Origin of the sequence: Sulfurimonas sp. C5 (assembly GCF_029872055.1) — a bacterium.
GTDB lineage: Bacteria > Campylobacterota > Campylobacteria > Campylobacterales > Sulfurimonadaceae > Sulfurimonas.
This window is the reverse complement of record NZ_JARXNQ010000002.1, coordinates 57018-114688: the sequence shown is the minus strand read 5'-3', so window position 1 is coordinate 114688 and position 57671 is coordinate 57018. Positions and strand designations below refer to the sequence as shown.

Here is a 57671-nt window from a genome sequence, read left to right as displayed (position 1 = left end):
AGTAATATTGTCTGGAACATTATAGTTGTGATTTTGTGCAGTAATCTCTACAAATCCTGTTTTTAAGTTTTTAACCGGATGGTTTCCACCATGGTGACCAAATTTTAACTTAAACGTGTCGTACCCGTGTGAGATTGAAAGAAGCTGATGCCCTAAACAGATACCAAACATTGGAACCTTAGCAGCAATCAGTTTTTTAATCTGCTCTTGCTCTTTTTTAAGCACTAACGGATCACCAGGACCATTTGATAAAAATACACCATCAATGAGTTTGTTGTTATATTTCTCAATTAAATCTTCAGCAACAAAATCGTTTGGAATTACTTCTACACCGATTCCTGCAGAAACTATCTCGTTCAAAATATTTCTTTTAACACCAAAGTCAATTACAACTATTTTAGCTTGCTGCTCCGGAGCTTCATCATATTCAAATCCAGTCGTTGAATATGTACTTTGCGTATGTGCATAAGCTTCTTTTGTACTTACTTGTTCAATATAGTTTACATCTTCAATACGAGGAGAGTTTTCAAGAACTTTTTTTAACTCCTCTTTATCAGAAATCTCTGTAGATGCAATCATCATCATTGCACCCTCTTTTCTTAACATCTTTGTTAGAAATCTTGTATCGATATCGCAAATACCCATTACATTATACTTTTCTAAAAAGTTAGCTAAAGAATCTTCTGCACGAAAATTAGAATATCTAGGCTGATATTTACGAACGATCATACCTTTAGAGTGTGCTTTTAAACTTTCCATATCTTGATTATTGACACCAACATTTCCAATTTCAGGCATTGTAAATGTAACAAATTGACCAGCATATGAAGGATCTGACATTACCTCTTGATATCCTGTTAATGAAGTATTAAAAACTATTTCACCAACTTCTGTTTTTGAAGCACCGAAACTTTTTGCTTCAAGGTACGTACCGTTCTCAAGGTATATATATACTTTTTTTAACTCTGCCATTTTTACTCCATACCTCTTTTTAATAATTCTTCTTTGTAAAGTTTTTCATATAAAATTTCAAACTCATCCGTCCCAGGGATAAATTTACGTTTGTATGAACGAATTTTATCCATTACTGCATCTTGAATTTCAGATGTATTTGCAATAAATGATGTAATAGAGTTATATATAATATTCTTTACACGATTTTCCGATACATCAAAATTAATAAGATCTTCTTCATAAAGCTCATCTAAAATTTTGTGTGAAATATCTGAGAATCTTTCATCATAATCCAAAATAACACCAAATTCTGGAGCAAGCTTTTTCTTGATCATGAAAAAAAGTTGACGCTCATCAGCTAACATAAATTCGATCTCTTCTTCGTTAGCATCGATCATCTCATTTACTTTTTCTTCAAGTGCCATCTCTTGCTTAACACTCTTTTCAAATATTTTTTGAGCTTCATTTGCTACAGCTTCAAGCCCTTTAGTCATTGTAACAACACCACTTCTATTTAAATCGATTGCTATTTTATTAGAGATGTGAGGAATAGTTTTGAGTGATATTTTCATATGATGACCTACTTATTGTAATAAATTTAGCAATTTTACAATAAGTTAGGTAAAATTTTGATTATTTGGATAAAAGTTGTGTTAATTCTGAAGCTTTTTTTGCATCCATTTTACTTAATATCTTTCCAATGATTTGTGGTTTTAAAGATTGTAAAATATTTGCAGCTTCCTGTGCATCCATATCTGTTAAGACACTTGCCGCAGAAGCAGCTTTCATTTTTGCAAATGTTTGCGAGACTTTATCTTGTTTAATAGATTTTAATTCTTCAAGAGCTTTTTCATTTTTCTCTAACATTTTCTTTGTATTTTCTTCTCTTGTTTTAATCTCGCTTAGCTTGTTATTAATCTCTTCTTCTTGTTGATTGAGTTTTGTTTCTTTCTCTTTGAGGAGTGCTTCTGTTGCAGTTTTTAAAGATTGGAGTGCCTGCTTTTGTTCATCTATTCTTTCAAGTTCAACAAGCAATTCACTTTTTCTTTGTTTAAAAATCTCCGTACATTCAAAAAGTTTATCACTTGTCTCTAAAGCGTACGATAATTCAAAACATACTAATAAAACTAATAAAAATTTCACTATGCAGACCTTTCTTTTACGCCAAACGTGAGCAGTGCTATCTCATCTAACTCTTTAGCTTCTTTAATTTTCTCTTTTTTCTTGATTGCTTCAATCTCTTGTAACTGTAGATATTGATATTTTTCATATTCTATCATATCACGTTTAAGTTGCTCTTTTGCCAATTCAACTTCCCCTCTTGCAAAAGCAACCCACTCTTCATTGTGTTTGATTAAAGAGCGTTGCGAATCAAGTAATGCACGATTGGAAATAAAATCTGCGATGATTCCGTTTTGCGGAGCTTGTATATGTGAAATTTCTTCGATGGATTTTTCAAGTGCCTCTTGGGCATTGTGTAATGAAGCATTTTTAGCCTGAAGAAGACGCTCACTCTTTTGCATAATGTTTTTCTTAACACTAACCAAAGAGCTGTATCGCGTCTTCATTTTCAAGCCTTTTATAAAATTATTGTATCGTCTCTTTCAGGTGATGTTGATATTATACCAACTTTTGTTTTTGTTACCTCTTCGATAACTTTTACATATTCTTGAGCTGAAGCCGGTAAATCTTCAAATTTTCTTGCACCAACAGAGTTTGTCCAACCTGTAAATGTTTTATAAATCGGTGTTACATTTTCAAGATCAACAGGTACATAATCAATCTCTTCGCCGTTATATTCATAAGCTACACACACTTTAACTTCATCAAAACCGTCTAATACGTCTAACTTCATTAAAGCTAATTCATCACAACCGTTTAAACGTGAAGCGTATCTTGTTGCAACTGCATCGAACCAACCACAACGTCTTGCACGTCCTGTAGTTGTACCGAACTCGTGTCCTTGTTTACCAAGTCTTGCACCGTCTTCACCAAGATCCTCAGTTGGGAATGGTCCGTTACCAACACGTGTACAATATGCTTTTACTATCCCTGTTACTTTACCGATATCTTTTGGATTAATTCCAAGACCAGTACATGCACCTGCACTTACAGTTGAACTTGAAGTTACATACGGATATGTTCCATGATCGATATCAAGCATAGTCCCTTGAGCACCCTCTAAAAGTACTTTTTTATTCTCTTGATCAAGAGCTTTCCAGATCATTTGTGTCGTATCAGTAATAAATGGAGCCAGTTTTTCTTCAAAACCTTTTAACTCAGCTAAAAGTTCTTCTTTCGCCGGAGCCTCTATGTCCATAACATCAAAAATAGGTTTGTTTTGCTCGAAATAGTCTAAAATTTTTGCACATAATGCTTCAGGGTTTAAAAGCTCACCAACACGGTGTCCAACGCGGTTAATTTTGTCAGAGTAAGATGGCCCGATCCCCTTACCAGTAGTACCGATAGCTTTATCACCTTTAAGACGCTCTTTCGCTTGGTCGATTAAAGCATGGTATGAAAGATTTAAATGTGCTTTATCTGAGATAAACAGACGGCCTTCTAAACCTTCAAATTGCTCCATCTCTTTAATAATAGATTCCGGTGAAAGAACTACACCGTTACCAACAACATTGATAGCTTTTGGATTTAGTACACCTGAAGGGATTAAGTGAAGTGCATATTTAACACCGTCAACCCAAATAGTATGACCTGCATTATGCCCACCTTGGCTTCTACATACCATATCGTATTCAAGGGCAAGTTTATCTACTATCTTCCCTTTTCCTTCATCACCCCACTGTATTCCAACAATTACATCAGCTTTCATTATTTCCCTTTACTTAATTCTTCACATAGAGTATCTGTATAGATTGCAAAACCTACAGATGTCAGATCATCACTTTTATATTTTCCACCGCGAGCATATACTTCGTTATTCACAATTGCTCTAAAAAAGAGTTCATCGTAATAAAGCATTTTTGCGTAATAAAGTGGAGCAAGTACTACTTTCGTGTACTTAATCTCTTTACAAAGTGCTTTCATCTTCTCAAGCTCAACTTTGATTGCATCAGGTACAATCGTTAAAAGCTCGTCAATCTGTTCTGGATATTGTAAATACACAAGTTTACTTAACCACTCTACTTTTAAAGATAAAAATTTGTCTATATTAATATGTCTGAAATCATCAATAGTTAATTCATCAAACATAGATGCAATCAGTTTTGCAATTTTTATATTTGAAATTTGTACAAGCGGTTGTACTTCGAGTTTTTCAAAAATATCCGTCGCTATGTTTAAAACAGATGCTAAATTCGTCTCACCCATATACTCGACACCAACTTGATATTGTTCGATTGTCGGGTATTTAAACACAGGCTGGATATAGAACCATTTTTTCTCATCCGTATTGCTTCCAAGTCTTTTTTCAATGATACGTACAACATCGATAGTCGAGTCAGCTCTAAGTGAAAGCGCATTATTTTTTTCATCATTTAAACGGATCAGCTCTTTCTCATCAGCAATAGACTGATGCTGATGGTATGAAAATACAGGAGTTACAATCTCCTCATACCCATTAGCATCAAGGATATCGCTTGCTACTTTTTCAATGTGACGTTTTACTTTAGCAGATTTACCAAAATAAAGTTTTGAACCGTTTGGTATTTCATGTTCAAGTATCATTTATATAAAACCTTTTTTTCTTGTTTAGAAGCCGTTATTAAAACTATTTACCTAAGTTAAATGTTACTTCGTTAAAAATTTTGTTTGCCGTTCCATCATATTTACGACGACCTAGTTTATCTAGTGCAAGCTCTACAGCATTAACAACCCAACTCATCTCATAGTCATTGATAAGACCCATTTGATTGATTCTGAAGATTTTTCCTTTAAGGTGATCCTGACCACCCGCAACATTTACTTGCATCTCTTCTTTTAAGATTTTTCTGATCTCGTTTGCATTTTCATCATCAATCGTAGTCATAGACTTCGCTGGTGATTTTGGATATACATGTAGACCAAGTGCTTCCATCGCAGCTTTTACAGCCTCAGCACGTACAGTTGTTTTTGTATACAATACTTCAATTCCGCCTTCTGCTTCAATAGTCTCTAAGATCTCTAAAAGACCAATGATTAAAGTTGTCGCAGCAGTATAAGCTGTCGTGTTTTCACGTTGCTTTTTGATCTCGCTAGCAAGGTTTAGGTAGTACCCTTTTCCTTTTCCAATCTTTTCGATTGCAGCGTTTGAAAGACCGACAATAGCAAGTCCTGGAGGAAGCATTAACGCTTTTTGACTTCCTGCTAAAATAGCATCGATATTTGTTACGTCTATCGGCTCAACACCAACTGCAGTAATACCGTCAGCAATAATCATGATGTTAGGATTTACAGCTTTTACTGCAGCAGCCAATTCTTCAACAGGATGTCTTAAACCGCCTGCAGATTCACTGATTTGTACAGCGATTGCATCGATGTCTGGATTTTGTTTAATTGCTTCAACAACAGCATCAACACTTACTGGTGTATCCCACTCGTTTTTGATCTCAACTTGTTTCAATCCGTGCGCAACTGCAATTTTTCCAAAACGCTCACCGAATTTCCCAGAGTTCACATTAAGTAAAGTGTTGTGACAAAGGTTAATAACAGCAGCTTCCATCACACCTGTTCCGCTTGATGAAATCATTACAACTTCATCAGTTTTAAACAGTTTAAACAGATGCTTTCTTGTTTTTTCAAAGATTGCTTCAAATTCAGGTGTACGGTGATGGATAGTCTCTTGAGCCATCGCATTTCTAACATTTTGTGGTACTGGAGTCGGTCCAGGTGTAAAAAGTAACATGTATTTTCCTACTTTAGATGAATGTTTAAAAATAAAACCTCGAATTATATCTAAATAAGTTTAAAATTATAATTAGAAAAAAGTTTTTGTACCTTTGATGTGCTAGAATTACATCCATGGATATTTTACAATCAATCATTATGGGTATTATCGAAGGGTTTACGGAGTTTTTACCAATCTCTTCAACAGGACATCTTATCGTTGCGAGTGATCTTTTAGGGATTGATCAAACAAGTGTAACAAAAGCGTATGAGGTTATTATTCAGTTTGCCGCAATTTTGGCAGTTGTTCTTAACTATAAAGAGAAATTTACGATTAAAAAAATCGATCTCTGGACAAAAGTCTTTTTAGCATTTATCCCTATCGGTGCAGTGGGCTTTATTTTCTCTCATCAAATCAAAGAGCTTTTTAGTGTAAATGTCGTAGCTACAATGTTCATTATAGGTGGGATTATTTTCTTAGTAGTTGAGAAATTCTATATTCCCAAAGAGACACACTTGATAGATGATGTTGAACAGGTACCTCTTAAAAAAGCAATGTGGATAGGGATTGCACAAGTATTTGCTCTGATTCCAGGGACAAGCCGTGCAGGTTCTACGATCATAGGTGCATTACTTGTAGGACTTAGCCGTAAAGCTTCAGCAGAGTTCAGCTTTTTACTTGCATTTCCTGTTATGAGTGCCGTAACTTTTTACGATCTGCTCAAACACTACCACGAATTTTCATCTGCAAATCTGGAAGTTTTAGCTGTTGGATTTGTTGTTTCGTTCCTTGTAGCATATCTGACAATAAAACTCTTTTTAAAGTTTTTAGAACGTTTTACTTTCGTAGCATTTGGAGTTTACAGAATTATATTCGGGGTAATTCTACTACTTTGGAACTAAATTTGCTTATCCTTTAACATACATTTGTTAAAGGATATATGATGCAAACAATAAGCAGATATAACACCCAACTACATTTGTTATTAATCAAAGTAGAAAACGTTTTTTATAAAATTAGTCAAAAAATTTTATAGGTTTTGTAAAACCACACGAGCGAGTTTCAACGCTTTTGAGCGGTGAGACAGCTCTTTTTTTACTTCATCATTCAATTCACCCAAAGTCTTATCAAACCCTTGAGGTATAAACATCGGATCGTATCCAAAACCACCTTCGCCTCTTGCTTGCGTTAAAGCAGTTCCATACATCCAGCCATGTACTGTTTTTTCTTTGTCTTTAGTTACGATCGCAATAGCTGCCGTATAGTGTGCAGGAGAAAATTCAGCACCTTTAGCTTTAATGTCATCAATAAGTTTATACAAATTGTCTTTATCATTTGCATTTTCACCTGCATATCTTGCACTGTAAATGCCCGGAGCACCATCAAGAACATCTACACTAATACCGCTATCATCTGCTATTACAACAACATCTTCATCATTTAATGCTTTATAAACTGCTCTTGCTTTAATAAGGGCATTTTCTTTAAAAGTAGCACCATCTTCTACAATCTCAAACGGTTCAATCAGATCGGTATAAGGAACAACCTCATAGTCTTTACATAACTCTTTTATCTCTCTTACTTTTCCCTTATTGGATGTTGCTAGCACTAGTTTCAAATTTTTTTCCTCATATTTATAATTAATAACTATAATTGCAGAATTATACTATAAAGAGGACTCATGAATGTTTAAAAAAGTTTTACCGCTCTCATCAATCTTGTTTTTAAGATTTCTAGGATTATTTTTAGTTCTTCCCGTACTATCTGTTTATGCACTTGATTTAGAAGGTGCTACACCGTTTTTAGTTGGTGTAATTGTTGGTGGATACGCTTTAACACAGGCAATTTTCCAAGTTCCGTTTGGTTCTATGAGTGACAAGATAGGTAGAAAACCGACTATTTTATTCGGTCTTATAATCTTTTTAATCGGTTCACTTATCTGTGCTTTTTCTACTGATATATACATGTTAATGCTTGGACGTTTCTTACAAGGTGCAGGAGCTATCGGTGCTGTTGTAACAGCTATGATTGCTGACCTTGTAGAGGAAAAAACTCGTGGTCATGCGATGGCTATCATGGGTGGATTTATCGCTATGAGTTTTGCTGCTGCTATGGCTTTAGGACCAGTTCTAGCTGCAAGCTTCGGAATCGATACAATCTTCTTCATCACTGCCGTTTTAGCAGTAGTATCTATTGTTATTCTTTTTACAAAAGTTCCTACACCACCGAAAATCAAGCATATCTATCATAAAGATGCAAAAACATCTGACATCATAAAAGATCCAAACCTTCTTGGTATGATCATCATCAATGCTATGCAAAAAGGTTTAATGACTGCTGCATTTGTTATTATCCCTGTATTTTTAACAAAACCGGAATACGGCTTTAACTGGGAAAAAAGTGAGCTTTGGATGGTGTATGTTCCGGCAATGATCGCAGGTATTTTAGCAATGGGACCTGCTGCAGTTTTCGGTGAAAAAAGAAATATCCCAAAACAGATCTTTATGATCAGTATTATCCTTTTTTCTGCATCTTTTTTAATGATGGGACTTACATCTTCAAGTGCAGTATTTGTAACAGCAGTTATTCTGTTCTTTATAGCATTTAATATGATGGAACCGTTAGTGCAATCTATGATCTCTAAATTTGCGAAAGTACATCAAAAAGGTGCTGCACTTGGTATTTCAAATTCTGCTGCATATTTTATGACATTTATCGGCGGTACATTTGCAGGACTTTACTTAGATGTGAGTTCTCGCGAAACACTTGGACTTACTATTGGTGTAATCGGTCTAATATGGTTAGGGTTTACTGCAATTAAAATGAAAAACCCGATAAAATATTCTCACTTAATTACACCGGAAGATGAAATCGATTTTGATAAACTAAAAGCACTTGAAAGTGAACATATTGCTGAATGGTTCATTAACGAAACAGAAAAAGTAGTCGTTGTGAAATATCACCAAGAACAACTCAGTGAAGATGATTTAAAAGCAAAAATATCAAATAACTAAATAACAAAGGATCAAGATGCCCAATGTATCATCATTAACTAAAATTCAATATGCCAATATTATCTCTCTTGCAATTTTTACCGTTGCACTGGTTATAGAGATTTACCATTACGGCTTTGACATACTGCGTGTTGTAAATATTGCAAACTTTGCTCTAGCATGGTTTATGTTTATAAACATTAGAAAAGTTCAATCAAATATTGGTCTTTTCAACCGAGCAATGTCAGATACCGAATCTGGAATATTAAACCAAAAAATTGAAAATTATAATGATGGTGGGGAACTTGAGGAGTTACGTAAAAAGTTTAACTCTCTTTCTACTCAACTAAACCTGTTTGTAACATCTGTATCTGCATCTATCACCCAGGCAAGTTCAAAATCATCGTATCCACAAATAGATGAACAAAACTTCAAAGGACAATTCCTAGAAAATGTAACTATTACAAATCAAGCAATTGCAAATATGGAAACTGATACTACTCAAATAGAAAATTCTGAACTCAACGCCCATATTTCAAATATAGGGCAAGGGGTTGTTGGTGAACTAATTCTGCTTCAAGGTGATTTATCAAAATCACTTCAAAGTCTTGAAAAAATTGTAGAAGTTAGTAAGCTTACAGAAGACTCTGTTGAAGCTAGTAATACAGCCATCAATGATGTAAGTAATAATCTTCACAGCCTGATACAAGGTGTTCATGAGTCATCAGAAAAAATAAATGAACTCAATCAAAAAACATCAGACATCAACTCAGTGGTTGATCTTATTAAAGATATCGCAGAACAAACAAATCTACTCGCACTCAATGCTGCAATTGAAGCTGCGCGTGCTGGTGAGCATGGCCGCGGTTTTGCAGTTGTCGCCGATGAAGTACGACAACTTGCAGAACGTACACAAAAAGCTACAAGTGAAATATCTATCTCTATTCAAACATTCCAACAAGATGCCTCAGGCCTTCAAGAAGGTTCAGCGTCTATGATAGAAACAACAAAGGTATCAAGTGAAACTATCGATAACTTTACCTCTATCCTTAACGGCTTTAAAGATGATGCAAAGACTGCTTCCACATATGCTTCCAACTTGGAGAGTATGGTTTATGTTATCCTGGCAAAAATAGATCACACAATCTACAAATCAAACGCTTATTCTTCTGTATTTAGAAGAGAAAGAAAAGCAGAATTCCCTTCACCGACATCTTGCTCACTTGGCAAATGGTACCATGGATTTGCACAAGAAAAATTCGGTCATACTGATTCATATCGTGCTATTGATGTCCCTCATAAAGAAATTCACCGCTTGGTAGATAAGAACATATCGTATGTATATCCTGAAAACAAAGTACTTGAAAATAAAGAAGAAGTAATTGAGAATTTTAAAAATATAGAAAAAAACAGTGCAGAACTCTATACACTAATGGAAGATATGCTCGATAAAAATCTTCAAAAATAATTTTTGTTATTAAGCAGAGCCTTTGCGTGCTCTGCCTATCCTCGATGTAAATGATCTAAAAGTCCAAATAACTCTGTTGAAGCACCTTCAACCTCTTCAAACAATTGTTTTATTCTTTCACTATCTATATCTTTAGCTTTTAATAGATTCAAGACTTCTTGAATATTTTGATGAAGTTCGCGATGCGGTTTATCTATGTTCGAAAAATTTTTCATACCTGCAAATGCTTTTTTACCTTCACCAACATACCATTTCCCCAAATTACACATAGTATGGTCATCAACTATTACATCTTTTTTTTGTTGAAAAATTGCATCATAGCCACTATTTTTAAAGATAATATGATCAAGTTTCATTGAACTAAGAACCAATTCTTGTTCAACTATGCTACTTTCATCTTTAATGGTTTTTGAGTTTTCTATCAGTTTAGCTAATACATCTTTAAAGTCGTCAAGTTTTGCCTGTGAAAAATTTGCATACTCTTGAATTTTTTCACTATTTTCTTCCATAGTAATACTATTTTGTTTTAAAATATTAATGTTTACTTCCACTTCTGCTGTGGCTTTTTGTGTACGTTCAGCTAACTTTCTTACTTCGTCTGCAACAACTGCAAAACCACGTCCATGTTCACCTGCACGAGCAGCTTCAATTGCAGCATTGAGTGCCAGTAAGTTTGTTTGATCAGAGATATCCTTAATCAATGAAGTAACATCAGAAATCTCATTTACATTGGAGCTTAACTGTTCTGAAGACTCTCTTGTATGTCCAATCATCTCTGTGATATTTGCTATTGTATCGATCACTTCACCCGTTGTAGATGTAACTTCAGCAATTACTTCCGAATTGTCATCATTAAGAACATTTAATTCTTTGATTGCACCCACATTGTTCTGTAAACTTGTTCGTAAATTATTTGAATTATCAACAGAACCTTTAATCATTTTATGGGCCAGATCGACATTGAGCTGACTTTTATCCATCAGTTCTAAAACTTCTTGTGCCTTATTATCGGCTTCTTTTGCTTTCATTTGTGCTTCTTCTGCAAGTTTTTCAACTTTATCAATGAAAGCATTGAAACTTTTACTTGCATGTCCAAGCTCATCATTGCTATTTACAGGTAACCGTTTTGAAAAGTCAGCATCACCCTGTGCTAATTCACTTGCCACAGCATCTAAGTGTTTTATAGGTTCTGTAACATATTTTTTAATTATAACTATTAAAAAGAGAAGAATTAAAACGTCAATGATTAAAATGATATATACTTGTCTCAGTAAAGAATCTTTAGATTGTGAAATCACTTTATTTACATTTGCGATATTATCACCTATTAAAGCATATGCAACAGTATTGCCTGAAAAATCTTTTATCGGCTTTGATGTTACGAAGTAATTTTTGGTAATTATATACGGCTCATCTGTAGTGAAATTAACATTTTGAAGATCTGCGAGATACGCCGGGTCTATATTTCTCTCTTTGACGGCAAGTGTGTAATCTCCAACTTTTTTCGCATCTTTTAAAGAGCTTGCTACTGAGAGATACTCATTTTTCATCACTATTGCTATATCGTAACCGTAATTTTTCTTGGCAGAACGTACAATAGAGTTTAAACCTTGCATAAATTCTACTGAACCTAAATATTTTCCATCTTTCATAATTGGAGACAAGCCACGGAGTATAAGTCCTGCACGCCCTAGTTCTATGGCTACAAGAGGCTCTTTATTTGCTTTAATACTCTTGATTGTTTCTCTGAAACCACTTAAATCATCGCCATATTTTTGCACTTTCCATGAGCGTAAAAAACTGTGTAGATTTGCATCATGGATATGCACTTTAATATTTTTATATTTTGTATTTTTTTTAAACTCTTTAGAAAAATCTTCTAAACCTTTGATAGCTATTTTTCTATCGTTACTTTCTAAAGCTTTCACAACACTATAATTTTGAGAGATATTTATAGCGTTGGTAATCCCAATATCTTGTTTTGTCTCAAGTGCCTCATCAAAAAGAGTTGTCAATGTTGTTGATTCGTTACTATATATATCTTTTTCTAAGTCTTCCATAGAATAAAAAACATTCACAACGATAATTACAGTACCGATAAACATAGAAAGAATAAGAGGGATATGTATTTTTTTACTGATCGATAATGATTTGATATTAATCACAATAAGTCCTTATACTGTATTTGAATAGGGGGGCACAGTATACATTGATAGTGTAAAATGAAAGTAAAATAATGGAATAAAGTAGAGAAGAGTAGAGAAAATTTTCTCTACTCTATATAATTGAAGAACCTATTTTTTAGGTACGATGTACATATTGTAGTAGCGACCTTCGAATTTCGGTGGTTTTTCCATAGTTGAAATATCTTCGATCATCGGCCATACGTGTTCTAAAACTTCTTTCGCAGCTTCAGGGTGAGCCATCTCACGACCTTTTAGGAATACTCTGAATTTTACATGATATCCTTTTTCTAAAAACTCGCGAGCGTGTTTTACTTTATAAGCTACATCATTCTCGGCAATTTTTACAGACAGTTTAATCTCTTTCACAACGATTTTTGTTTGATTTTTACGCTGTTCCTTGAGTTTTTTCTCTTCTTGGTATTTGAATTTACCATAATCCATAATTTTAGCAACTGGTGGTTTTGCTTGAGGAGCGATTAGAACTAAATCTAATCCTAACTCGTTTGCTTTTTCCATTGCTTCATCTGTAGAGATAATCCCTAAAGATTCTCCACCATCTAAATTACATCTTACTTCAGGAACGCGAATATCGTCGTTCATTATGACACGATCTGTCTTTTTACTCAAAAATTTACCTCATTTATTTTAGTTTGAATTAGTTTAAGGAACTCTTCCTCACTCAGGCTGTACTGCTCTCTACTACGTCTATCACGGATAGAAACCGTTTTGTTTTCTATCTCTTCGTCACCGATAACTACGATCATAGGTACACGTGTTTTCTCTGCAGTTCTGATTCTTTTATTTAAAGAATCGTTCTTTGCATATATCTCACTATCGGCATTTATATCGATAAGTTTATCTGATAAAACCTTAGCGTAATCTTTATGTGTCTCTGCTACAGGAACGATAGCAACCTGTGTCGGAGCCACAAACATTGGGAATTCACCGGCATAATGTTCTGTTAAAATACCAATAAATCTCTCAAACGATCCAAGAATTGCACGGTGGATCATAACAGGTTGGATTTTCTCATTTCCTTCACCGTTATACTCTAACTCAAATCTCTCTGGAAGATTGAAGTCAAGTTGTACAGTTCCACACTGCCACTCACGTCCAATTGCATCTGTAATCTTGATATCGATCTTCGGTCCATAGAACGCACCGCCACCTTCATCAATTGAATATGGAAGATTATTTTTCTCCATAGCCTTTTTCAGAGCATTTTCCGCAGTTTCCCAAACAGCATCATCACCAACTGCTTTATCTGGTTTTGTCGAGATCATCATTTTATAGTCAAATTCAAAAGTTGTCATGATTTTGTCAACAAAATCAACCACTTCAATAATTTGCTCTTCAATCTGATCAGATGTACAGAAGATGTGTGCATCATCTTGTGTAAACTCACGTACACGGAAAAGTCCGTGAAGTGCTCCTGTCATTTCGTGACGGTGAACTACACCGTACTCAAAAAACTTCAGTGGAAGATCACGGTAAGAGTGAAGATCCTCTTCATACACTTTAATGTGACCAACACAGTTCATAGGTTTTACACCAAACTCGATTTCATCAATATTAGTGAAATACATGTTTTCACCATAGTTTTGGTAGTGTCCAGATGTCATCCAAAGATCAGATCTTAACATCTCAGGACCGCGAACCGGCTCGTAACCACGTTTACGGTGAGCTTTAAACAGAAGTGATTCTAATCTTGCACGAAGACGACCACCTGCCGGTAACCAGATAGGAAAACCAGCTCCAACTTCTTCACGGAAAGTAAATAGCTTCATCTCATTACCAAGTTTACGGTGGTCACGTTTTTCCGCTTCTGCCATCATATCAAGATACGCTTTTAGCTCCTCTTTAGTTGCAAAAGCTATACCGTAGATACGAGTAAGCATCTCGTTTTTTGAATCTCCGCCAAGATACGCACCAGAAATTTTTGTAAGTTTAAAATTTCTGATAAGTCCGATATTCGGTAAGTGAGGTCCACGACAAAGGTCCTCAAATTCACCTTGTTTATAGATAGAAACCTCGTCACTTGGGATCATATCAAGAACTGCCTGTTTTAAGTGATCGTTCTCAAATTTCTTACGTGCTTCATCTTTTGTAATCGAATATTTTTCAATTGCATATTTTTTCTTTGCAAAAGAAAGCATTTGCTTTTCAATTGTTTTTAGATCAGCTTCACCAATCTCAGCAGATGTTTTAAAGTCATAGTAAAAACCTTCATTTACAGTCGGCCCTACATAAAACTCAGCATCTGGATAAAGTGATTTAATCGCTTGTGCCATTAAGTGAGCCGTTGAGTGGCGAAGCACCTCTAAAGATGCTTCAGAGTTGTCTAATTCAATCTCTTCTCCACTTACACCGCGCTCCTCGGCAGTTACTAAATCTAAAATTTCATCATTGTGTTTAATTGCTATTGCACTCAAATCTTATCCCTATAATTCAGTTTTTAATACAGCACCGTTTGATGCATTTGATACTAACAGCTGATATCTTTTTAGCCATTTTGATTTTACTTCATTTTTATATGGTTTAAAATGAAGTCTTCTTTGCTCTAAAATTTCATAATCTACATTTAATTGTAATTTATGTGTATCTACGTCGATCTCGATTTCATCACCGTCTTCAATTAAAGCGATTAAACCACCTTCAGCAGCTTCTGGAGAAACGTGACCTATTGAAGCACCGCGAGTAGCTCCTGAGAATCTTCCGTCTGTAATTAACGCAACGCTCTCACCAAGTCCCATACCCATAATAAGTGAAGTAGGTGCCAGCATCTCTTGCATACCCGGTCCACCTTTTGGTCCCTCGTAACGGATAACTACAACATCACCCGCTTTTACTTTTTTATTCATAATCCCCATAATCGCTTCAGGTTGTGAGTTAAAACAGATAGCTTTCCCTTTAAACTGACGCATACTTGGTGCAATTCCTGCAGTTTTAACAACAGCACCCTCTTCTGCCAAGTTACCAAATAAAATCGATAAACCACCTACTTGAGAGTAAGCATTTTCATTTGTATGGATTACTGAAGTATCTTTAATCTCCGCATCTGCGATTCTTTCACCAAGAGTTTCACCAGTTACAGTCGGATTATCAAGGAATAAAAGATCATCACCACGACGACTTACTTCTTTTATAACCGCATTAACACCACCTGCACGGTTAATATCATCCATATGTACAGTAGAAAGTGAAGGTGAAATTTTTGCAATGTGTGCAACTTTTTGAGAGATCTCATTAATCTTCGTAATGTCAAACTCAACTTCTGCTTCTTTTGCGATCGCTAAAAGGTGAAGAACCGTATTTGAACTTCCACCCATTGCCATATCTACAACAAATGCATTATGAATCGCTTTTTCATTCAATACATTTCTTAAATTGTATTTCGGATCATTTGCTTTAGCCATCTCAACAACACGTTTAGCAGCTTTTTTAACAAGCTCGATTCTCTCAGGTGTCATTGCTAAAATAGTTCCATTCCCAGGGAGTGCAATCCCCATAGCTTCAGATAATGTGTTCATAGAGTTTGCAGTAAACATACCTGAACAGCTTCCACCAGACGGACATGCTTCACATTCGATCTCATAAAGCTCTTCTTCTGTCATTTTACCGTCATTGAATTTTCCAACCGCTTCAAATGCTGTAGCTAAATCGATAGGTGTACCATCTTTTTTATGACCAGCCGGCATTGGACCACCTGAAACAAATACAGTTGGAACGTTTACACGAAGAGCGCCCATAATCATACCCGGAACAATTTTGTCACAGTTAGGGATACAGATCATCGCATCCAGTTTATGTGCATTCATAACAGTCTCTATTGAATCTGCAATTAACTCACGTGACGGAAGCGAATAAAGCATACCGTCATGCCCCATCGCAATACCGTCATCAACACCGATGGTGTTAAATTCAAAAGGAACACCACCAGCTTCACGTATAGCCTCTTTTACAATGCGGCCATACTCTTGTAAGAAGAAGTGTCCTGGAATAATATCTATAAAACTGTTCGCAACTCCGATAAACGGTTTATCGAAATCCTCATCTTTTAAACCCGTTGCACGTAGTAGTGAACGGTGTGGGGCCTTATCAAAGCCCTTTTTGATAGTATCACTTCTCATAAAAATCCTATATATATAGTTTATCTAAATGGGATTATAGCATCTTTTTGCAATTTTTTTAAATTTTTTACCAAAAACTCTTTACAAATAAAAAAAAAGAAGATATAATTCCACTCCACTAAACAAAGAGTGGGTAAACAAATGCGGGAATAGCTCAGTGGTAGAGCACAACCTTGCCAAGGTTGGGGTCGCGAGTTCGAACCTCGTTTCCCGCTCCATTTAAGATTGTTAAACTGTGAATGCACTCACGATGCCCGGGTGGCGAAATTGGTAGACGCAGGGGACTTAAAATCCCCCGGTAGCAATACTGTGCCGGTTCGAGTCCGGCCCCGGGCACCATTGATGATAACTGAAACTGGTGCCATCGCCAAGTGGTAAGGCCGCAGCCTGCAAAGCTGCTATCCCCAGTTCGAATCTGGGTGGCACCTCCAGTTAAATAATCAAAACTTTCAAACAAACGTGGATCTTTGGCTGAGTTGGTCGAAAGCACCGGTCTTGAAAACCGGCGAGGGTCATACCTCCCTGGGTTCGAATCCCAGAGGGTCCACCATCATATAAACATTCCGGATTAGCTCAGCGGTAGAGTAGGTGACTGTTAATCACTTGGCCACTGGTTCGAATCCAGTATCCGGAGCCACACTTCTTAAAAATCCTTTTTTAAACTTACAAACAATTATTAACTAATACACATATATGTTTATATTGTCTCAAACTTTCTCTAAACTATTTGCTATAATATTCTCAAGAGGTATCTAAAATGTTAAAAAAATTAATTATTGCCATTATTGCACTTGTTGCATTAGGTGGTTTAATCTACAAAGCACTTAACCCCTCTCATTATAAACATCCACTACATAACAGTAGATAATACAATATAAGTAAAGTATTTAGAGCCTGTTATTACTAAGGAGATTTAGGTGATAGTAAAAAAGATGAAACAGCTTATCAAGTATGCTATTGAACTTGATATAGATTATATTGAAACTTTTCTTGGATATGAAGGTGATAATGTTTTAAAAATAATAACTACTAACAAAGAGACATTAGAGGCTATGGAAAAATTTCTAGACAATATAGAACTCGAATATAAAGTAGATTTTGACATTTCAGCAGGTCCTACAGGTGGACATGTATTATATGTTGGAGTAGAAGATCCCAGTTTATTTAAAATGAAAAAAAATTAAACTTTAGCACTCCTATTCTATTTGGATATAATAGTCATAACAGCACTTGGAAAAAACAAATGATATATATTATTTTTATTTTAATTTTTTTAATCTTTTTTCTTTATTTCAGATTTCGTAAGCAAGAACAAAAACTTATTGAAGCTAAAGAGAAGTATGAATCTATCGTTGAAGATTTGGGAGAAAACTTTTTTGCATATCGTATGGATGCAGATTTAAAGTTTGTCTATTTTAGTAAAAATATGGAAAACATACTCGGTGTTGCTCCGAAAGATGTTTTAGGAAAAACTTTTGACGGAATGTTAGAGTGGACAGGTGACTCTATAGAAGTAGGTGAAAAGAGTCTCGAAGCCTATTATACAGGGCAACAACATAGCGATCTAACTATGATGTCTTTTATCCATCCCATCAGTGGAGACGAGAGATTTATCAGAGTAGCGGATCATGCCGTTCATGACAGTTCAGGTAAGTTACTATGGATAGAAGGGATTCTTGAGGATATTACCCAAAGAGTAAATGCAGAAAAAGCACTTCATCAAAAAAAACTGGAACTTGAAAAACTTGCTACTACAGACATTTTAACAGGTGTTTACAATCGCTATTCAATTATGAAACATATTGAAGAGGAGATTCAGCGTATAAAACGTAAAGAAGAATCTGTATCGCTTATTATGTACGATTTCGATCATTTTAAATATATAAATGACAATTTCGGACATGATATGGGAGACTATGTCTTACAAGAAGCTACACAAGTTATAGGTCGAGTTATTAGAGAAATTGATACATTAGGTCGATATGGCGGTGAAGAGTTTCTTATCTTGTTACCATACTCGAATTTATCTAATGCTTTAGAAGTTGCAGAAAGAGTTAGAGAGGCCATCGCTTCTCATCACTTCGAAGGTTTAAAGCAAGTAACAATTAGTTTAGGAGTTGCTGAATACCAAGAGAATGAATCTCTCCAAAGTTTATTAAAAAGAATTGATGAGAAAATGTATCAATCAAAACACTTAGGTCGAAACTTAGTATCTTCATAAACACACATACAAAACATTTTTTCTATTACTATCTCTCTAAAATAAAGACTTCCTAAAATTTTTAGGAACTTAAAATGCTTGCTTATAAAGATATGTTAAATGGAGAAAGAATGAACAAAAATATAACAAGTTTAACAGTAAATATAGACTCATGTAATGATTTTGAATTGAACATTGAAAGACAAAACCCTCTTTCATATACAGTAACGTATCCTATTGATGCTCAAATTAATACGGTTGTATTTATAATAGCCGGTTTTGGTGCGGATGCAGATAGTGAATATATAAAAAACTTAACAACTTTTGTAGCTGAGACTTTTTCTGTTGCAGTTGTAAGTGTAACTTACCATTGTTTTTATTCTCGTCCTGCTATTGGTGCAGAGATAGGCTTTGATGATATTGATATTGTAGTTTTGGAAGACATACTAAAACAGTACCAAGTTGATTTAAATGGAATAGAGTTAACTAGAGATAATATATTAAATGCCTTAAATCAGGCTATTATACATAAAAAAGCTACAAATCAACTACAAAGAAACCATAAAGTAATTCTCCCTATGACACTAATCCCGCCTAATAACGAATACCAAAACTTTGGAATTATGCAGGCTTTAGACCATTTATATGTATTACAAGATTTAAAAAAGCGTATACCTAATTTAAGTAAAGAACTAAAAACAGTTTTTTTTGGAAGTTCACACGGAGGTTATATAGCCAATTTAATAGCTAAACTTGCTCCTAACCAAGTAGATTATGTTATAGAAAATTCAACATATGTTCAACCCCCTTTACAATATATTGTGGGTAAAGAGTCAGATATTTTTAAACCGGAGTTTATTGCAACATGGTCTGAGCATTTAGAAACAAACTGTTTTACTCAAACTGTTTGGACAACAAATAAAAATTCACCTTATTTTTTCTCTAATGACAGATATCGTATTCGAAACCTAATGGATGAAGAACATCTGCAAATAATGAGTGATCATAGTGAAAATAAAACACACTATATATCCTATCATTCCAAATATGATGGCTTAGTTAACGTTGAAGAAAAAATTGCATACTGTAAGCTGTTATCAGAAAAAGAGTTTCCAGTTAAATTACATCTAATAGAAAACAAAGATCAAATTGATGGGAAATTCATTAAAAATTTAGACCATGCAATGGGTATGTCAATTAAAGAACTAATCAAAAAAGAATTACCTGCTATTTTAAATGAGTCTATCGAGCTGAAAAAAAACAGTGAAGAAAAGATAGTATATCCTTGCGATTCTCAAGAATATAGCATCATTATCAATGATGACGCAATTACATGTACATGCCAATAAGTCACCATAAATAAGCTATTCCATGTTTATATAATAAGTTTATCAATCACTTTAATGATGTATTTAAATCTGTACTAGAAAAACTCAAAAGTGGTGGATATGTTGCATTTCCATCTCTACAATATATGGTCTTACCAACTGTTGTTTGACCAACAGGAGCAAAAACACCCGTTCCACAGCCAGTTAAATCAATCGAAGTTATTTGCACAGGAATTGTAACATACTTCAACAAAGATAAATTTTTGATAGATCCATAAGGTGTAGATGCATACATTCCAGGAAAAGCACTACGATTAACAGTATTGACAAAACTTTCAACTACTTTATTGCTTGCTGCTTCTTGAATACCTACCATTTTAGGAAGGACAACAGCAGACAATATACCCATAATAATTATTACAAAGATTAATTCAATTAAACTAAAAGCACTACGTTTCATAATGTACCCTTTTTTTGTTTTTTAACTCAACTGTGTATGACAACTCAGTGATGATGTTCCATATTCAATATCTCTTCTACTCCTGCATCTGAAAGATGTTCAAGTTCTAAAATTTCACCTGTTGCTCTTAAGGTAATTCCTGCAAGTTCATGATTTGCATTCAATACTACATGTTCATCCTCTATACTCTCAACAACCCAAGCAATCTCTTCATCTTCACCCTCGAGTTCCATTCCTACGGCTAAATCTTCAGGTAAATCTTGACGTAATTCTTTTACAACTAAAGACTCATCGTACTCGCCAAATGCTTCCGAAGGAGCTAATATAATATCAAAAGTATCATTGATTGTTTTGCCTTCAAGCTCATCTTCCAGTTTTTGAAATATTTGCTTATAAGCCCCGTGAAGATACATAAGTTCATCACTTTCATCTATAAGATTACCTTTTTCATCTTCTAGTTTTAGAGAGATAGATACAAGTGTATTTTTTGTGATTTTTTCCATATTTACTTCTTTTTACTAAATTCTAGTTGCCAATTCTTTTTTATATTCATCTATATTAAAATCTTTCATATGTGATGAACCACTCTCAACTGCTGCTTCTGCCACTGCAGCTGAGACTTCAACTACAAGACGCTTGTCAAACGGTGAAGGGATAATATACTCTTTACCGTATTTTAGCTTGCGTCCGTGGATTTCATGTAGATACTCAGGTATCTCTTGTTTTGCCAACTCTGCAAGTGCCTTAGAGGCTGCAAGTTTCATCTGAGTATTGATTTTTCTCGCACGAACATCCATAGCCCCTCTAAAGATAAACGGGAATCCTAAAACGTTATTTACCTGATTAGGATAATCACTTCTTCCCGTTGCTACGATCGCATCTGGACGAGCTGCTCTTGTGTCTTCAGGAAAAATTTCCGGGGTCGGGTTTGCAAGAGTAAAGATGATAGGATTCTCACACATCTTTTTTACATCTTCAATCTGGAAAGTTCCCGGACGTGAAAGACCTACAATAACATCAGAGTTTTCAAAGATCTCATCATGCGTCATATAATCTTGTGTTGCAAATTCACGCTTAAAATCATTAAGATCGCTTCGCCCTTTATGTACTAAACCTTTAGAATCCATCATTAAAATATTTTTTACACCGATTTCACGGTAAAGTCTTGCACAAGAGATCGCAGCAGCCCCTGCACCCACAACGACAATTTTTAGTTTTGTAATATCTTTATTTGCAATCTCACACGCATTCATAATCGCTGCCGTAGAGATTACAGCCGTACCATGTTGATCATCATGCATTACAGGGATATCAAGCTCATCAACCAAACGGCGTTCAATCTCAAAACACTCAGGAGCTTTAATATCTTCAAGATTAATCCCTCCAAATGTTGGTGCTATTGCAGATACTACAGAACAAAATCTATCGATACTTTTCGTATCTACCTCAATGTCATACGCATCAAGTCCAGAGAATTTTTTAAACAGTACCCCTTTGCCTTCCATAACAGGTTTAGAAGCAAGTGCACCTATATCACCTAATCCTAGTACTGCAGTACCGTTTGAAATAACACCAACAAGGTTACTTTTTGCAGTATATTTATAAGCGTTGTCCGGATCTTTTTCGATCTCTAAACAAGGTATAGCAACACCTGGAGTATATGCTAAAGAAAGATCTTTTTGTGTCGCTACACTCTTTGTAATCTCAGTTGCCAATTTGCCCGGTTTTGGAAACTGATGATACTCTAATGCTTCTTTTTCAATCGCTTTTTTACCCATTATTTTCCCTTTTTGTGATGATCTCCAACCACTCTTTCATCTTTTTCTCATATCCTATATCTTTAAGCTCCACAAAATGCTGCGGATACTCTAAATATTGTTGCTCAACATAACCACCGAAGTCGTGTGGATAGAGATAATTTGAGTTATTTTGTTGAATATTCTTTGGTATATTCATAATATTACCATTTTTTACACTGTTAAGCGCTTGATTGATAGCCATATATGCAGAATTTGATTTTGGAGAGGCACAAAGGTAGATAACCGCTTGGGCTAAAATGATTCTCGCTTCTGGGTATCCAATCTTACTCACCGATGTTAAACATGAAGTTGTCAGAGTAAGTGCCTGAGGATTTGCATTACCCACATCCTCACTTGCAAGTATCACTAAACGTCGTGCTATAAAGTCGGCACTCTCTCCCCCGTCAATCAAACGTGCAAGATAATAAATAGCAGCATCCGCATCACTTCCGCGAATCGATTTAATAAGTGCAGAAGCAAGATCGTAATGCACGCCCGCCTCAGAACTTCCAGCCTGCAGTGCATTTGGGCGTAAAGATTTAAGTATTTGAACTGTAATCTCAGTCGAAATATTTGCAGAGAACTCAAGCAGTTTCAACATCGCTCTGGCATCTCCCCCAGAACTTGCGATCAAGTACTCTTTTGCATCTTCATCAAGAGAAAGTTCATATTTCTCGATTACTTTTGCCAAAAGTTTTTCTAATGCCTCATTCGTTATCGCTTTGATCTCAAAAAGCATAGATCGTGAACGAATTGCAGAGGTTAAAGAGTAAAAAGGATTTTCAGTTGAAGCACCAATGATAAGCGCTTCATTTTTTTCCATAATAGGTAAAAGTACCTCTTGCTGATTTTTGGAAAGACGATGTACCTCATCAATAAAGATTAACGGTTTTTGGAGGGCATTTTTGTATTGGTTGAAAATTTTTCGCAATTCTTCGATCTTAAGCGAAGTTGCATTGAGTTCGTAAAAAGGTCGATCCATTACATCTGCGATCACTCGTGAAAGCGATGTTTTACCACACCCTGCAGGACCATAGAAAAAACTATGTCCCAGAGCGTTCTGTTCACAAAGAATTCTCAAAGGCGAGTTTGTACCTGTAAGATGTTCCTGACCTACTATCTCATTAAAAGTTTTAGGGCGCAGTAAATAAGCAAAATCCAATTTTACTGTCTCTCTTTTTGTTTTTTAGATTCCTCTTTTAAAAACTTGTGTAGTGCCGAGTATTCACTACGTGTTAAAAATCTTGTCTTTCCAGTAGGTAGGTTATTGAGCTCTATCTCTGCAAAGCTAAGACGTTTCAGATCTACGATATCAGCTCCAAAATGCGCAAAAAACCTACGAAGTTCACGGTTTTTTCCTTCAGAGATTGCTACTTTTAAGATCGAATAATTCGGCTGATTTTTTTGAATTTTATATCCCAAGAAAGGCTTGAATTCCATCGATTTGATTTTCGAGTGTGAATGTGCCCCTGCCGTTGCATCTTCCAAGTAGAGACCATCAAGCATTGCAGCTTCCATCTCCTCAGTCACAGGTCCTTGAATTTTGATCTTGTAAATTCTCTCTAGATCAGACTCCATCAAAGCTGTCGCAATATGTGAAGCATCTGTTAAAAGAAGTAAACCTTCACTTGCAAAGTCAAGGCGCCCTACAGGGATATAATGACGAAATTCTTTTCCAAGAGTATCGTAGATTGTACGGCGTCCTTTTGGATCAGACTTTGTTACTAACTCCCCTTTTGGCTTGTTATAAACAATAACAGTATATTTACTAGATGGACTTACCTGCTTACCGCTTACATAAACAACATCACGCCCCTCTTCTACTTGTGTAGCAGGATTTGTTTCAATCTCGCCGTTAATACGCACATAACCGTCTTGAATAGCACGATCGGCTTCACGACGAGAATAGGTCGAATAGTGCGCAATATATTTATTTAATCTCATTGCCATTAAGAGATCCCTTTTTCTATCAGTTTATGGATGTGTAACACACCCTTAATTTTCTTATCTTTATCTGTGATAACCAACAGTTGAATTTTTTTCTCTTCAATCAGCACAAGCGCATCGGATGCCAAAAGTTCTTCATCATCAATGCTCATCGGATTTTGTGTAGCATATTTCATCACGTTCTCTTCAAGTGAAAACTCTTCGCTAAGCAGTGCACGACGTACGTCACCGTCACTCATAAGCCCTAAAAGACGGTTCTCTTCATCTGCAATTAAAACAGTTCCAAGACGCCCTTCGCTGATACTGAGTATTGCATCTTTCACTTTTGCATCTTTATGAAGAATTGGAAGATTTTTTGTCTGCATCAGGTTTTTTACTTTTACAAACAGTTTTTTTCCTAATGCTCCACCAGGATGAAACGAAGCAAAGTCACTCGTTTGGAAATCTCTTGCTTTCATCAAACACACTGCCAGTGCATCTCCAAGAGCCAAAGTCAGTGTCGTAGAACTTGTAGGAGCCGTATTTAACGGACATGCTTCTTTTTCTATTTCTACTTTGATTACAAGATCACTATAACTTCCAAGCGTTGAATTTTCATTTCTTGTCATACCGATAAGCGGTACTTCAAATCTTTTAATATGAGGCAAGATTGAGCTTAACTCTTCACTCTCACCACTATAGCTGATCGCAAGTACTACGTCATTAGCTGAGATCATTCCAAGATCACCATGAAGTGCTTCTGTAGGATGAAGAAAAAAGCTCGGTGTACCCGTTGAGGCAAACGTTGCAGCCATCTTTGCACCGATGAGCCCGCTTTTGCCTACACCCGTTACAATAAGTTTCCCTTTACATCCAAGGATCAGCTCTACCGCTTTGTCAAAAACATCGTCAACGTTTTGTGCAGCTTTGAGTAATGCTTCGGCTTCAATATTTAATGTTTCTTGTGCAATTGTTTTATAATTCATAGTAGTAATTATATCTCTTTTTATCTTGATAAGATATAATACAAATTATGAAGATAAAAAAGGGGCTTGTATGAGGTCTGTTATTGGTAAATATTTAGATAGTATCGACACTTTAAAACTAGAAGAGAGACTTCTTTGCTATAACACTTTAATTTTGGCAGAGCAAGGATCGGGAAAAACAAATTTAGCATGTAAAATTAGAAATTTTGTAATTGATAAAGGTGTACCGACTTTATACCTTGACTTTGATGATTCACATGAAGATAACATTGAACTCAGATATAAAGACGAGCACTTCAACTACATCAGATTTGAAGAGAGTGAAGAGTTTGATGCAGCTTTCGAAGAACTTGTAGCACAAAACAAACATATCTATATGGCAGTAAATCCAAAATACTTTTCAAACAAAAGAGATGTAAAATCTAAATTGACTCAAACTATTTCAAAGAAAGAATTATTAGACAATTATTACTACTTCTTCCACGACATTGAAAATCTTAATGGTTTTTACACAAAATTTGAAGACTTTTTACTTTATATGTTAAGTTTTACAAATGTTCAAAAATACGGTTTTACATTCTTAACACAACCACATTCAACATTTGAAAATCCACATCTAAAACTCTTATTTACGTTCTTGTATTTAGGTCGTTGTTCAAACGCAAACTATTTCAATACGTCTGAGTTAAAAAACCTAAAGAAAAACAAGTTCTACTATCAATTTAGAACAGCTTATCCGACACTTCTGTTTAATGAGATCAAAAGTTCATTAGTACAAATTGATGAGTATAAACCAGAGGAATAAGATGCAAAATCTTTTTGATGAAGTTGGTTCTCTAGATCAAAGATGTTACCGTGAATTCGGTCTCAATGAAGATCTTTTAATGGAACATGCCGCAGACGGTATGGCTGACTTTGTCAAAAACAACTTCCCTGAAGAACAATCTGTTTTAATTCTCTGCGGAAGCGGTAATAACGGTGCAGACGGTCTTGCACTTTCACGTATACTGCATAAAGATTACGATGTAAAAGTAGTTGTAGTCAAAGAGCCTAAAAGTGAAATGGCACAACTGCAGTACTTACGTTGCCAAAAAATCGGTGTCAAATTTACTGATATTATCGAGCCTGCAGATATCGTTATTGACGCCATTTTAGGAACAGGTTTCTCAGGTGAACTCCCTGAGGAACTATCTACAACTATCCATATTATAAATCAATTCAAGTCTATCAAAATAGCATGTGACATCCCGAGTGCTTATCAATTTCAGGCTGATTACACTCTGACAATGGGTGCTTTAAAAACTGCAATGTTTGAAGATAAACACAAAGATTATTTAGGAGAGATCACGGTTTTAGATCTTGGTGTTTCCAGAACAATCTATGAAGTAGATTCCAATGTCAAACTACTTGATGAAAATGATTTGCAACTGCCTCATAGAGATAAGCAAAATACACATAAAGGCTCTTACGGACACCTTGCAGTTGTAAGCGGAGAAAAAACGGGAGCAAGTATTATGAGTGCAAAAGCTGCTTTTCGTTTCGGAACGGCACTTGTCACTCTTCTCAGCAACGAAAATATCAATGTTCCTTTTGAGATCATGCAATCGCACCAGCTCCCTGAAACCACTTCGGCTCTAGCTTTGGGAATGGGACTTGGAATGGAGTTTTCTCAAAGTGAACTGGAACGTTTTGTAAATAACGACTTGCCGCTCTTACTTGATGCAGATATTTTTTATCATCCACTGCTAAAAACTCTGCTGGAGAGAAAAAATGTCGTAATTACTCCACATCCTAAAGAGTTTTGCAGAATCCTTGAATGTTGCAATATCGCAGAGATAAAAGTTCAAGAGCTGCAAGAAAACAGATTTAAATATGTAAAGCTTTTTAGCGAAAAACACCCGGATGTTATCTTGGTTTTAAAAGGTGCAAATGTAATTATTTCCCGAGGTGAAGAACTTTTTGTAAACCCTCACGGGACAAACGTACTTGCCAAAGGTGGCAGCGGAGATGTTCTTGCTGGGCTAATTAGCGGGCTTTTAGCACAGGGGGATGAGCCATTACAAGCTGCAATTAACGGTTCTCTCGCACATACTGCACTTGCAAAAAGTTACAAAGGTGCTGATTTTTCACTTACGCCGATCGATTTGATCGATGGCATAGGTAAACTGTAAGAATTGTTTTGTTATAAAGTCAGCACTGAAATGGCAAGAGCTGATATAAATCATTTTCAGAGGTCAAATCCTCACTACGCTCTGAGCCTCCAAAAATGACTTATAGCAACTCTTAGATAGGTCGAAAAATTGATAAGGAAAAATAGAAATGGATAATAAACTTAAAATCGGAAAATATGAATTAAACTCTCGTCTCATTGTTGGAAGTGGAAAATACGATTCTTTTGAGATGACAAAAGAGGCAACTTTAGCATCAGGGAGTGAACTTATTACTGTTGCTGTTCGTCGTTTAAACATCACTGATCCAAATAAAGAGAACTTACGTGATACTTTTGCAGGGACAAATGTAAAATTTTTGCCAAACTCTGCGGGATGTGTAACAGCTGAAGAGGCAATCACAACTTTTAGACTTACTCGTGAAGCGACAGGAATCGATCTAATTAAATTAGAAGTTATCGGTGATACACAAAAAACTCTTTACCCTGATGTACTAGAAACTATTAAAGCATGTGAAGTGTTACACAAAGAAGGTTTTACTATTATGGCTTACACTTCAGATGATCCGATCATGGCTAAACGTCTTGAAGATGCAGGTGCTGATGCTATTATGCCACTAGCAGCGCCAATCGGTAGCGGTCTTGGTGTACAAAACCCTTACAATGTTGTATTTGTTCGTGAAGCTGTAAATGTACCGGTAATCGTTGATGCAGGTATTGGTTGTGCAAGTGATGCGGCATATGCAATGGAACTTGGTGCTGAAGCAGTACTAACAAATACTGCGATCGCTCAAGCAAAAGATCCGATTGCAATGGCTCAAGCTATGAAACATGCTGTTATCGGTGGTCGTATGAGTTATTTAGCGGGAAGAATTCCGAAAAAACCTTATGCAACTGCTTCTAGTCCAGTTGACGGACTTATTCAGTTCTAATTTGAACGAGCAAGTGCTGCAAAATCTATAGAGTCCTCTTTTTTGGACTCTTCTCTTTTTTTATCCTCTTCAAAATTACCGCTAGAGAAAAAATACTCGTTTTTCCCTTTATTTAAAATACACCCTTTAATTCCAGGCGTACAAACTACATTTAACAGTTTACAAAAACCTTTGTGGTCATGCTGACATGTCCAGCCCATAATCTATCCTTCAAATTTCTCCGAGAGATGGGACATTAGAAGAAGCTGCCCCATCCCTTCAAAAAACTTCTCTAGTCCTATTGCATTGGCTTCTAAAGATTTTTTCATAGCCGTTAAAAATACAAGCTGTGATTCTTCAGACGCCAGCATATATGTATCTATAATATACTCTAACGTAAGTGAAACTTCTTCACCGTTTACATCAAAGTCTACAGTTGAGAGAGAGTTAATTCCCTCTTGTTTTAAAATATCTTTACACTCTTTTGTTATATCCATTACAATACACCCATTAAATTTAACATTACGACAAACATCGCGATCGGAATAATATAACGTAAAAAGAAATACCACGGTTCAAATGCCCATTTTAAAAATGGTTTTAGTGCAGCTTCTACACGGCTTTTTTCAAGTACATAACCTACAAAAATTGCCATAATAAAGCCTCCTGCAGGAAGCATTATTGCTGCGGTAATATAATCTATCCAGTCAAAGAAACTTTTACCACCCCAAAATAAATACTCTTTTGTACCATCTATATTGGAAAGAATTGCGAAAATACCAAAGAACCAGAAAAACAGTCCCATTAAAACAGATGCTTTTACCCTTGAAAAAGCAAATCTATCCATAAAGTACTGTACCATCGGTTCAGTAAGTGATACTGCAGATGTCAGTCCTGCAAAAGCAAGAGCTAGGAAAAACAATACTGCAAAGATATTTCCTAATATTCCCATTTCGTAAAAAGCTGCAGGAAGAGATATGAATACCAACCCTGGCCCTTTTGCAGGTCCGGAACCATATTGATAGAGAAATGTAAAAAGCATTAATCCTGCAACGATTGCTATGGATGTATCTAAAAATACAACCCAAAAAGCAGATTTTACAATGTTTGAGCCTTTTTCCATAGAGGCAGCATAAGTCATAATGGCACCCATACCAAGACTAAGTGTAAAAAAAGCATGTCCAACGGCAATTACAAACGCTTCGGAATTGAGTTTAGACCAATCTGCAGCAAACATAAACTCTACAGCTTTTGGAAAAGCATCCAATGAAAGAGAATAAATAAACATGCCAGATAAAATGATCATAAGCGCAGGCATTAGTACAAGGTTTATTTTCTCAATACCCGCTTTAATTCCTTTAGTTAAAGTATAGGTAATAATTACAAAGGAAAGAGTATGATAAAACAGTTGAGTAAAGAAATCACTTTGCAACATAAGGTTAAATGTTGTTTCTGCTTCTTTCACATTGGCAGGAAGATACTCTAATGATGTTATTATATAGTTAAAGATCCAACCTATCACTACAGAATAAAATATCATTATTAATAATCCGGCCATTGCCTGAAAACCGCCAAACTTCCATAAATCTTTATATGTCGGAGCCAGTTCTTCAAAAGATGAAACCGTATCTTTTCTTCCTAGATACCCGATCAGCATCTCTGCAATCATAATTGAAAAACCAACTAGCAAAACTGTAAGTAGGTAAACTAAAACAAATGCACCTCCGCCGTATTCACCTGTTATATATGGAAACTTCCATATATTTCCAAGTCCTACAGCACTCCCTGCAGCTGCTAAAATAAACCCTATTCGACTAAATCTTGCTATTTTCATCCCGAAATTCCTTTTGAATTTCATGTATTATACAAAAATATTTCATTTTTTTAAAATCTTTTTGGAAAAACACTTGACAAATGGAAAGGAAATCACTATAATTTCAGCCTCATTAATCAGCTAGATAGCTTTTTAATGTTCAGGTCGGGGTGTAGCTCAGTATGGTTAGAGTACTTGGTTTGGGACCAAGGGGCCGAAGGTTCGAGTCCTTTCACCCCGACCATCCTTTTTTATTATTATACATGGTGGGATTAGCTCAGTTGGTTAGAGCACTAGTTTGTGGCACTGGGGGCCGTGGGTTCGAATCCCATATTCCACCCCATTTGATTAATAATATATTGTAACTTATAAGCCAAACACTGGTTGTTGCCTGCGTCTGTGGCTCAACTGGATAGAGTATCGGACTTCGGATCCGACGGTTATAGGTTCGAATCCTATCAGGCGCACCACAAAATGTATGCGTCCTTAGCTCAGCTGGATAGAGCAATGCCCTTCTAAGGCATCGGTCACACGTTCGAATCGTGTAGGGCGTACCACTTATTAGAGTTGTCTGAAGAGACATTAAACACATATTCCACGCGGACGTGGTGAAATTGGTAGACACGCCAGACTTAGGATCTGGTGCCGCAAGGTGTGAAGGTTCAAGTCCTTTCGTCCGCACCACTTCTTTAAAAATTTTCCAAAATTAAAACTTTATTTTTTTTCTTTTAACTGTAACATCAGTGTATAAAGATCCGTGACGTCTTTTTGAATACCTAAAAAGTACTTTAGCTGTAAAGTATGTTTGTCAAAAATAGGTGAGATTTGTACCTCATTATAAATAAGTCGACCACCTTTATGATAGTTTCGTATAACTGCCAATACTTCTTTTTCATTTTTAATAGCTTCTCTTATCTCCGATCTTGCAAACTGTTCAGTGTCTTCACCTTGTAGAAATCTACAGTTTTTTCCAAGTACTTCTTCCGAAGCGTAACCGAACATCTTTGTAAATGCTTCATTTACATAAATAATAGGATTGTCTTTTTGGTTGGGGTCGGTAATAACAATACCGTTCTTTGCTTGGTCCATAAAATCTAGAAGATACTCTTGAAAATCCGGTGTTGGCTCTCTATATTTCTCAAGAGAATAAAAACCTCCGTAGTGATTTATGATATTAAGACAAGGAAGTTTAGTTCTCAAATTACTCATTAGAGTTCTAACAGTTTTATTATTAAACTCTTTTGACTCACCTTTGAAAACGAAATCAAATATTTCAATATCTTTAAGTGGTTTACCCCTATAGTAGATCAGCAGTTTTAAGCAGCTTGTCTTATTGGCAGATAAAGGAGTTAAAATGCCGTCAACATACACAACCTCTTCATGAGGATTCCAATAACAGTTTGGACTGAGCTTTATATAGTTTTTTTCTTTCATATCACTATTCTATCACAAAGTGTCCATAAAGTGTCCACTTGTATTTTTAAAAAAATATTTTTTTAATTTCCCCATAAAACAGGTATTTTTAGCATGTTAATTATTACTAAATTGAATAATTATACTTTTTTTTCAATAAATTTTCTATACTTTTTAACATTATATTAATCTTTACTATATTGATTATACAACACTAAATCATCTTTACTCTTGATCTAAATCAAGGCTGTATGACAAAAAAGTTGTTAATCTAAAGTATACAAATAAGGGGAAAAGGAGTATCTTTGGGTGAATATATTTTAAAAAGTGATGACTTTTTAGTTTCACAAACAGATGAAAAGGGAATCATCCTGTTCGCCAATGATGATTTTTGTAAGATTGCAGGGTATTCGATCGAAGAACTGGTAGGTAAAAACCATAATATAGTTAGACATCCGGATATGCCCAAGGCTGCGTTTAAAGATTTGTGGGGCACTGTAAAACAAGGTAAAGTATGGACGGGTTACGTTAAGAACAAAACTAAAGACGGTGGGTATTACTGGGTTTTTGCGACTGTGTATCCAATGAAAGATCCTGAAACAAAACAAGTTCGCTATATGTCTTGCAGAAGAAAACCTGCAAAAGAAGAAATAGAAGCTGCCGAAGCGCTTTATAAAACATTACGTTAAGGATATAAAATGAAAAATATGCAAAAAATTATACTAATCACTGTAATGTTTATGCTAACGTTAGCATCTTTATTTGTACTTGAATCGAATATAATTCAAGCAATTTTAACAGTCATGACTTTTATGTTGGTTATTGTTTTATATGGAAAAGGCACTTCTGTTTCTAACTCTAAGCTAGATAAGAGAAGATTAGAGTTTATAGACGTAATGGAATTTAAAAGAAATCAAGTTGATATTGATGAAACTACAACAGATGTGGCAGAACAAAATTTTAATAAGATTGTAACAAGCTATCAAAAAGCAGTTCTTGAAGATACAAGAGTTGCCGGTGAGATGGTTTTATTAGCAGACAAAGTGGCAAAAGGTCATTATTCATGCCGTATCGATGCAGATACGAACACACCTTATGTACATGTATTGAGAAATAGTATGAATAACATGCTAGATGCTTCAGAGAATAATCTTGACAATGCCATAAATACATTAAAGCAATTCTCACAAGGAAATTTTGAAGCCCGTAGTGAAGTAACTGTTGAGGCAAAAATGGCAGAGCTCTTAAACAATGTAAATTCGTTGGGAGAAGCTCTCAGTACTATGCGCCAGCGAAATGAAGAGTCTAACCAACAAATTGTAGAGTCGGCGAACAATTTAAACAACACTATTGAAAATATTACAAATACAACCATAGTGGACTTTAAAAATATGATACATGATATTGTAGTTCAAATTCACAATGTTTCAGAAAAAGAGAATGAGATGGTAAGCAGCCTTCAGTCTCTTGTGGAAAATGCCAACGAAACTAAAGTGATTTTAGAAACCATAGGTGATATTGCTGATCAGACGAACTTACTTGCACTCAACGCTGCTATAGAAGCAGCTCGTGCGGGTGAACACGGACGTGGTTTTGCCGTCGTTGCCGATGAAGTAAGAAAACTGGCAGAGCGCACACAAAAAAGTTTAGCAGAAACTACTGCTACAACAAATGTATTGATACAGTCTATCTCTGAAAGTTCAGATACATTGAATAAAAATGCAGACAAAGTAAATGCTATTTCTAATGAAGTAAGTACTGTCAGCAATCAAATGGATGAAATTATAGAAACTCTTGAAAAGCTGACAAAATAACAAAAGCAGAAGAGATAATGACGCCTAATAAAGAAATAATTAATAATGTTGTCTATAAAGTTATTTTCAACAATATAAATCTGGGAATGGCAATAGTTGACAGCTCTGGTCAGTTTATCATAGTTAATCAACAGTTATGCAGTCTGCTAGGGTATAAACAAGAGGAACTAGAGCATAAAACATTTCAAGACATCACATATTCAGATGACTTAGATAATAGCCTTAAACATATACAAGAGATACAAAACGGTACTATTGATTCGTTTTGCATTGAAAAAAGATATATTAATAAATTTGGTAAGTTAGTTTGGGTAGATTTAACCGTAACAGCAATACGCAGAGAGGACAACCAAATAGCGTTTTATATTGCTGTACTTAAAAATATTGATAAGTTAAAAAAAACACAAATAGAACTTGAAACACAAAAAAACCTCATAGAAAGTATTTTGGATCAACAGCCAAATATGGTGCTTCTTCTAAACGAAAAGCAAGTACTTTTTATGAATAAAGTAGTATTAGAATATTTTCAATGTACGACATTAGATGAATTTCAAGAACGTTATAACTGCATTTGTCATACCTTCATAGTTAAAGAGCATTATTTTCATGCTGAAAAAATCAAAGAAGATCAAAACTGGATAGAATCCTTACTTGAACTTCCAAAAAATGAGCACATTGTCATGATTCAATCACTACAAGATGGCATAACTCGTTCCTTTAATGTCGCTGTTGAAAAAGTTTATAATAGATACATAATCAACTTTACCGATATCAGCGATACAATGATAGAGCAACTAGCTCTTGAAGATAAAACAATACACGATAAACTAACACAGGCATATAATAGAGAATATTTTGAACAAAATATTCAAAAACTGATATTTAAAAATAAGAGTTTGGTCTTTACAATGATTGATATAGATCATTTTAAAGATATAAATGACACTTACGGACATGATATTGGAGACATTATTTTAAAAGATATAGTAAAAGTCATAAGTCATTTTTCAAGACAAGAAGATATCTTGATACGATGGGGTGGAGAAGAATTTATATTGTTGTTAAATATAGATGATAAATCAATGCTAAAAAAAGTTTTAGAACATTTAAGACAAATGATAGAACTACATAAATTTGCCGTTGTAGACAAAGTAACATGTAGTTTTGGAGCAGCTTTTCATAATCCATCCAATGCTTGGCAACAAACTTTTAAGTTGGCTGATATGGCATTATATAATGCCAAATCCTCTGGAAGAAATACAGTTATAATAAACTAATTCACCGTTTGATACTTATGTTCAAGTACTGCTGCATACTCTTCATAAATACTTTCAAGAGACTGCTTTTGAAACATTTTTAAAATTTCTCTGGCAAAGTCAAGTGAATATTCAATATTATTCCCCTGATCTCTTCTAAAAACTTCCTCTAAAACTTCATACATTTTTGCATAAATTTCAGGATTTTCCTTTTTTAAACGTTCAAGATTTTCTTGCACCTTAATCAATGATGCGTCATTAAATTCTCCACGTTCGTTGATAGTTTTTCTTACCTCAACATACTCACGAAGATCTTTTTTATTGCGGATGTAATCTGTAAATATTTCTATAAGCATAACAAATCTCCTTAACTCACATATGAACATTGTAAGATACAAATGAAGCAATAGTATAGCATTTCAACTCAATATTGTTTTTAAAATATGTTCTTGATTTGGTTGAATTATTCGTTTATCTTCATAAGCATTTGCACTCTCAATACACACAAACTCTTTGTAAGACTCTGCTTGCATTGCACTCATCCTTGCACATTTTTCTATCCAAGGATTCCAAACAACAACACTTTTTGAACCGCTGTTTTGTATATTTACACTTCGATTAAGATCTTCCAATACAATACTATTCTCAACACCTTGATAGACCCTGTCAAGCTCTTGATCAAAAGTGATACTACCCTCTTGGAAATGTTCTTGCAGTGTCAAAGCATCAAGATATTTTTTCTCTTCTAAACCTTTGATAGAAATGTTTTCAATTGAAGAGACAGCAAAATATGTATGTAAAGCCTGCGTTAATGTAAAGGGAGCTGTATCTAAATTAACTGTTTTTAACTCCATCTCCAAAACCAGGCCCACTTTAACTATAAATTCAACTCTAAATTTATAGTTCCACAACGCCCTACTCTGTTGCGAATCTTCTAAAACAAATGTTAACTCTGATATATAAGGATTACTTTCATCCGCGTTTACAAGCTGCCACATCATTACTCTGGCAAAACCGTGCTGCGCCAATTGAGGGTTGTTATTTCCAAATGAAGGCCAACAAATAGGTACTCCACCTCTGATAGCTTTGCCTATTTCAAAGTCACTCACATCACTAAGCCATAATAACGGTGCTTCATTAGCTCTTTGATAATGAAATATATGTGCACCTTGCAAAGCAATTCTCGCTGTTGCTGCTTGATTCCTTATCTCAATATACTCTAAATCATTAATTATTTTGCGCTGCAATATCTTCCCTTTTTGGATAAACAAAGTCCAAAATTTTACAGTTTTTTTCTGATATATAATCGTCAAAACATTCTAAAACCACATAAGCACTTGTCGGAATATTTTCAATATATTGATCACTTATGTGGTTGGAGAGTTCTGTAAGCTCAGGATTATGGGAAATTATTGCTATAGAATTATATTGTTGCAACTGTTTATTTATAAATTCAATTAGTTCGTCGATCGAAGCTCCGTAAAGTTCCTTATAAAACTCCGCCTCTACATCCAAAGTTTTACTAAAGACCTCTGCAGTTTTTTTAGCACGTTTAGCAGCACTTGAAAATATTTTTTCAAGCTTTATATTTTGCAGATTAAAATGTTCAGCAATCATTGGGGCATCATGCTTACCCCTTTTGTTTAAAGGTCTGTCGAAATCATTTAGAGTTAAATCTTTCCAACTAGATTTTGCATGTCGAATAAGTACAATTTTTTTCATATTTTATCCTTTTGGCCATCTTATCAATCACTGTTAAGATCTTCCGAATATGGTAATGATATTGTAAACCTTGCTCCTGTAAGGGTATTCTTCACAGATAATTTGCCTTGACAATGTTCTTCAACAATTGTTTTAGACATATATAGTCCTAATCCTGTTCCCTCATCACCTTTTGTACTAAAATAAGGTTCAAAAATATTTTTGATAATATGATTTGGAATTCCTCCCGCATTATCTTCTATGTATAACTTAACCACATTGTCTTTAAGTTCCCATGATATCCATATTTTTAAATTTTTACCTTTCTTCTCCATCAACGCATCTTCTGCATTTTTTAAAATATTTAAAAGAACTTGTTTAATTTCATTCACATACGTATGTACGTAAACCTCATCTTCAGTTTCATATATAAGGTCTATATTTTTCGATTCTAAAGAGGAGCCAATAATCTGCATCGTTCCTGCAATAATCTCTTGGACTGTAGCCTTCTCTTTTTGTTTTTTATCTTTAAAAAAATCTCTAAAATCATTGATTGTACTTGAAAGATGTATAGCAAGATTATCAATCTCATTCAGTTTTTCACTAAAAAAGTCTTGATTATAATTTTCCATCATTACATCAATTGAAAGTGTTCCTGTTATAGTTGATATTGACGATAAGGGCTGACGCCATTGGTGTGCTATTAAACTTACCATCTCACCCATTTGAGCCTTTCTTGACTGATGCAACATATAGGAAGTTTGTTCTTTTGTTTTTTTCGTCTGCTCTTTAAGTTTTTGTAAACTGTTTATCAATGTTAAAACAATCAATAGTAAAGTAAAGTTAATGATTAATCCTGCAAGTGTTATCATCAACGGATATGGACTTTCTGTTGAGCTATCAAATTGGGCTGTACTGGCAAAACGGATATACCATGTAAGATTATTCATATGTAGAGGTCTTAGTGTTTGATATTTTGCACTTTTGGCAAATGATGTAAAATCACTATACAATAGATGATTTGTTTCAAGCTCTTCACCATCATAAATTTCAATTTCCAACAAGTTTCTTTGGTACTCTACTTTACTCATAAAGTCCTTCATGCGAAATGGACTATATACAAAACCTTCTAATGCTTTTCTACGCTGTTCGATGGTAGAGGTTTCAGCCCCTTTCTTGTAAAGCGGCAGATACATTAAAATCCCTGCTTGCAGATCTTCATCAATCTCCTGAACCAAAGTCACTTTTTTGGTTATAGCCGCAGAACCTGTATCTCTAGCTATATCCATTGCTTCTCTACGAGTTGGCTCTGAATACATATCGTAACCGATAGCTTCAAGGTTACGCTCATCCAAAGGTTCTAAATACAAGATTGCACTATAAATATTCCTCTTGCTTTTTGGTTTTAAAGAAAAAAACGGGAGGTTTTTTCGCATCTCTTCTTCTATACTTTCTATCTCTTCTGCTTGGATCATTTTTGAATAACCAAACCCCTGCATACCCGGAGAATTAGCTGCAAGATCTAAAGCACCAGCAAAATCGTGCCATTCTTTCCACGTTACACCATCACTCCCGTGAAAAAAACCTATACCAGTACGTAAGATATTCTCATAGATAAACATACGCTCTTGCAGATGATCTAATGTTTTTTCAACGTTTCTTTCAAACCTTTCTTGTGATTCTTTTTCATAATATGATTTAGAATAGTTCCAGATCATTATCGAGAAAGCTATAGAGAGTATAAATATAAAAAAGATACTTATCCCGCTATATTTAATATAATTTTTAATTGATTTACAAATGTTTATATATCTGCACATATGTTCTATCTTTAATTTAGTATTATTTTATCTTAGCATAATATTTTAAAAGCTTATGTAAAAAGAGTTATATTATATTATTTTATATTACTTAAGAATTTGTGAAGATAATGTAGATATGATATTGATATGAAAAAAGAGCTTCAAGCAATACATAAACTCTCCGGTGATATTAGTTTGCTGTATGTAGAAGACAATGCCGGTCTTCGACAAAATATGGAAACCTTGCTAGGAAGAGTATTTCAAAATATTTTTATCGCAGAAGATGGAGAAGAAGGGTATGGGAAGTTTTTAGAACATAAACCTAAACTCCTAATCACCGATCTGCACATGCAGCAGATGAGCGGTTTTAAACTTATTAAAAAAATATCTGCTATCGATCCTAACTGTAAAGTTATCATTTTATCTGCGTATGATGAAAAAGAGCATCTTCACCTTGCAATAAAACTTGGAGTATTCCGTTATTTAGAAAAACCGGTAAAAACACCGGAGCTTTTAAATGCCGTCTACTTTGCCCTCAAAGCTATACACGAGGTAGAGAACAGATGCCTTTTTACAAGCCAGCTTTCTACAATATTAAACTATCAAAACAATATTGTAGTAATGATGCATGAATCGGAATTTATACTTTGTAATGAACGTTTTTATGAATTTTTCGGTGTAGACAACATGGAAGAATTCAAAGAAAAATATGATGATATTAATACCCTTTTACATGAGCATAAAGAGTTTTTATATTCGACTCCCGAAGAAAAGTGGTATGAAATTGTTGCACAAAATCCTGGAAAACTTTTTCACACAAAAATTAAAAATCATGATAATGAATTCCGCCATCTCATTTTAAAAGCGAGAGAAGTTCCAGAAAAAGAGGGGTACTTCGTTCTCTCATTTGATGATGTAACAGAATTAAATCTTATGTATATTTTTGACAGTGATACGGCTAAACAAGATATGTTAGAACAAGATACCGAAACTATTATCTCTTTAATGCGTATTGTTCAAAACAACTCTTCAGAACTCAAAATTCATAACTTTTACAGAGGTCTTACAATTGTTAATCCTGCTGTTATCGTTAGTATTTCTGATGATGAAGTGGTACTTAAAATGCCATATCCTCAGCTAAAAGTGATACACCTTACAAAATATATGACTATCTTTTCTGAAATATTTCCAAAAAATGTTTTATGCCGCTCTATTAAAAAAGTTGATTTAGACACTCAATCCGTGATAATAAACAAGATGAGTTTTGCCACAAACAACATAACCGATAGAGAATTTATCCGTTTAGAACCTGAAGAAAGCCATAAATGTACGTTCTTCTATAAAGATATCAAATATGAAGGTCCTACAAGTATTATTGATATCTCAGAGGTTTCTATTAAAATTTCGATCCAAGCGCTGCCTGCCGGACTAGCTGTAGATACTGAGGTTAAAATATCGTTTAACCTTACTATAAATAATCAAATCATCTCTATAGTTACCGATGCGACTGTTTTTAGAATTGATGAAAATCCAAAAAACTTTTATCTCGTCTTAATGTATGAACTACCTGATCAAAACCTACATAAACTCAGAGATTATCTTGCACACAGACAGATGGCTCTTATTCGTGAGTTTAAAAACAAAGGTGCAGACTTTTAACTTATTTTTGTAAAATCTGTACCTGCATAACCAACTTATCCATCCCATATGGATCTACAACGTTAAAATAGACTTTGCCTTCAGAACATACAGCTGTCCCGATTCCTTCTTCAACTGTCTCATCACCGTTATAGTAGTCTTTGTTTTTGTATTTGATCTTATACTTTTGTCCTGCAGCTATATTCATAGATTGCAGCTCTTCTTGTGTATTTGCTTTAAACATCTATTCCCTTTATTTTAAAAACTCATACAAACCCATAACAATCTCTATAAAGATTAAAATGATAATAATCCATTCTAAAAATGATGAGTATTTATGGTTTTGTTCATTACTAAGGACATCCAATAACTCCTGAATCACTTCAACTTTTTTGTTAAGTACCTCAACTCTTGATGTAATATCCAAATATTTGCTTAGACTATTGTAATGTTTTTCATATTCAGGGTATTCCCAGAAAAACTCAGGAGTATCTAGAAGGTCATATTGTAAGTTTATCTGGCTTTTTACCAGAAAAAGTTCGCCTATCTTTTTTGCTATCTGCTTTTTATTCAAACTTATCTTGCCGTATTTCGCAAGGTTTTTCGGGATAACAGAGTTTTCTTCAATTGTATTTTCCACTTTAGATTCAAACTGATTGAGTTTAACATTTTGGGCAAGTGCAGAAGAGACGGCTATCTTTAAAAGCTGTGAATCGTTTTCTAAAATAAACTTGTCAAAAACTATTTTAAATTCATTTTCAACCGTATATTTAAATTTTTCCTCTTTATACTCTTGCAAAGGATTGATCAAATAATCTTGAAGCTCGTTTTGAAAAAACTCCAGATTCCTAAAAGAGAGGTTCCAGCATGTATACACCCCGTAATTAAACAGAACTATGAACTGATCCTCTTCTACCGTAATGAATAAAATATCTTTATATACGAGTGTCTTGTACTTATCTGCCAACACCTCATAAAGTTTTTTGTCAAACTTTTCACTTACTACGAAACTATGAACACTTTTTTCCATCTGTTAAAACTCCAGTATTTCAAATACCTCATAAGCCACCTCTTCATAAGGGTGAGCAGCTTTCAGTGTTTTGACCGCTTCTTCGATCAACTCTTTTTTGCAGATCATTTCTACTTTATACTCAGGCAAAACTTCGAGTTTATTTAACTCGCCAATAGCAGGTTGAGCCGCAGATATAGGTTTGAACTGCCCCTGTCCCAAAGTCTCCCATGAGCAGCACTCATAATTTTCATATCTCCCGACTCCAATATCAAAAAGAGCTTGTTTTACCTGCTCTTTTTCACGTTCGGGAACGAAAAAGTTGAGTTTATACATTCTTCTTTAACCTTGCTTTGTAAGCTGACGGTGAAGCATATTTACCGCTTCTGTCATTTGGACCTGAGTCTTTTTCATCCACTGCTTTTCGCTTTGGCTGATACTGAGTTTGTCTTGTTTTTGTTATCGTACCGTCAAGTTCTATCTTAGAAATCAGCCCATCTTTAAGATTGTGAAGGATCGTCATTACTGTTTCAATATTTTGCTCATCAACACTCAGTTTAATCTCTTTCATTGTACCTTTTCTCTATTTTTAATTTGTATTACACTATTTTACCATTTCTTACCCTTTTCGATCAGAAAAAAGTATCAAGGCATACTTATTGCAACGCCTTGAAATAAAAAGAGTATCTTATGAATGATGATCTACATTTAAATATATCGGTTATAGATGAAAAGCATGATGAGTTTTTACAAATACTTTCTTTACTCAAATCTTGTACTACACAACAGTTCTTACTCCTCTTTGCAGAGATGATTGAACATACCAGGGAGCATTTTAGTTTTGAAGAAAAACTGATGGATAAGTACGATTTTTACGCAAAAGGCGAACATAAAGAGGAGCATAAAAACTTATTAGCCGAGATGGAGTATTTTTATATGCAGGCCCAAAAACTGCCAATGTTTGGAAAATCATACATCAATGACTATGCCTATGACAAATTCAAACGCCATATTATTAACATCGATTCGCAGTTCGCAATGTTTTTAAAAGAGAAAAATATAGAGCTATAAAGCTCTTTTACACCAACTGTCTTTTAATAAACTCCATATAGTGTCCCTCTTCCTCTTCAAGCTCCTGATGAGTTCCCTGTTGTACGATTTTACCGTTTTCAAGAACGTATATCATATCCGCATTTTTAACGGTACTTAGACGATGAGCGATTGTGATAACAGTTTTGTTCTTAAGCAGCGGCATTAAAGTTGCGTAGAGTTTTGCTTCAGTATGTACATCAAGTGCCGAAGTCGATTCATCGAAAATTACTACACTCGGATTGGCGATGATCATTCTAGCAATACTCAGACGCTGTCTTTGCCCGCCTGAGAGACGGATACCGTGATGCCCTACGATCGTATCGAGTCCATTTGGCATAGACTTCAGCATCTCGGAAAGTTGTGCAATCTCCAACGCTTCTTCGATCGCATCATCACTAATCCTTTCATCCCCCATCGTTATGTTAAAACGAAGTGTTGAGTTGAACAATATAGGCATCTGCAGTACCAAAAAGATCTTCTCTCTTAAAGAGTGTTTATCTATCTCTTCGAGCTCAATTCCGTTACACTGGTAGCTCCCGTTCTGTTTTTCATAAAAACCGGAGATCACCTGTGCCAGTGTCGTTTTTCCACTTCCGCTTGAACCAATCAAAGCTACTTTCGCCCCGCTAGGAATTTCCAAAGAGATGTCTTCTAACACTCTTTTTTCTTTGTTATACGCAAAGTTCACATGTTCTAACTTGAGATCAAGCGTATTGCCGCTAAGTACTTCTTCCCCGCTTGCTTCTGTTTTTAAAGAAAGCACTTTATTCAGACGTTTAATCGCAGATGCTGCAGAAGAATAGGAGTACTGCATAGAGAGGATATCCTGAACAGGTGTCATGATAAACCAGATATATCCAAACATCGCAAACATCATCCCTATAGAGAGATCACTGTACGCCACAAGTAAAAGTCCGCTGGCACGTAACAACTCAAAGAAGATCAGAAAAACAGTATAAGAGAGTTTTTCATACGCCACGCTTTTATAACCGTATTCATTTGAAGTCGTCTGAATTGTTTTTGCCTGTTCAACCGCCTGTTCAAAAAAATATTTCTCTTTGTTACTCGCTTTGATCTGACCGAACAACTCCAATGTTTCACCCACATCGCTTTGAAAGTTTTCAATCGCTTCATTTTCCTCTTTTTTTAGCACTCCTACACGTTTTACCATCTTCTTTGATATAAACATGATAAGAGGCTGAATAATGAGGATCAAAAGCCCCATAACAGGATCGATTGCGATCATCACAATCCCCACTGCAATCAAAGTCAAAACAGAAGCAACAAAACGGCTCACGCTTGTGATAATGAAAGTATCTAGCGTATTTACATCGGTAATGAGGTTTGCAGTAATTGCCCCGCTTCCTATCGTTTCATACTCGTTCATTGAAGCTATTTTTAGATGGTCCAGGAGCTGCTTTCTTACTTTGAAAGTAACATATTTTGCGATCTTCGTAAATATTTTCGTGATCGCAACGCCAAAAACAAAGTATATAAAACGCAAAAAGACTACGGCTAAAGTTACGATCGCTATGTAGTAAAAAGCATTCCCGCTTCCAAAAAACTGATCGATAGTATGGACAACTGTAGCGGGTTTGTCCAAAAGAACTTCATCTACCATGACAGGCAGCATCAAAGGGATCGGAACACTGAGTAAAATTGTTATAAGCGTAATCACCTGCCCCCAGATGAGTGCGGGTTTGTTATGCAGTATCAGTTTAAAAAGGGATTTGAGAGTAATTTCGTTATTCATAATACATGAATTATATCGTGATATGTAGATTAAAAAGACAACTCCACCAAAAATTGGTGGAATTGAAAATTAATAATTAATTTTTTGGTTTTATCGGTAAGTACTAGTTCTTACTCGTCCACGAGAATCATAATATTTCCATGTACCCGTGCGACGTCCAATATAACTATACTGACCTACTTCTTTTGGCTTGCCATTGTTATACCATGTTTTGTAAGCCCCTGTACGTCTGTTAAAATTGTATGTCTCAAGTCTGTATATTTTACCATTAGAGTAGTATTTCTGTTCACCATGGCGTTGACCATCTCTATAATTTTCTTCCGAGGTCAATTGACCATTACTCCATCTTTTAAACGTACCGTCTTTTTTATTGTACTTATAAGTGCCTTGTTCTTCAAGATTTTTACCGTCATAAGACCATCTTTTATATTCACCGTTACGTTCGCCATTACTGTAAGTATCTAAATATCTTAGATTACCGCTGTAATACTGTTTAAAAACACCGTTTCTTTCATTATTCGCATAATTTTCTTCAGATCTTGGAACACCTTTTGAATCCCAATATTTAGCACTTCCGTTTTTCTTACCGGCTGTGTAGTTTACTTCTTCTGTCAAAGTACTTTTATCGCCATATACATACCATTTTTTAAACACACCGTCTTTTTGATCATCTTTATAGTTCTCTTCTCTTTCAAGTTTCTCATCTCTATAATATTTAAATACACCATGTTTTTTATCGTTTTGATAGTTTTCTTCTGCGACTAAACGTCCGTAATAATCCCATCTTTTAAACACACCGTCTTTTTTATCGAGTTTATAATTTTCTTCTAAACGAGGTTTTCCGTCAAATTTAAACTCTTTAAAAGCACCATCTTTTTTATTGAGTTTGTAGTTAGCTTCGCTCGTTAAAACACCTTTATCACTCCACACTTTAAAACTGCCGTCTCTTGCACCGTTTGAGTAATGTTCCTCAGTTTTTAACTGTCCATTAGGATACCAAACTTTTGACTCACCGTCTCTTAGTCCGTTATTTTGTGAATCATACCAGCTCTTATAACTGATACTTGAACGTTTTACACCGTCAGAGTAAGTTTTTTCTACCGTATATGAGATGTTAAACGTCATATAATATGCGATTGCCGCTATAACAACGAGAATAAGAGCAACGATTCCCATAATTTTTTTCTGTTTTGCACTAAACATTGGCGGTTTGTTAGCTTGTTCTTCTTTGAACTTGTTTAGAGCCTCTTCTTGCGGAGAACCTTTTACAATCGGTCTGCCTGCAGGGTCTTTTTCAACACAATAAAGATTGCCATACGGTTTTGAACCCACAAATCCATTCATTATAAATACGATCAGCGGACCAACAAATGGGATAATACCGATAAGTATCATCCAACCAGACATATTCGCATCATGAAAACGTTTAATAGATGACACAAAAGCGATCCAAGCTATGAAAAACCATGCGATCATACCAAGTCCCATCATAACGGTACGCGTAATTGCCATATCGATCAGTCCGTTTTCTACGCCATCCATACCGCTATTGTAAGCGTCATAACCAAGCGATGCTGCAGCCCATATCCCTTTTGAGACCATTACCCCTTCGATAACCCAGATAATCATATTGACAATAAAAAGCGAAATGAAAACTTTCCACCATTGTGTACGTGTATAACACCCTTTCCAAGAGAAAAGTCCTCCCGTTTTACACGGTACGTATTCAGCATCCGGAGCATTTGTGAAATGTGGATTTTTTACCTGTGGTTGTGGCTGTGCAACTGCTTCTGCCGGAGCTGTTGCTTTAATTATATAAATATCTTGTGCACTCTCACCATCATCACTTAAAAAGTCAACTTCTGTGCCTTGAGAAACTTCTGTTTCTCCTCTTAAGTCTTCTTGTGTAAAAGTATAACGTTTTCCCTCTTCGTCTGTTAATACCCCTTGCAGTTTCTCTGCATCATAAAAAAGTATTTTTCCCTTCATACTTCCCCTTCTGAAATTTAATTATATAAATTTACAAAAGCAAGCTGAAAAGTGACGGAGAAACTTCTTATAAAATCGATATTTATTAGTTTATGTTACTTTTCGTAGTCACGATTTACATTATTCGTGTCGCAGGGCATCTATCGGGTTCATCTTCGCTGCTTTTTTTGCAGGGAAGTATCCAAAAAAGATCCCCACAAACATAGAAAATATAAAAGCTACAATTATTACCGTTGTATTAATAATAAAGGGTATATCAAAATAGTTTGTTGCTCCAAATGCTATCGCTAAACCGATAATCACCCCTATAAGTCCGCCAAGCGATGAAAGGACAATAGATTCAACCAAAAACTGAAGCAACACTTCCCGCTCCATAGCACCGATTGCAAGACGGATACCGATTTCACGGGTACGTTCAGTGACTGAAACCAGCATAATATTCATAATACCTATTCCACCAACAAGTAAACTAATTGCTGCCACAGAACCAAGTAAATAAGTTAACATTTTAGTCGTTGATGTCATCGTCTTAATGATATCACGCATATCATGTACATGAAAATCATCATCCATTCCTTTACGAATACGTCGAATCTCACGCATGATAAGTGTTACCTCTTTTTTTGCTTCCTCTATATTTGCATCTTTTTTAAACGAAAGCAAAATAGCACTAATATCTCTGCTCCCGCTTATTCGGCGCTGGAACATTCTAATTGGAACCGCTATAAAATCGTCTTGATCCATTCCTCTCATTCCTGCAGCCCCTTTAGACTCCAAAGTACCTATCACCTGACACGAAAATTTTTCCAAACGTATGTTTTTATTGATCGGGTTTTGTTGCCCGAATAACTCCTCTTGAACCGTATGTCCTATTACACATACAGCTTTTCCGCTGCTTAATTCCTGCTCTGTAAATGTTCTTCCTTTATCGATAGTCCAATCACGAATCGTAAAGTAGTCATTATTTGTACCGTATACCGCCGTTGTATGATTTTCATTGCCGTAAACGGCCGTCAAACTTGCCGCTGTTGAAGGAGCAACTGCACTAATGGAAGTTGTCTCTCTTTGAAGTACGGCAATATCATCTATATTAAAAGGTTTTGTTGTAATCCCTGCAGATGCGGGACCTCTACGCTCTGCTCCCGGAGTTAACGTCAGCATATTGCTTCCGAGTTTAGAAATATTTTGCGTAATATGTGCAGTTGTACCATCCCCTAAAATTACCATAGCAATCACTGATGCAACACCGATTACAATCCCAAGCACCGTTAAAAATGAACGGAGTAAATTTCTTCTGATCTCTTTTATTGCAAGTAATAAGGCATTAATGAACATCTTTACCCTTTGCGTTTAACTCAATATTTTCGATTAAGCCGTCTTTAAAATGGATAATCCTTTGAGCAAAATGGGCCATATCTTTCTCATGTGTGACCATGATTACGGTAATCCCCTGCTCTTTGTTAAACTTTTGCAGCAACTCCATTATCTCTATGCTTCTTGCCGTATCCAGATTTCCCGTCGGCTCATCAGCTAAAAGTATTTTCGGGTTTGTAACTATTGCTCGGGCTATTGCCACACGCTGTTGCTGTCCACCGGAAAGTTCTCCTGGAGTATGGTCCCATACATGAGATATACCTACTTTCTCCAATGCTTCAAATGCCATCTTTTTACGCTCTTGAGGTTTAATTCCCTTATAAATCAAAGGCAATTCAACATTTTCAAGCGCTGTCGTTTTTGCCAGAAGATTAAATCCTTGAAAAACAAATCCAAGATAATATCGTCTTAAAAGAGCTAGCTGTTCTTTATCTAAACTTCCAACATCAACACCGTCAAATCTATACTCTCCGCTGCTAGGGACATCCAAAGAGCCTATAATATTCATCATTGTTGACTTACCAGAACCACTTGGTCCCATAATAGCAACGAACTCCCCTTTCTCAATCGCCAAATCAATCCCTTTAAGTGCATATGCCATAGCCTCTCCGCTGCCGTACACTTTTTCTACTTTCCTGAACTCAATCAAAGGGAATTTTTTTTTCTCAGACATTACTATTTACTACCTATGATCACTTTTACATCTTTTGCTAATCCACTTTTAACGATTGTGTAAACACCATCGCTTTCTCCTAAAACCACCTCTCTTGATTGAGGCTTACCCTTTTCCAAAATCCAGACTCTATCCCCCTGAATATTATCTGTATTTTCCGCTTGTGGAGCATACCGTAATGCTGCATTGGGGATAGTCAGTACCTGTTTAAACTCTTGTGTTTTTATCTGTGCAGTTGCCGTCATTCCAGGTCTTAACAGTAAATCATTGTTATTGACTGCGACAATCGCATTATAAGTCACCACCCCGTCTACTATCTCAGAATTGTATTGTACTTTCGTGATCACTCCGCTAAAAGTTTTTTTTGGATAGGCATCAACGGTGAATGAGACACTCTGTCCTTTACTCACCTGTCCTATATCTGCTTCATCAACACTTACCGACAACTCCATCTTTGCCAAGTTTTCTGCAATCGTAAAAAGTATCGGAATCTGCATCGAAGCAACAACGCTTTGCCCCACATCAATACTGCGGTTAAGTATGACACCATCCAATGGTGAACGGACAACTGCTTTGCGCAGATCATCTTCATTAGTCTGTAGATTTGCCTCAGCTTGCAAAACCAGTGCTTTTTTCCCGCTATAACTGGCACTTGCAAGATCGTATGTAGCCTTTGTCGCTTCCATCTCTTTACTTGAAGGGTAGTTCCCTTTTGTAGATTTAAATAAAGTCTGTGCACGTTCTAGTTCCACTTTAGCATTATGAAGTGAAACTTTTGTATTTTCAAGTTCTGCTTTTGCAACGGCAAGTGCCGCCTTGGAATTTCTTACTTTTGATTCAAGCTTTGTTGTATCGATCTTGGCTAGAAGTTGCCCTTTTTTTACATAATCGTTAAAATCTACATACACGTCGGTAATCGTCCCTGAAACTTCTATGCCGACATCTACTGTATTTGTAGGTTCCAAGTTTCCTGTTGCTGAAACAGTAATAACAATATCTCGAACTTCTGCAGCTTGCGTCTTATACTCGACATGTTCTTTCTCTGGCATAAATTTCATACCAACAACAACTGCAAGAACAACTATTAGACTTAGCCATACAAATAAGCGTTTCCATTTGGATGTTTTTGTTTTCTGTACACCTATTGTATCTTCTAGTGAATGCTCTTTCATAATTGTTCCTTATCTTTTATAGCAAAATGTAATTTAGCAAGTTCAAGTTGAATGTTTATCTTATTTATCTCTATCTCTAATTTTGCAGAACTTATTGAATTATCTAGAATTTGTACGTCATACCCTGTTTTATATCCTGTTTCAAAGGCTTTTTTAGTAATTTTTCGTAATTTTGTATAAAGTTCTAAATTCTCTTGTAAAATTTTATTCACTTCTTTATATCGGTTAATTGCAAGAAGTGTTTTTTTATACTCTAAAATCTCTTCTCTTTGTGTATCATTTGTCTGTGCTAGTTGTTCTAAATGTGATGCATATTTCTCTTCTACTGATGCAAAAGCGTTATAATCAAGTGGGATGTTTAGCACCAAGCCTGCACTGTAGAGTGTACCGTTTTGATTTAATACTACTGCGCCGCTATCGTAACTTGTATAAGTCGCTTGAGCATTAAACTTCACAGATGGAAGATAATCAGCCATCCCTTTTTTATAGCTGTCATAAGTAACATTGTTTTGTTGTTTTGCCATGGCGATGTTATAGTTGTACTTATTATATGTTATTTCATCAATCAATGAAAATGTAGGCAGAGAGATTGATTCTGCTGAAACATCCGTATATTTTTGCAGTTCCAATTGCTCACTTGCCAGGGTTTCTTGCAAAAGTACATAATTTGTCTGTTCCGTATTTTTCTCCATCAAAGCGTCATTTAACAAAGTAATATCTATATCTCCTACTTCGTACTGCGTTTGTTTTAAGAAAAGTGTGATCTTTTTGTTTTCAATTAGATACTCGCTCTGTTTGAGTTGTAATTCATACTTTTTTATACGCAACGTGGAGAGGATAATCTCTTTTTGATAATTTTTATTTTGCTGTTCTAATGAAAGAGCATCATAACTGTATTTGTCATCAGCATATTTAATTGTGTAGTAGATGCCGCCAGAACGAAAAATATTTTGAGAAAAAGATGCTGAAAGCTGGGAAAGTCCACTTCTTGTATTTGTTTTATCAGAATATTGCTGTGTATGTGATGCAGAAAGATTTACAGGTGAAAGCCATTCGTAACGCTGTGCTTTTGCCCCAGCTTTTATACTTTTTTTCTTCTCATCTAATATCTTTTTTTTATCAACTGTAAGTACCACATCTTCAGCATAAGAGACAGTAACAAAAGTGCTAATACCCACAAAGACAAGCTTTAAAAATAACGGCTTATACCTCACTTTTTTCTCACTTTAAAAAAATCTATTTTGTTTATCTAAAAGTATTGTAACCAATATTTTGAAGTATAAATATAAATAAACGGCTAAAAACTTTTGTTTGATTATTTAAAATGAGAGTGAAGAGTTATCGACTCTTGAATTACAAACGTGATCCAAGATGATTAATTTAACGGTAATCGATCGTTCTCACTTCTCCTTTAGAATTCTAGTATTTCCAACTACCTTTTTTTTACCAAAACTACAATTTGACTCTCTCTTTTCGGTTCACCTTTCTGTTCCATGTTTGAAAGAGTCCATGCTTCTGTCCAGCTATATAGTTTTCTTCTGCAGAAACATTTCCATCACTGTAATACTTTTTAAATACTCCGTCTTTACTATCAGCTTTATGATGCTTTTGCAAACATGTTATTTTCTATAGAGCATAACTCTTGTTCAAGGTTATCGTTGTCTCCAAAATAAGCGCTGTTAAAAGAACACTCTAGTTTCAGAGCCATTTTTAATTTTTTCAAGATTTTATCTAAGTCATCCTCAGCAACATTTTTCAAAGCAAAAATCAATTTTTGTGTATCGTATCTTCCTATAAGGTCATCATCTCTAAGTGACCTTTTTAATACGTTTGCCGCTTTCACTAACAGGCTCTCATTTATCTCGTTTTCATCCAGTTCTAGTACAACAACGGCAGTATTTGTATCTGTCTTTCTTTTATACTTCAGCATCGTACTTAGCTGTTCACAGAAATGAGCTTTTGTAGAAAGTCCTGTGAGTTTATCTATAGTTTTTAGTTTTTCATAACTTTCAATATAACGTTTTCTTTTTTCTTTTTTCATTCGCGAATTATCTGCGATAATAAATCCCTCAACTACTCCAAAGAGAGACTCGTTTACACTAAAATCAAAAAACCTTACAGCTCCATCTTCATAAAGTTCCGTATATTGCTTAAAAAGTGTCGGTACTGATGTGTTTAACTCTTTAAGATATTTTTTGAGTACTACAAAACCCTCTTTATATGAAAGTCCTTCAAAAAGGATATCAAACTCTTCTTTACTTGCATCCGACATTACATAAGGTGTTTTTGCCTGCATCATATGAGTACTGCATGAAAAATATGTTGAATAAAAGTAAACTAAAGCAGCTACAGCTTTTTTGGGAGTATTTGCATTGATTGTAACAGTTCCGTAAGTATATTTGATCTTTGGATTATGTGCGAGATATGCACCAACACCCTGCCAGAGATTATCAAGAGCACGTGTACTCCAGTACTTCGGCTGTACAAAACTACGTCCTAGTTCTACCGAATTACCACAATACTCCTGAAAATCATTACTAAAAGTACATAAGTTATATGTGTATAACCCCTCTCGTCCCTTATCTTTTATAATATCCTCACACTCACCTATTCTATAGGCTCCTACGATCTCGAGCTCTTCACTATCCCAAAGAATAAGATGTTTATAATACTGATCATACAAGTCATTATCATGTGCCTGACCCGTACCTCCACCAATCGCACGGAATGAGATCTCACGAACACGTCCAAGCTCACGGAGTAAAAAAGGTGAATGTTTTGCATCAGCTAAGATAATCATTTTGCCATCAGCAGTCTCCCCGAGATACTCAGCTCTTTGTACCTCATCTTTTAACATCTTCTTATTTTTAGGTGCTCCAATTGTAATCTCTGTTTTTAGAATATCCCCTTTATTTTTCTCTAAAGTGTACAGGTGTTTATAAAACATCTGCAAATACTCTTGTGTTGTAATTGCTTTATTTGCAAACGACTCAGGAGGAATCACTTTTCCGATCGTAAAGTTAAGTGCTTTTTGCTTACCGGCATTGACAAATTCACGCATCAGTAAAAGTCCAGAAATATGTTTTGGTAAAAGAAATGAAGCTATATAAAACAGTAAAGAATTTCTTCCTTTGACCTTTATTGGCAATATCGGTGTTTGGGTTTTTTGTGCTATTTTTAGAAAACTAACTTTCCACTCACTATCTTTTAAACCTTGGAGAAATGAGAAACGGTTTACAAACCCTGCAGGAAAAATAATAAGTGCTTCTTCATTTTCGAGGGTTTCATTGATCGCTTGCAGACTTGTTTTAGATATCCCCCCTCTTACATCTACTGGTATCCCCCAGCCAAACCCTTTCGATGTTTCATACAACATTGAATTTATAAGAAGTTTTACCTTTTTATCTTCTCTTGCATTCGCAATTAGCTGCACTAAAGAAAAAGAATCTTGCATCCCTGTTGGATGGTTTGCAATTACAATCAGCCTTCCTGTTGCCGGAATATTTTGCAACTCTTTTGGTTTTACCCTATATGTAATACCAAGACCGTCTAAAAGATTATCGGTAAACTCCAAACCTCTCAGATGTTCTTTACCTTGGTCTATCTTATTGAGCTTCTTTTCACAAAAAAGTTTTTTAAATCCTGAAACTAATAACTTGACCGACCAGGGTGGAAGTTTTTTTAATTGGTTTTCATAGTTATTTTCTAATAATTTTTCTACATTAATCATCTATCATTCCCTTGTAAAAAACTTTTATCTTTTCCATCAAATTTACTTAAAATTGCAGGCAGCATCACAAGATCCACCACTACTGCAATAATCAGTGCTATTGTCGTGATAATTCCAAAATTTACATTTGGCATAAACTGCGATAAACTAAAAATCGCGAATGCAAGACTCAGTACTATTGTTGTAAATACAATTGCTAGCCCCGCATACTCAATTGTATAACTCAGTGCCTCATGAAAATTCATCCCTTTTTCTCGTGCTTCTTTGTACTTTACCAAAAAGTGAATCGTATCATCTACTGCGACGCCTATGATGATCGCACCACATATAGCCACACCAATATCGATCTGCATGTTTAACCAGCCCATTACCCCTATTACCAGAACAATCGGAAGTACGTTAGGGATAATAAAAAGAGGGATCATGCGAATATTTCTAAAAATTAAAAGCATCACGAATGATACAGTGGTAATTGCAAGTAAAATAGACTCTACTAAGGTATCTGTTACATCATGCTGCATATGTGCAAACATTGCTGTTTGTCCGTTTACCTCTGCACTATAAGGTGTGTTTCTCCACCACTCTTCTATCCACTCGATCATCTCAAGGTCTAAAGATGTATCGACTACATTCATTGAAGCAGTCACACGCAAACGCTGCTCATCTACATCCATTTTATCGTTGATCTCCATCCCCTGAGGTAGAGAAAGAGAATATAGGAGCAAGTACTGAGCAATCAAATTTTGATCATTTGGAATTACGTATTTTCCTTGCATCACATCATTAAATTTCTTCACCACATCTATAAGGGAAGAGATATGACGCACATCACTATATTTTTCTTCAAAGTCACTTGAAAATTTTTCAATTGTTTTCATAAAGTTTGGATCTTTTATCCCGTCTTTTACTTTGGAATCAACTACAACTTCATACGCCATCGGTCCTGTAAGCTGTTTTTGTATGAAATTTATTGTCTGTTTAAATACTACATCATCTCGGAAGTATCGTATAGTATTTGAATCGACTCGAAGCTGGAACAGTCCCACTCCTAAAACAATAAAAAGGAGTGTCGTAACAGCTAATATTTTCCCATCGTAATTTTGGATAAAGCTCGCATAGTTTTGCGCAAAACTATTCTTTCTTTTTTCTTTTGCTTTTGTTTTTTTCACTTTGATATTCGGATTGATTATTGCAAGTACTGCCGGAACAAAAATGATAGTGATCAAAAATGCCAAAAGTGCTGCCGTAGCTGTAGCTATCCCTAATGTTTGGATAGGAACTATTTCAGAAATTCCAAGTGAACCAAATCCTATCGCTGTTGTAATCGAAGTTAAAAACGTCGGTAAAAAGTTTTTCTCCAAAGAGTAGTGTATTGCTCCATGATTATCTAAGCCCTCTTTTCGTCCAAGCAGATAGATCCAATACAAATGCATTGCATCAGCTATACCGATAGCTATAATAAAAATAGGCATATTTGCCGTAAAATTATTGAGTTTAAATCCAAGCATCACCTGTATAGCGAGAACGATTACAAAAGTAAATACTACAACCGCAACACTTAGCAGTACACCGGAAAGACGTTTAAAGATGAACCATAAAAGCACCATTGCAATTAAAATTGCCAGAGGTGTATAAGTTGTCGCATCGTGCTTGCCTAAAGAACTAAATGTTGCATTAAGCGGCGGTCCTCCGGCAAGTCTGAACTTATAACCTGTTTTTTTAGTTTCATCTTGAATATACCCATCCACAAGGTCTTTGATAATTTTAGAAGAACCAAAATACTGACTCGCTTTTGGAGTGAGGCGTCCTACAATCATCGTTGTTGTTGCATCGCAATTTAGCAACTTGCCTTGTAACATATTCTCTTTGAGTGCAATCTCTTTTTTTTGCTCTAAATCATCAGATCTTAAATGTTCAATATCTTCTATAAAGTTCTCAATTACAATCTCATCTGGATACTCTTCGCTTTTATGAATATATTGGTAATTCGTAATAGAATCTACCCTTGCAATAAAACGTGTTTCCCATAGTTTATTTGTCAGTCTATCAATTGTACTAAGTGCTTTTTTATTGAACACACCCTCTTTCAGGTCTAAGATGATAATAATCGCATCGTCATTGCCAAAAACAGAGCGGAACTTATCAAACTTGACAAGTGCATCGGAGTCTTTTCCAAACCAGATACGATATGAGCCATCAAACTGGATATTTTTTAACTGCCATGCAAATAAAAGTGTAAGCAACGGGATTAAAATAACGATAAACCATCGAAATTTTATGATACTTGAAAAAATTTTTTTCATCTCCATCTAGAAGTAGTATCCCGCTTTGATACTGACACGCTTTTGTTTTCCCATCCGTTTTAATGCAGTTTCATACGTACTTGATGGTTCTGTTTGACGATAATCAAGATGTAATTTGATAATGTCGTTAATACGCCCTTCATATTTTATATAATAAACCTGTTCATTGTATTCAAGGTCAAGCATAGCTCCACCTACAATACTTGCATTATTCCCTTCGTTAAAACTGTATCTTGCACCAATAAAAAGATCGTTTTGAAACACTTCAAAAAGTTCAAGATCGTCATATCTATCACTCTGGAATCTTCCATATCTATAATACTCCACTAAAAGCCCAAGGTCTGCTTCTTTATATATCTGTGTTAAAGTATGTTCCACACCAAAACCAAGATGGTAATAATCGGAAATCATTTTATTGTTTAAAACATCTGTATAGACTGCTTCAAGCTTGTACAGTGTTGAATCAATAACAAGTGTATTGTATGTGATCAACTTATTCACAAGGTATGCATTTTCATATACTTTAAAATCAGGTGCAATCGGTGTATTAAAATATCTTTGTGAATCGTAACCATTTTCAAAAATGAATGCATAATCCAATGCATATTCACTATCTGCCGTTCCTGAATATTTCAGATAAACGCTTGGTCTCATGCGAGACTTTTCACTCTGCACTGTAGAGTCATATGTTACTAACTGATTTGTAAAAGGGTAATAGACATACGGAAATGCTGGCATTTTTCTATCTTGTTCATAAAACTTCACTATAGCACTGATCTCAGCATCATCACTATAATAAGTATATGCCGCATTCCATGAGCCCATTTTGTCGTTTTCAGTCGGGTCAGATCGAAAATCACTCAAGTTAAATACGTCTGTTATATTTTTTAACTCTAAAGCACCCCAAAAACGAATGTTTTTTCCAAAAAACAGTTGCGAGTTTTCTAGGTCATACTTCATATACAACTCTTGCAAACGTAAATAGCTTCTATTGTTGTGTGCACTAGTACCTTGCAGGTCATAATAATCTTGTTGTGCCCGAAGCTTTGCGAATGCTTTTAATGCTTCTTTGTTATATGCCATCTCCAATTCTGCAGAAGCCGTATAGTTGCTTGCATGTTTTCCTGATGGTTTTGTCAAATATCTTTGTGCCGATAAATTGATATGTCCTTGCACAGTTATATTCTCAAGAATATTTTCTTGCTCTTCTGGTTCTAGAGTTGTCTCTTCACTTAGGTTATTATTTTCTACAATCGTCTTGGAGACATCCTTAGTCTCCATCGATTTTTTAGGTGCAAAACGGTACTTATATGTAGAAACTACCAATGTATTGTTGTATCTTTGTTCAAATACTTTTTGTTGCTGTTTAGCTTTACCGTATTTTTCAAAACATCCACAACGAACTGCATTCACATTCGAAAAGCTAAACAGCTTACATGATTCTGGATAGTTTTGTGCCTCAAAATCATAAACACTGTTTTCTTTCTTTACAAAACTTGTTAACTGTACAGAATAACAAGTATCTTTATCTTTTGCAAATACAATACTTATACTAAGAATTAAAAGAACTACTATACGCATACAGACTCTTAAATTCTATTATTTTTTAGAACTCTTTTGTGAAAATTCTTCTCTTTGAGTCCTGTTTTTATTTTTTCATTTTTCCACACCAAGATTGTTTTTTTATCATTTTGATGATTGACCATTCTCATTTTTCCAACACGCCATACTCCAGAGATCTTTTTGTAATCTTCAAAGTATGCAGTTTTTAAAAGCTCATGTTTACGATCATAATAATCAACTTTTTTAATCAGGTATGTTTTTTGGTCAACCCATGAAATCTGTTTTGTATATCCTGAATATTCGCTTTTTGGTTTTCTTTGTACCTCGTAAAGTTTTTCCCCATCTAATGTGACGACCTTTGCATCCCCAAGAAAAATAAACTTATCGATACTAAACGAACTTAAATCTTCATACGAGAATTCACTCCCCATAAAGGAACCTGACTTACTTTTCGATGCAATTCTCTTCACTCTTTTTAAGGCTGGTAAATAAAGCCACTGTTCATCATCTTTATTAACATGTTCATAGTTTAAAAACTTTGTCCCTTTTACATCTGCAGGAGATATAAAAGTCATTAGCGATTTATCACCTTTATCTTGTTCAAGTACGATCATCTTCATTTTTCTTTCACGCTTTTGATTATTTGCATTGATCAAAGTCATTGTCATCTCTGAAGAGGAGTCTTGAAAACCGCTCATAGCAGCTTCACTTTTCTTTGCAACATCCAAATTGCTTATTGCCAATAAATTGATAGATAAAATCCCTAGTAGAAGCAGTTTTTTCACTATAAAATCACCTTTTTTGTTAAAAATTGTCAGATGGTAGCATCATAGTTGTTTTATGAAACTTAATTTCTCACAAAAATAACAAAAATTTATGATAACTTTGTGATATGTTAAGTTTTTACATTATGTTTTCTTATCTTTTGTAGTGAGTAATACTGAATCTTAGGTATTGCTGTGAAAGTAAAAGCTACTTGTAGCTATAGAAGTGGGGGGGATATAAAGTACTAAATAAGTACTGCTTTATTACGTGTCTCTTTTGCTTTGTATAAAGCTGTGTCAACACGTTTAAAACATGTTCTTTCCTTATCCGATAATGCTATTTCGGTAACGCCTAAACTAATTGTAATTTTTGGGATGTACTCTACTTCGTTATTTTCGACAATTTCTCGTAAAAACTCTGCTTTTTTATATGCTGCATCACTCCCTGTATTTGGCAAGAGAATCACAAACTCTTCCCCACC

General features: G+C 35.2%; 56 protein-coding genes and 10 tRNA genes (2 of these 66 cut by a window edge). 24 read left to right on the top strand and 42 right to left on the bottom strand.

Going from position 1 to position 57671, the window contains the following annotated elements; translation table 11 throughout:
* The 7 genes from carA to P6N22_RS04825 form a co-directional block, all read right to left on the bottom strand.
* On the bottom strand, positions 1–972 hold the 5' portion of the coding sequence (gene carA, locus P6N22_RS04855; RefSeq protein WP_280330707.1) for a glutamine-hydrolyzing carbamoyl-phosphate synthase small subunit. The gene continues 165 nt to the left of window position 1, outside the view; only the first 972 of its 1137 coding nucleotides appear in the window; its start codon is at positions 970–972; its stop codon lies off the left edge, out of view.
* Positions 973–974: 2 nt separating this feature from the next.
* Positions 975–1526 (bottom strand): DUF507 family protein, encoded by a 552-nt coding sequence (locus P6N22_RS04850; protein ID WP_280330705.1) that lies wholly within the window; start codon positions 1524–1526, stop codon positions 975–977.
* A 61-nt stretch (positions 1527–1587) separates the two neighbouring features.
* The gene (locus P6N22_RS04845) at positions 1588–2097 is read right to left on the bottom strand and encodes a PDP protein (protein WP_280330703.1); all 510 of its coding nucleotides are present in this window, start codon (positions 2095–2097) and stop codon (positions 1588–1590) included.
* The gene (locus tag P6N22_RS04840) at positions 2097–2477 is read right to left on the bottom strand and encodes a flagellar export protein FliJ (RefSeq protein ID WP_280330701.1); all 381 of its coding nucleotides are present in this window, start codon (positions 2475–2477) and stop codon (positions 2097–2099) included. Before P6N22_RS04840 ends, P6N22_RS04845 begins: the two co-directional genes overlap by 1 nt.
* Positions 2478–2533: 56 nt before the next feature.
* Positions 2534–3787, bottom strand: a complete 1254-nt coding sequence (locus tag P6N22_RS04835; RefSeq protein WP_280331126.1) for an adenylosuccinate synthase — start codon at positions 3785–3787, stop codon at positions 2534–2536.
* A complete protein-coding gene (locus P6N22_RS04830) occupies positions 3784–4638 on the bottom strand; it encodes an ATP phosphoribosyltransferase regulatory subunit (RefSeq protein ID WP_280330700.1) in 855 nt (284 codons plus the stop codon). Before P6N22_RS04830 ends, P6N22_RS04835 begins: the two co-directional genes overlap by 4 nt.
* A gap of 43 nt (positions 4639–4681) precedes the next feature.
* The gene (locus P6N22_RS04825; protein ID WP_280330698.1) at positions 4682–5794 is read right to left on the bottom strand and encodes an alanine--glyoxylate aminotransferase family protein; all 1113 of its coding nucleotides are present in this window, start codon (positions 5792–5794) and stop codon (positions 4682–4684) included.
* Between the two features lie 116 nt (positions 5795–5910).
* On the opposite strand from P6N22_RS04825, the gene P6N22_RS04820 reads away from it, so the two are divergent.
* Positions 5911–6678 (top strand): undecaprenyl-diphosphate phosphatase, encoded by a 768-nt coding sequence (locus P6N22_RS04820; RefSeq protein WP_280330696.1) that lies wholly within the window; start codon positions 5911–5913, stop codon positions 6676–6678.
* A 128-nt stretch (positions 6679–6806) separates the two neighbouring features.
* On the opposite strand, the gene rdgB is transcribed toward P6N22_RS04820, so the two are convergent.
* Positions 6807–7394 (bottom strand): RdgB/HAM1 family non-canonical purine NTP pyrophosphatase, encoded by a 588-nt coding sequence (rdgB, locus tag P6N22_RS04815; protein WP_280330694.1) that lies wholly within the window; start codon positions 7392–7394, stop codon positions 6807–6809.
* Positions 7395–7461: 67 nt separating this feature from the next.
* Here rdgB and P6N22_RS04810 point away from each other — a divergent pair, with 67 nt between their 5' ends.
* Both P6N22_RS04810 and P6N22_RS04805 read left to right on the top strand, forming a co-directional pair.
* Positions 7462–8790, top strand: coding sequence for an MFS transporter (locus P6N22_RS04810; RefSeq protein ID WP_280330692.1), 1329 nt, complete (start codon positions 7462–7464; stop codon positions 8788–8790).
* A 16-nt stretch (positions 8791–8806) separates the two neighbouring features.
* On the top strand, positions 8807–10237 hold the full coding sequence (locus P6N22_RS04805) for a methyl-accepting chemotaxis protein (protein ID WP_280330690.1): 1431 nt from the start codon (positions 8807–8809) through the stop codon (positions 10235–10237).
* A 35-nt stretch (positions 10238–10272) separates the two neighbouring features.
* Here the strand turns inward: P6N22_RS04805 and P6N22_RS04800 are convergent, their stop codons facing one another.
* The 4 genes from P6N22_RS04800 to ilvD form a co-directional block, all read right to left on the bottom strand.
* Positions 10273–12402: a methyl-accepting chemotaxis protein gene (locus P6N22_RS04800; RefSeq protein ID WP_280330688.1), complete on the bottom strand. Its 2130-nt coding sequence runs from the start codon at positions 12400–12402 to the stop codon at positions 10273–10275.
* A 129-nt stretch (positions 12403–12531) separates the two neighbouring features.
* Positions 12532–13023 (bottom strand): translation initiation factor IF-3, encoded by a 492-nt coding sequence (gene infC, locus P6N22_RS04795; RefSeq protein WP_280331124.1) that lies wholly within the window; start codon positions 13021–13023, stop codon positions 12532–12534.
* Positions 13024–13046: 23 nt separating this feature from the next.
* Positions 13047–14822, bottom strand: coding sequence for a threonine--tRNA ligase (gene thrS, locus P6N22_RS04790; protein WP_280331122.1), 1776 nt, complete (start codon positions 14820–14822; stop codon positions 13047–13049).
* 42 nt (positions 14823–14864) lie between these two features.
* Entirely contained in the window at positions 14865–16553 is a 1689-nt protein-coding gene (gene ilvD, locus P6N22_RS04785; protein ID WP_280330686.1) for a dihydroxy-acid dehydratase, read from the bottom strand.
* A gap of 143 nt (positions 16554–16696) precedes the next feature.
* On the opposite strand from ilvD, the gene P6N22_RS04780 reads away from it, so the two are divergent.
* From P6N22_RS04780 to P6N22_RS04745, 8 genes are all read left to right on the top strand, one after another.
* Positions 16697–16771, top strand: a tRNA-Gly gene (locus P6N22_RS04780).
* 34 nt (positions 16772–16805) lie between these two features.
* A tRNA-Leu gene (locus tag P6N22_RS04775) sits at positions 16806–16892 on the top strand.
* A gap of 18 nt (positions 16893–16910) precedes the next feature.
* Positions 16911–16984, top strand: a tRNA-Cys gene (locus P6N22_RS04770).
* Positions 16985–17014: 30 nt separating this feature from the next.
* A tRNA-Ser gene (locus P6N22_RS04765) sits at positions 17015–17103 on the top strand.
* Between the two features lie 12 nt (positions 17104–17115).
* Positions 17116–17190 (top strand) — tRNA-Asn (locus P6N22_RS04760).
* Positions 17191–17470: 280 nt separating this feature from the next.
* Positions 17471–17737, top strand: a complete 267-nt coding sequence (locus P6N22_RS04755) for a hypothetical protein (RefSeq protein WP_280330684.1) — start codon at positions 17471–17473, stop codon at positions 17735–17737.
* Between the two features lie 59 nt (positions 17738–17796).
* Entirely contained in the window at positions 17797–18774 is a 978-nt protein-coding gene (locus tag P6N22_RS04750; RefSeq protein ID WP_280330683.1) for a diguanylate cyclase, read from the top strand.
* A 110-nt stretch (positions 18775–18884) separates the two neighbouring features.
* The gene (locus P6N22_RS04745) at positions 18885–20102 is read left to right on the top strand and encodes a DUF2920 family protein (RefSeq protein WP_280330681.1); all 1218 of its coding nucleotides are present in this window, start codon (positions 18885–18887) and stop codon (positions 20100–20102) included.
* 46 nt (positions 20103–20148) lie between these two features.
* Here the strand turns inward: P6N22_RS04745 and P6N22_RS04740 are convergent, their stop codons facing one another.
* The 6 genes from P6N22_RS04740 to P6N22_RS04715 are packed head-to-tail and all read right to left on the bottom strand — an operon-like array spanning position 20149 to position 25252.
* A complete protein-coding gene (locus tag P6N22_RS04740; RefSeq protein ID WP_280330679.1) occupies positions 20149–20541 on the bottom strand; it encodes a type II secretion system protein in 393 nt (130 codons plus the stop codon).
* Positions 20542–20585: 44 nt separating this feature from the next.
* Positions 20586–21044, bottom strand: coding sequence for a peptidylprolyl isomerase (locus tag P6N22_RS04735; protein ID WP_280330677.1), 459 nt, complete (start codon positions 21042–21044; stop codon positions 20586–20588).
* Positions 21045–21059: 15 nt separating this feature from the next.
* Positions 21060–22319: a malic enzyme-like NAD(P)-binding protein gene (locus tag P6N22_RS04730; protein WP_280330675.1), complete on the bottom strand. Its 1260-nt coding sequence runs from the start codon at positions 22317–22319 to the stop codon at positions 21060–21062.
* Positions 22312–23502 carry a replication-associated recombination protein A gene (locus tag P6N22_RS04725; RefSeq protein WP_280330673.1) on the bottom strand — a complete coding sequence of 397 codons (1191 nt, stop codon included), beginning with the start codon at positions 23500–23502 and terminating at the stop codon, positions 22312–22314. Before P6N22_RS04725 ends, P6N22_RS04730 begins: the two co-directional genes overlap by 8 nt.
* Positions 23503–23504: 2 nt before the next feature.
* Entirely contained in the window at positions 23505–24290 is a 786-nt protein-coding gene (locus P6N22_RS04720; RefSeq protein WP_280330671.1) for a pseudouridine synthase, read from the bottom strand.
* On the bottom strand, positions 24290–25252 hold the full coding sequence (locus tag P6N22_RS04715; protein WP_280330669.1) for a KpsF/GutQ family sugar-phosphate isomerase: 963 nt from the start codon (positions 25250–25252) through the stop codon (positions 24290–24292). The genes P6N22_RS04720 and P6N22_RS04715 overlap by 1 nt, the downstream gene beginning before the upstream one ends.
* Positions 25253–25322: 70 nt before the next feature.
* Here P6N22_RS04715 and P6N22_RS04710 point away from each other — a divergent pair, with 70 nt between their 5' ends.
* The 3 genes from P6N22_RS04710 to P6N22_RS04700 all read left to right on the top strand — a co-directional run bounded on the left by P6N22_RS04710 (position 25323) and on the right by P6N22_RS04700 (position 28351).
* Complete coding sequence (locus P6N22_RS04710; protein ID WP_280330668.1) at positions 25323–26057, top strand: ATP-binding protein; 735 nt, start codon at positions 25323–25325, stop codon at positions 26055–26057.
* 1 nt (position 26058) lies between these two features.
* Positions 26059–27423 carry an NAD(P)H-hydrate dehydratase gene (locus P6N22_RS04705; protein WP_280330666.1) on the top strand — a complete coding sequence of 455 codons (1365 nt, stop codon included), beginning with the start codon at positions 26059–26061 and terminating at the stop codon, positions 27421–27423.
* Between the two features lie 148 nt (positions 27424–27571).
* Positions 27572–28351 carry a thiazole synthase gene (locus P6N22_RS04700; RefSeq protein WP_280330664.1) on the top strand — a complete coding sequence of 260 codons (780 nt, stop codon included), beginning with the start codon at positions 27572–27574 and terminating at the stop codon, positions 28349–28351.
* Here the strand turns inward: P6N22_RS04700 and P6N22_RS04695 are convergent.
* From P6N22_RS04695 to P6N22_RS04685, 3 genes are read right to left on the bottom strand one after another with little or no spacing between them, the layout of a single operon-like run.
* A complete protein-coding gene (locus P6N22_RS04695; RefSeq protein WP_280330662.1) occupies positions 28348–28551 on the bottom strand; it encodes a hypothetical protein in 204 nt (67 codons plus the stop codon). The two genes, P6N22_RS04700 and P6N22_RS04695, sit on opposite strands and share 4 nt — an antisense overlap.
* 3 nt (positions 28552–28554) lie before the next feature.
* Complete coding sequence (locus tag P6N22_RS04690) at positions 28555–28827, bottom strand: hypothetical protein (protein WP_280330661.1); 273 nt, start codon at positions 28825–28827, stop codon at positions 28555–28557.
* The gene (locus P6N22_RS04685; RefSeq protein WP_280330659.1) at positions 28827–30164 is read right to left on the bottom strand and encodes a sodium-dependent transporter; all 1338 of its coding nucleotides are present in this window, start codon (positions 30162–30164) and stop codon (positions 28827–28829) included. The genes P6N22_RS04690 and P6N22_RS04685 overlap by 1 nt, the downstream gene beginning before the upstream one ends.
* Positions 30165–30309: 145 nt before the next feature.
* Here P6N22_RS04685 and P6N22_RS04680 point away from each other — a divergent pair.
* From P6N22_RS04680 to P6N22_RS04660, 5 genes are all read left to right on the top strand, one after another.
* Positions 30310–30387, top strand: a tRNA-Pro gene (locus P6N22_RS04680).
* Between the two features lie 22 nt (positions 30388–30409).
* A tRNA-His gene (locus P6N22_RS04675) sits at positions 30410–30486 on the top strand.
* Positions 30487–30536: 50 nt separating this feature from the next.
* Positions 30537–30613: transfer RNA gene (locus tag P6N22_RS04670), tRNA-Arg, on the top strand.
* A gap of 10 nt (positions 30614–30623) precedes the next feature.
* Positions 30624–30700: transfer RNA gene (locus P6N22_RS04665), tRNA-Arg, on the top strand.
* Between the two features lie 42 nt (positions 30701–30742).
* Positions 30743–30827: transfer RNA gene (locus tag P6N22_RS04660), tRNA-Leu, on the top strand.
* A gap of 30 nt (positions 30828–30857) precedes the next feature.
* Here P6N22_RS04660 and P6N22_RS04655 read toward each other — a convergent pair.
* Positions 30858–31577 (bottom strand): PAS domain-containing protein, encoded by a 720-nt coding sequence (locus P6N22_RS04655; protein WP_280330657.1) that lies wholly within the window; start codon positions 31575–31577, stop codon positions 30858–30860.
* A gap of 284 nt (positions 31578–31861) precedes the next feature.
* Between P6N22_RS04655 and P6N22_RS04650 the strand changes: the two genes are divergently transcribed.
* The 3 genes from P6N22_RS04650 to P6N22_RS04640 are packed head-to-tail and all read left to right on the top strand — an operon-like array spanning position 31862 to position 34647.
* Positions 31862–32245, top strand: a complete 384-nt coding sequence (locus P6N22_RS04650; protein ID WP_280330655.1) for a PAS domain-containing protein — start codon at positions 31862–31864, stop codon at positions 32243–32245.
* Between the two features lie 9 nt (positions 32246–32254).
* Entirely contained in the window at positions 32255–33370 is a 1116-nt protein-coding gene (locus P6N22_RS04645; protein WP_280330653.1) for a methyl-accepting chemotaxis protein, read from the top strand.
* Positions 33371–33387: 17 nt separating this feature from the next.
* Positions 33388–34647 carry a sensor domain-containing diguanylate cyclase gene (locus tag P6N22_RS04640; protein WP_280330651.1) on the top strand — a complete coding sequence of 420 codons (1260 nt, stop codon included), beginning with the start codon at positions 33388–33390 and terminating at the stop codon, positions 34645–34647.
* Here P6N22_RS04640 and P6N22_RS04635 read toward each other — a convergent pair.
* The 4 genes from P6N22_RS04635 to P6N22_RS04620 form a co-directional block, all read right to left on the bottom strand.
* Positions 34644–34982, bottom strand: a complete 339-nt coding sequence (locus P6N22_RS04635) for a hypothetical protein (RefSeq protein ID WP_280330649.1) — start codon at positions 34980–34982, stop codon at positions 34644–34646. The two genes, P6N22_RS04640 and P6N22_RS04635, sit on opposite strands and share 4 nt — an antisense overlap.
* A gap of 63 nt (positions 34983–35045) precedes the next feature.
* Positions 35046–35873: a D-hexose-6-phosphate mutarotase gene (locus tag P6N22_RS04630; RefSeq protein WP_280330647.1), complete on the bottom strand. Its 828-nt coding sequence runs from the start codon at positions 35871–35873 to the stop codon at positions 35046–35048.
* Positions 35854–36348, bottom strand: a complete 495-nt coding sequence (locus tag P6N22_RS04625) for a histidine phosphatase family protein (RefSeq protein WP_280330645.1) — start codon at positions 36346–36348, stop codon at positions 35854–35856. Before P6N22_RS04625 ends, P6N22_RS04630 begins: the two co-directional genes overlap by 20 nt.
* 23 nt (positions 36349–36371) lie before the next feature.
* Positions 36372–38045, bottom strand: coding sequence for a CHASE domain-containing protein (locus P6N22_RS04620; protein ID WP_280330644.1), 1674 nt, complete (start codon positions 38043–38045; stop codon positions 36372–36374).
* 231 nt (positions 38046–38276) lie between these two features.
* On the opposite strand from P6N22_RS04620, the gene P6N22_RS04615 reads away from it, so the two are divergent.
* Entirely contained in the window at positions 38277–39788 is a 1512-nt protein-coding gene (locus P6N22_RS04615) for a response regulator (RefSeq protein WP_280330642.1), read from the top strand.
* Position 39789: 1 nt separating this feature from the next.
* On the opposite strand, the gene P6N22_RS04610 is transcribed toward P6N22_RS04615, so the two are convergent.
* From P6N22_RS04610 to P6N22_RS04595, 4 genes are read right to left on the bottom strand one after another with little or no spacing between them, the layout of a single operon-like run.
* Positions 39790–40011 (bottom strand): hypothetical protein, encoded by a 222-nt coding sequence (locus tag P6N22_RS04610; RefSeq protein ID WP_280330640.1) that lies wholly within the window; start codon positions 40009–40011, stop codon positions 39790–39792.
* 9 nt (positions 40012–40020) lie between these two features.
* On the bottom strand, positions 40021–40797 hold the full coding sequence (locus P6N22_RS04605; protein WP_280330638.1) for an RMD1 family protein: 777 nt from the start codon (positions 40795–40797) through the stop codon (positions 40021–40023).
* 3 nt (positions 40798–40800) lie between these two features.
* Complete coding sequence (locus tag P6N22_RS04600; RefSeq protein ID WP_280330636.1) at positions 40801–41112, bottom strand: NGG1p interacting factor NIF3; 312 nt, start codon at positions 41110–41112, stop codon at positions 40801–40803.
* Positions 41105–41347: a hypothetical protein gene (locus P6N22_RS04595; protein ID WP_280330634.1), complete on the bottom strand. Its 243-nt coding sequence runs from the start codon at positions 41345–41347 to the stop codon at positions 41105–41107. The genes P6N22_RS04600 and P6N22_RS04595 overlap by 8 nt, the downstream gene beginning before the upstream one ends.
* Positions 41348–41466: 119 nt before the next feature.
* Between P6N22_RS04595 and P6N22_RS04590 the strand changes: the two genes are divergently transcribed.
* Positions 41467–41847 carry a hemerythrin family protein gene (locus tag P6N22_RS04590; protein ID WP_280330633.1) on the top strand — a complete coding sequence of 127 codons (381 nt, stop codon included), beginning with the start codon at positions 41467–41469 and terminating at the stop codon, positions 41845–41847.
* A 7-nt stretch (positions 41848–41854) separates the two neighbouring features.
* On the opposite strand, the gene P6N22_RS04585 is transcribed toward P6N22_RS04590, so the two are convergent.
* The 12 genes from P6N22_RS04585 to P6N22_RS04530 all read right to left on the bottom strand — a co-directional run.
* The gene (locus P6N22_RS04585) at positions 41855–43621 is read right to left on the bottom strand and encodes an ABC transporter ATP-binding protein (protein WP_280330631.1); all 1767 of its coding nucleotides are present in this window, start codon (positions 43619–43621) and stop codon (positions 41855–41857) included.
* A gap of 90 nt (positions 43622–43711) precedes the next feature.
* Positions 43712–45610: a DUF805 domain-containing protein gene (locus P6N22_RS04580; protein WP_280330629.1), complete on the bottom strand. Its 1899-nt coding sequence runs from the start codon at positions 45608–45610 to the stop codon at positions 43712–43714.
* 120 nt (positions 45611–45730) lie between these two features.
* Positions 45731–46945, bottom strand: coding sequence for an ABC transporter permease (locus tag P6N22_RS04575; RefSeq protein WP_280330628.1), 1215 nt, complete (start codon positions 46943–46945; stop codon positions 45731–45733).
* Entirely contained in the window at positions 46935–47657 is a 723-nt protein-coding gene (locus P6N22_RS04570; protein WP_280330626.1) for an ABC transporter ATP-binding protein, read from the bottom strand. The genes P6N22_RS04575 and P6N22_RS04570 overlap by 11 nt, the downstream gene beginning before the upstream one ends.
* A 2-nt stretch (positions 47658–47659) precedes the next feature.
* Positions 47660–48829, bottom strand: a complete 1170-nt coding sequence (locus P6N22_RS04565; protein ID WP_280330624.1) for an efflux RND transporter periplasmic adaptor subunit — start codon at positions 48827–48829, stop codon at positions 47660–47662.
* On the bottom strand, positions 48826–50007 hold the full coding sequence (locus tag P6N22_RS04560) for a TolC family protein (protein ID WP_280330622.1): 1182 nt from the start codon (positions 50005–50007) through the stop codon (positions 48826–48828). Before P6N22_RS04560 ends, P6N22_RS04565 begins: the two co-directional genes overlap by 4 nt.
* A 274-nt stretch (positions 50008–50281) precedes the next feature.
* Complete coding sequence (locus tag P6N22_RS04555) at positions 50282–50443, bottom strand: hypothetical protein (RefSeq protein WP_280330620.1); 162 nt, start codon at positions 50441–50443, stop codon at positions 50282–50284.
* Positions 50427–52559 carry a GNAT family N-acyltransferase gene (locus P6N22_RS04550; protein WP_280330619.1) on the bottom strand — a complete coding sequence of 711 codons (2133 nt, stop codon included), beginning with the start codon at positions 52557–52559 and terminating at the stop codon, positions 50427–50429. The genes P6N22_RS04555 and P6N22_RS04550 overlap by 17 nt, the downstream gene beginning before the upstream one ends.
* Complete coding sequence (locus P6N22_RS04545) at positions 52556–54862, bottom strand: MMPL family transporter (protein ID WP_280330617.1); 2307 nt, start codon at positions 54860–54862, stop codon at positions 52556–52558. Before P6N22_RS04545 ends, P6N22_RS04550 begins: the two co-directional genes overlap by 4 nt.
* A gap of 6 nt (positions 54863–54868) precedes the next feature.
* Positions 54869–56443 (bottom strand): hypothetical protein, encoded by a 1575-nt coding sequence (locus P6N22_RS04540; RefSeq protein WP_280330615.1) that lies wholly within the window; start codon positions 56441–56443, stop codon positions 54869–54871.
* Between the two features lie 8 nt (positions 56444–56451).
* Positions 56452–57210: an outer membrane lipoprotein-sorting protein gene (locus P6N22_RS04535; protein ID WP_280330613.1), complete on the bottom strand. Its 759-nt coding sequence runs from the start codon at positions 57208–57210 to the stop codon at positions 56452–56454.
* 224 nt (positions 57211–57434) lie between these two features.
* Positions 57435–57671, bottom strand: partial view of a GGDEF domain-containing protein gene (locus tag P6N22_RS04530; protein ID WP_280330612.1) — the 3' end only. The gene runs 636 nt beyond the window's last position; the window shows 237 of its 873 coding nt (coding positions 637–873); its start codon lies off the right edge, out of view; it ends in the stop codon at positions 57435–57437.

What these genes read in the sequence shown, in the direction of transcription:
- P6N22_RS04850 (WP_280330705.1), bottom strand. Translation starts at nt 1,526, where the DNA reads ATGAAAATATCACTCAAAACTATTCCTCACATCTCTAATAAAATAGCA.
- P6N22_RS04840 (WP_280330701.1), bottom strand. Translation starts at nt 2,477, where the DNA reads ATGCAAAAGAGTGAGCGTCTTCTTCAGGCTAAAAATGCTTCATTACAC.
- P6N22_RS04830 (WP_280330700.1), bottom strand. Translation starts at nt 4,638, where the DNA reads ATGATACTTGAACATGAAATACCAAACGGTTCAAAACTTTATTTTGGT.
- P6N22_RS04825 (WP_280330698.1), bottom strand. Translation starts at nt 5,794, where the DNA reads ATGTTACTTTTTACACCTGGACCGACTCCAGTACCACAAAATGTTAGA.
- P6N22_RS04820 (WP_280330696.1), top strand. Translation starts at nt 5,911, where the DNA reads ATGGATATTTTACAATCAATCATTATGGGTATTATCGAAGGGTTTACG.
- P6N22_RS04810 (WP_280330692.1), top strand. Translation starts at nt 7,462, where the DNA reads ATGTTTAAAAAAGTTTTACCGCTCTCATCAATCTTGTTTTTAAGATTT.
- P6N22_RS04805 (WP_280330690.1), top strand. Translation starts at nt 8,807, where the DNA reads ATGCCCAATGTATCATCATTAACTAAAATTCAATATGCCAATATTATC.
- infC (WP_280331124.1), bottom strand. Translation starts at nt 13,023, where the DNA reads ATGAACGACGATATTCGCGTTCCTGAAGTAAGATGTAATTTAGATGGT.
- ilvD (WP_280330686.1), bottom strand. Translation starts at nt 16,553, where the DNA reads ATGAGAAGTGATACTATCAAAAAGGGCTTTGATAAGGCCCCACACCGT.
- P6N22_RS04750 (WP_280330683.1), top strand. Translation starts at nt 17,797, where the DNA reads ATGATATATATTATTTTTATTTTAATTTTTTTAATCTTTTTTCTTTAT.
- P6N22_RS04745 (WP_280330681.1), top strand. Translation starts at nt 18,885, where the DNA reads ATGAACAAAAATATAACAAGTTTAACAGTAAATATAGACTCATGTAAT.
- P6N22_RS04740 (WP_280330679.1), bottom strand. Translation starts at nt 20,541, where the DNA reads ATGAAACGTAGTGCTTTTAGTTTAATTGAATTAATCTTTGTAATAATT.
- P6N22_RS04735 (WP_280330677.1), bottom strand. Translation starts at nt 21,044, where the DNA reads ATGGAAAAAATCACAAAAAATACACTTGTATCTATCTCTCTAAAACTA.
- P6N22_RS04730 (WP_280330675.1), bottom strand. Translation starts at nt 22,319, where the DNA reads ATGGGTAAAAAAGCGATTGAAAAAGAAGCATTAGAGTATCATCAGTTT.
- P6N22_RS04720 (WP_280330671.1), bottom strand. Translation starts at nt 24,290, where the DNA reads ATGGCAATGAGATTAAATAAATATATTGCGCACTATTCGACCTATTCT.
- P6N22_RS04715 (WP_280330669.1), bottom strand. Translation starts at nt 25,252, where the DNA reads ATGAATTATAAAACAATTGCACAAGAAACATTAAATATTGAAGCCGAA.
- P6N22_RS04710 (WP_280330668.1), top strand. Translation starts at nt 25,323, where the DNA reads ATGAGGTCTGTTATTGGTAAATATTTAGATAGTATCGACACTTTAAAA.
- P6N22_RS04705 (WP_280330666.1), top strand. Translation starts at nt 26,059, where the DNA reads ATGCAAAATCTTTTTGATGAAGTTGGTTCTCTAGATCAAAGATGTTAC.
- P6N22_RS04700 (WP_280330664.1), top strand. Translation starts at nt 27,572, where the DNA reads ATGGATAATAAACTTAAAATCGGAAAATATGAATTAAACTCTCGTCTC.
- P6N22_RS04695 (WP_280330662.1), bottom strand. Translation starts at nt 28,551, where the DNA reads ATGGGCTGGACATGTCAGCATGACCACAAAGGTTTTTGTAAACTGTTA.
- P6N22_RS04690 (WP_280330661.1), bottom strand. Translation starts at nt 28,827, where the DNA reads ATGGATATAACAAAAGAGTGTAAAGATATTTTAAAACAAGAGGGAATT.
- P6N22_RS04685 (WP_280330659.1), bottom strand. Translation starts at nt 30,164, where the DNA reads ATGAAAATAGCAAGATTTAGTCGAATAGGGTTTATTTTAGCAGCTGCA.
- P6N22_RS04655 (WP_280330657.1), bottom strand. Translation starts at nt 31,577, where the DNA reads ATGAAAGAAAAAAACTATATAAAGCTCAGTCCAAACTGTTATTGGAAT.
- P6N22_RS04645 (WP_280330653.1), top strand. Translation starts at nt 32,255, where the DNA reads ATGAAAAATATGCAAAAAATTATACTAATCACTGTAATGTTTATGCTA.
- P6N22_RS04640 (WP_280330651.1), top strand. Translation starts at nt 33,388, where the DNA reads ATGACGCCTAATAAAGAAATAATTAATAATGTTGTCTATAAAGTTATT.
- P6N22_RS04635 (WP_280330649.1), bottom strand. Translation starts at nt 34,982, where the DNA reads ATGCTTATAGAAATATTTACAGATTACATCCGCAATAAAAAAGATCTT.
- P6N22_RS04625 (WP_280330645.1), bottom strand. Translation starts at nt 36,348, where the DNA reads ATGAAAAAAATTGTACTTATTCGACATGCAAAATCTAGTTGGAAAGAT.
- P6N22_RS04620 (WP_280330644.1), bottom strand. Translation starts at nt 38,045, where the DNA reads ATGATCTGGAACTATTCTAAATCATATTATGAAAAAGAATCACAAGAA.
- P6N22_RS04615 (WP_280330642.1), top strand. Translation starts at nt 38,277, where the DNA reads ATGAAAAAAGAGCTTCAAGCAATACATAAACTCTCCGGTGATATTAGT.
- P6N22_RS04610 (WP_280330640.1), bottom strand. Translation starts at nt 40,011, where the DNA reads ATGTTTAAAGCAAATACACAAGAAGAGCTGCAATCTATGAATATAGCT.
- P6N22_RS04605 (WP_280330638.1), bottom strand. Translation starts at nt 40,797, where the DNA reads ATGGAAAAAAGTGTTCATAGTTTCGTAGTAAGTGAAAAGTTTGACAAA.
- P6N22_RS04600 (WP_280330636.1), bottom strand. Translation starts at nt 41,112, where the DNA reads ATGTATAAACTCAACTTTTTCGTTCCCGAACGTGAAAAAGAGCAGGTA.
- P6N22_RS04595 (WP_280330634.1), bottom strand. Translation starts at nt 41,347, where the DNA reads ATGAAAGAGATTAAACTGAGTGTTGATGAGCAAAATATTGAAACAGTA.
- P6N22_RS04590 (WP_280330633.1), top strand. Translation starts at nt 41,467, where the DNA reads ATGAATGATGATCTACATTTAAATATATCGGTTATAGATGAAAAGCAT.
- P6N22_RS04585 (WP_280330631.1), bottom strand. Translation starts at nt 43,621, where the DNA reads ATGAATAACGAAATTACTCTCAAATCCCTTTTTAAACTGATACTGCAT.
- P6N22_RS04580 (WP_280330629.1), bottom strand. Translation starts at nt 45,610, where the DNA reads ATGAAGGGAAAAATACTTTTTTATGATGCAGAGAAACTGCAAGGGGTA.
- P6N22_RS04575 (WP_280330628.1), bottom strand. Translation starts at nt 46,945, where the DNA reads ATGTTCATTAATGCCTTATTACTTGCAATAAAAGAGATCAGAAGAAAT.
- P6N22_RS04570 (WP_280330626.1), bottom strand. Translation starts at nt 47,657, where the DNA reads ATGTCTGAGAAAAAAAAATTCCCTTTGATTGAGTTCAGGAAAGTAGAA.
- P6N22_RS04565 (WP_280330624.1), bottom strand. Translation starts at nt 48,829, where the DNA reads ATGAAAGAGCATTCACTAGAAGATACAATAGGTGTACAGAAAACAAAA.
- P6N22_RS04550 (WP_280330619.1), bottom strand. Translation starts at nt 52,559, where the DNA reads ATGATTAATGTAGAAAAATTATTAGAAAATAACTATGAAAACCAATTA.
- P6N22_RS04545 (WP_280330617.1), bottom strand. Translation starts at nt 54,862, where the DNA reads ATGAAAAAAATTTTTTCAAGTATCATAAAATTTCGATGGTTTATCGTT.
- P6N22_RS04540 (WP_280330615.1), bottom strand. Translation starts at nt 56,443, where the DNA reads ATGCGTATAGTAGTTCTTTTAATTCTTAGTATAAGTATTGTATTTGCA.